Source organism: Nocardia rhizosphaerae (assembly GCF_042650365.1).
Lineage (GTDB): Bacteria > Actinomycetota > Actinomycetes > Mycobacteriales > Mycobacteriaceae > Nocardia > Nocardia rhizosphaerae.
This window is the reverse complement of sequence record NZ_JBHSBA010000011.1, coordinates 1-57,671: the sequence shown is the minus strand read 5'-3', so window position 1 is coordinate 57,671 and position 57,671 is coordinate 1. Positions and strand designations below refer to the sequence as shown.

Genomic DNA, 57,671 nt, shown 5'->3' with positions numbered 1-57,671 from the left:
CTGGTCCGCTCGTCCTATCGGGCCGGCCGTCTCTACGCCCAGGCGATGGCCCATCACGGCCGCGAGATCCCCGAGGCCATGGCCCATCTGGCCCAGGAGGGTTCGGCCGCTCAGGAAGCCAGTTCGGTCCTGGCGCGCTACGGTAGCTGACCGTGACGGGTCAGGTCTCGGTGAGCTCTGGCCCGTCACTACACTAAGGGTCCCCTCACCCCGGAAGGACCCATGTCGAAGATCGAGAACGTCTCCGTCACCAAGCAGGCCAACGTCTATTTCGACGGCAAGTGCATCAGCTACAACCTCGAACTGCCCGACGGCACCAAGAAGTCGGTCGGCGTCATCCAGCCCGCCGCGCTGACCTTCGGCACCGCGGCCCCGGAGCGGATGGAGATCGTCGCCGGTTTCGCCAACGTGCTGCTGGCAGGCGCCACCGACGCGGTCCCCTACCGCGCGGGCGAATCCTTCGAGGTTCCCGGTGACAGTTCCTTCGATATCGAGGTCATCGACACCGTGCACTACGTCTGCCACTACGGCTGATCCTTCTCGTGTGCGCCCGTCCCGCGGATCCGGCGCACACGATCACGCCGTATCCGGCGCGCCGATCGACGCGCGGCAGCGCCGCCACAGCGCCGCGACGTCGGCCTCGGAATAGCGGGTGCTCGATCGCACGTGCAGCGGACGTACCCGCCGGTCGTGCCAGAACCGGCCCGTCGGCAGTGGTCTCGCGGTGGCCGCGAGCCAGACGGCGGTGTCGGCGCCCTCGGCGGGTGTGCGTAGCAGTGGCCGGACGAGGCGACGAAAGCGGGGCAAGGCGTCCGCGATGCCAGGGGTGTCGACCCAGCCGGGGTGTACCGCGTGGACGCCGATGCGGTCGTCGGCGAGTTCGGCCGCCAGCGCGGGGGTCAGCGCCACCTGCATGCGTTTGGTCCGCGCGTAGGCGCGCGCACCCTTGTACTCCCCTTTCCGGTACTCGGGATCGTCCACAGCCAGCGGCTGGGCGTACATTCCACCGGAGGACATCAGGAGGACCTTGGCGCCGTGCGCTGCGGCCAGCAGTGGGCGGATCAGTTCGGTCAGCAGCAGCGGCCCGAGCACATGGGTGGCGTAGCTCAGTTCGTGTCCGGCCGAGTTCTCCCGGCGCCGGGGTGGGAGCACACCCGCGTTGTGGATCAGGACGTCGATCGGCGCATCGCCCAGCGTGGCGGCACAGCGGCGTATCGAATCCGGCTCGGACACATCGCATTCGACCGCGGTGATCGACGCTTCGGGATGTCGCCGCCGCAGTTCGGCGACCGCCTCGTCCCCCCGTCGCGGATTACGCACCGCCAGCACGGTCGAGGCGCCGAGTGCGGCGAGCCCGTCGGCGATCGCCAGCCCGATCCCACTGTTGGCGCCGGTGACCACCGCGCGCCCACCACGCAGCGCGGCGGGCGCGGGATCATCGGCGGGCCAGGTGCGGCGCCGTAGCGCGATCCCCACCCTGCTGTAGCCGGGCACGATCGCCCGGTCCAACAGCGCGTCCCCCAAGGACGGCTCGAATTCCGCATCGTTCATCTCACTTCTCGACGCCATACCTCAGAATAGCCGATAAAACGATGCACAAACGGTGCATGATGCTGATGGGCGACGCTAGACTCGGGTCATGGGCATCGACTGTTCGACAGTGGTCTCCGCACCCCGCGACGAGGTCTTCGCCTGGTTCGGCAGGCCCGGCGCGTTCACCCGGCTCGCACCCCCGTGGCAACCGGTCCGGCTGCTCAGCGAATCCGACGACCTCGCCGACGGCACCGCCGTGCTCGGCCTGCCCGGCGGCCTGCGCTGGGCTGCCAGGCACGACCCCGCCGCCTACGACCCACCCCACCGTTTCGCCGATGCCGTAGCCGTCGACGGTATCGCCTCCGCGCCGATCGGCCGGTTGCTGCCCTGGCGGCACACCCACGACTTCGCCGTCGCCGGGGTCGACCACACTCGGGTCGCCGACCACGTCGACACGCCGATTCCGGCCCGTGTCCTGCGCCCGATGTTCGACTACCGCTACCGCCAGCTCGCCGACGACCTGGCCGCCCACCGGCGGGCCGCCGAGCACGGCTTCGCCGCGCGCAGCATCGCCGTCAGCGGCGCGTCCGGGATGGTCGGCACCGCGCTGTGCGCGTTCCTGACCACCGGCGGCCACCGGGTGATCCGGCTGGTGCGCCACGCTCCGTCCGGTCCAGGCGAGCGCCGCTGGAACCCGGACGATCCCGCCCCCGACCTCCTCGACGGTGTCGATGCCGTGGTCCACCTGGCCGGCGCGTCGATCGCGGGCCGGTTCACCGAAGACCACCGCCGGGCGATCGCCGACAGCCGGATCGGCCCGACCCGCGCGCTGGCCGAGACCGCCGCGCGCTGCGGGGTCGGCACCTTCGTCTGCGCCTCGGCCATCGGCTACTACGGTTACGACCGGGGCGAGGAGATCCTCACCGAGACAGCCGAACCCGGTGACGGTTTCCTGGCCGAGGTGGTGACGCGCTGGGAGTCCGCGACCGGACCGGCGGCCGACGCGGGCGTCCGCGTGGTGCGGGTGCGTACCGGGATCGTCCAGTCTCCGTCGGGCGGCACGCTGCAGTTGCTGCGTCCGCTGTTCACCGCCGGGCTCGGCGGCCGGATCGGGGACGGCACCCAGTGGCAGTCCTGGATCGGGTTGGACGATCTGATCGACGTCTACCACCGCGCGCTCTGGGACGATTCGCTCGCCGGACCGGTGAACGCCGTGGCCCCGAACCCGGTCCGCAACAGCGAGTACACCGCGGTACTCGCCCGCGTCCTGCACCGGCCCGCGCTGCTTCCGGTCCCGGCGTTCGGGCCCGCGCTGCTGCTCGGCCGCCAAGGCGCGCGGGAACTGGCCGAAGCGGGCCAGCGGGTGATCCCGGCCCGGCTCGCCGCGGCCGGGCATACCTTCCGCGCGCCCGATCTCGAGCAGACGCTGCGTCATCTGCTCGGCCGCCGCGGCGACTATCGCCCGAGCACGAACTGACCGACATCGAGATAGCCGGACCGGAACCCCGCCTCCGAGTAGGCCAGGTACAGCCGCCACATCCGCGCGAAGGTCTCGTCGAAGCCGAGCGCCGCGATCTCCGGCCGCGCCTCCTCGAAGCGTTCCCGCCACAGCCGGAGCGTACGGGCGTAGTGCGGGCCCATCGAGAACTCCTCGCGCACCCGCAGGTCCGTGCTGCGCGTGACGGATTCGCCGATCGCGCGGACCGAGGGCAGGAATCCGCCGGGGAAGATGTACTTCTGGATCCAGGTGTAGGTGTGCCGGGTGGCGAGCATCCGGTCGTGCGGCATCGTGATGGCCTGGATGGCGGCCCGTCCGCCGGGAGCGAGCACCCGGGCGATCGTGCCGAAATAGCTGTCGAGGTACTCGTAGCCGACCGCCTCGATCATCTCCACCGAGACGACCGCGTCGTAACTACCCGACACCTGCCGGTAGTCGAGCAACTCCACCCGCACCCGATCGGTGAGCCCGGCCGCGGCCACCCGCTCCCGAGCCGCCACCCGCTGCTCGGCGGACAGGGTCACGGTGTGCACGTCGGCGCCACGTGCGGCCGCCCGCACCGCGAGTTCGCCCCAGCCGGTGCCGATTTCGAGCAGTCTGGTTCCGGACCGCACACCGGCCCGGTCGAGCAGCCGGTCGATCTTGGCGTGCTGGGCGGCGGCCAGATCGTCGGCCGGGCCGGTGAACAGCGCGGCCGAGTAGGTCATCGTCGCGTCGAGGAACAACCCGAAGAACTCGTTCGACAGGTCGTAGTGCCTGGCGATGTTGTCGCGCGTGTTGTCCTCGGAATTACGTTCGGCGGCGGGATGTCCCGCGACATGGAGCCGGCGCAATCCGGCCAGCGGGCGCGGCACCAGGTCGGTGATGTGGGCGGCGAGCACCGTCAGCACGCCGACGAGGTCGGGCGAGTCCCAGTCACCGGCCATGTAGGACTCGCCGAAGCCGATGAGCCCGGCCGTGCCGACCCTGGCGGCGAAGTCGTCGGGCCGATGCAAGACCAGCCGCACCGCGGTCGGCGAGCCGGTCACCGTGCCGTCGGGATAGCTCACCGCCAGCGGCAGCCGACGGGTCAGCCTGCGCACCAGCAGATCGACCGCGCGGGCCGAGACACCGGCGCGCAGACCACGCGGCACCGCGAGATCGGGCCATCGCTGCAGGACAACGGGATTCGTGGGGATTTCGACGGTCATCGGCGCGCCTCCTGTGGCACGGCCACCTGGCGCGGCACCACCGGCAGTCCCCTGGCCCAGAGCAGAACGCCCTGCCAGCGGATGCGCGCGGCCACGAGCAGCGGCGGAATCGGATCGGTCAGCACGGCGCGCACGATCGCGCCGGTGGTGGCGGGCACGCACCGGCCCGCGACGGTGGCGACGAAGATCGGCCGCTCGGTGACCAGCGTGATCGACACTCGCAGCGCGGAGTCCGGTTCCGGCACCCGCAACCGGTATTCGCCGGACACCGGATTGAACGGCGAGACATAGAAACGCTTGCCGACCACGGCCCGCCCGTCCGCGTCGGGACGAAGCAGGTATCGGTGCGCGCCACCGTAGGTATTGCGCACCTCGGCGATCACACACACCGGAGTGCCGTCGCGGTCGCGGCACCAGTACAGCGTCAGCGGGTCGAAGACGTAGCCGAAGGCCCTCGCGCCCGCCAGCATCAGGATCCGCCCGCCTCGTAGGTCGATACCCTGCGTGGCCAGATACGCGTCGACGGTGGCTCGCAGCGAACCGCCGCGTTCGCCGAGGTGATCGCCCGCGTCGAAACCGGCGAACGGCCGCAACCACCAGGGCAGCCGGGGCAGCCGATCCAGGTCGACCAGCCAGCTGTGCCCGTGGTAGCCGAACCCGTGCCGGATCGGCGCCAACCTGGTGTGCCGGATCTCGGTGCGGATCAGCCGCGCGTCGGCCGAGCCGTGACCGGCCCACGCGCCATCCTGGCGTCTCGACCTCGACTGGGCCGCAGGTGCCCACCGCCGAAACGCGGTGCTGTGGCTCATCGCCACACCTCACCTCGGCGCGGCCCCGCGGTGGCCGAGGGCCGTTGCGGTCGCGGCTCGTCGGCCCGCGCGCGGCTGGCGATGCGGCACCCGCGACGCTGCGAGCTCGGTCCGGCGCCCGGCGTGCGCTGCGCCTGACCGCCTCGGCCGAGAACGCGCCCGGCCGGGCGCGATCGCCGGGCGCTCATATCGTCACCCGCGGCGCGGGAATCCGGCCGGTCCAGCGCGCGCCGAGCCGTTCGGCGGCCCGCAACCCGGATAGCGCGCCGTCCTCGTGGAATCCCCACCCGTGGTAGGCGCCAGCGAATGCCGTACGCGCGCAGCCGAGTTCGCCGGTTCTGGCCCGCGCCGCCACCGACTCGGGGGTGTAGCGCGGATGCTCGTAGACCATGCTGTCGAGCACTGTGTCCGGGGCGACTCGGTCGCCGTCGCCCAGGGTGACCAAAAACCGCCTTCCGCCGGGCTCGGGCAGGCGCTGGAGCCGGGTGAGGTCGTAGGTGACCAGCACCCGGTCCGGTTCGGCGGCGCAGGCGGGCAACCGGTAGTTCCACGAGGCACGGGCACCGGGCGCCCTCGGCAGCAGCCGGGAATCGGTGTGCAGGACGGTGTGATTCACCGAGTACGGCATCGCCGCCAGGATGTCGCGTTCGGCGGCGGTCGGCTCGGCGAGCAGCGCCAGCGCCTGGTGCGGATGGGCGGCGATCACAGCGGCGTCGAAGTCCTCGATGCCGTCATCGGCGGTGCGCACAGTCACCCGGTCCTCATGCCGGTGCAGCGCGCGGACCGGGGTGGCGACGCGCACCCGGTGCAGCCGGGCGGCGACCGCGGCGACATAGGTCGCCGACCCACCGGTGACCGTGCGCCAGGTCGGTGAGCCGAACACCGTGAGCATGCCGTGGTGTTCAAGGAAGGTGAACAGGTACCGCGCCGGATACCGCAGGGCGGTGCCGGGGTCACACGACCAGACCGCGGAGATGAGCGGAGTGAGGAAGTGGGTGCGGAAGTAGGTGCTGAATCCGGCCTCGGCCAGGAATTCGGCGACGGTGCGCCCGCTGTCGGATTCGGCCCGGAGTTCGGCCTCGGCCAGCCGGTGGAACCGCGGCACCTCAGCCAGCAACCGAAGGTACCGTCCCCGCGTGAGCTGCCCCGCGCGCGGAAAGAGACCGGGAAGCCCACGCGCACCGGCGTATTCGAGCCCGCAGCCATCGCAGCGCACCGACATGCTCATGTCGGTCTCCCCGGTCGCGATGCCCAGTTCACCGAACAGCCGTAGCAGGGTCGGGTAGGTGCGGTCGTTGTGCACGATGAATCCGGTATCCACGCCGAGGCTCGCGCCGTCGCCCAGGTCGACGCGGTGGGTGTCGGCGTGCCCACCGAGCCTGCCCTGCGCCTCGTAGAGCGTGACCTCGGCAGTGCGCGCGAGCACCCACGCGGCGGTGAGCCCGGCGACCCCACTACCGATGACGGCGACCCGGCGAGGTCCTGCCCGGTTCGATGCGTTCATGTGATTCCTCCGGCCGTCCCGGCCATCGGATGGACGATCCACCCGAATTGAATCAATTATGCATCGTTTGCGGCGCCCCGACCAGTCGGGTCAGCGAAGCGCCGCTACCGCGCCCGCGAGCGAGCCGATACGCGCGACCGACGGCGGCAGCAGGGCCGCGTCCCAGCCGGGACCGCCGACGAGCACCCGCGCACCCGCATCGATCCCGGCCAGCACCGCCGAGGTGAGCGCGCTCGATTCCCGCTGCGACCACAGCAGCAGCGCGGTCGGACCCGGCGATCTCGCCAGGGCACCGGCCAGTGCCACGGTCGGTACGTCGGCACCGAGCATCCGGGCGCCCACCCCCTCCTCGGCCAGCGCGGCGCGCAGTACTTCCAGCGGCAGCGAATGTGTTTCGCCGCCGGTGCACGCGAGCAGGACGGCCCGCCCGGCGGGCGCGGCCGCGGTGGGCACCCGCTGCATCACCGCCGCGATCGACCACGACAGCAGATGCTCGACATCGATGCAGTTCTCGCCGCCCCCTTGCCGCGCGACGATGTCGGCGAAGGCGGGGCGGCACAGTTCGTCCCAGGTGCGGACCACCCCATAGGCACGCACATGCGCCTCGACCAGCTCGACCGCGACCGAGGAGTCCAGGGCGAAGGCGGCATCGAGCAGCTTTCCGCGGTCGCCGGCCGAGACGGCGGGGCCGCGTGCCGCCGCCGCGGCGCCCGCCGGGCTGGCACCGGCGCCGATCAGCGCCAGCATGCGCTCGAGCAGCGCGATATCGGCTTCGGTGTAGAGCCGGTGCCTACCCGGCCGATCCTGAGCCGGCCCGATGCCGTAGCGACGATTCCAGCTGCGCAGGGTGGCGGTCGGGAGGCCGAGGCGGTCCGCGACCACGCGCACCGTGTACCCGGCCGCATCGGCGAGAGGGGCGGAACCGGCGGACATCGCTCCATTCTGACCGATCCGGCGCCGCCCGCGGGTCACGGCCGTGCCGTGGTGGGTCGCGACGGCCACGCCAGCGCCGCGCTACCGGCCCCGAGCAGAGCCCAGACCAGCGGCACCGCGATCGCGGTGCGGCGCAATCGGGGTTCGACCGCCGCGCCGAGCACCACGGCGTCGGCCAGGTCGACGGCGACGCGCACCCCGGCGGCGGCGCGTCCGACGCCAGGGCCCACGGCCACCACCATCGCGGTGCCGCAGATCGCGTCCCGGCAGCCGACCATGCGCGCCACCGTCCGGCCGCCCGCCCGGTCGGTATCGAAACCGCACGGCCGCAGCAGCACCTCGGGGCGCACGGCGACGGCGAGCCCGTAGGCGGCGGTCGCCAGTCCGAGCAGTCGGAACGGCCACTGACGTCGCATCGGCGAACTCCTCTCGTCAGATGCATCGATTATGCATCGTTCATTGATAGTCTGTCAGCACCATCGATCCGAGGAGTTCTCGTGCGCATCATCGGTCCCACTGTTTCGCTCCGACTGACACTGGTCGCGTGTGCGGCATCGGCCGCTGCGGCGCTCTCGCCCGCGACGGCCAACGCCGCACCCCCGGCGCCGGTCTCCTCGCTCGATGTCGACCGGTACCTGGGCGTCTGGCATCAACTGGCCGCGGTCCCAGCCCCGTTCAGCCTCGCCTGCGCAGGCGACACCACCGCCACCTACACCCGTCAGGACGACGGCACGGTCGGCGTATACAACCGTTGCCGTACCTGGTCGGGCGGCACCGACGAGATCCGGGGCACCGCGACGGTGACCGACCCCGTCACCCGCGCCCAGCTGCGGGTCTCCTTCCCCGGCGTACCCGGCCAGGGTGGTGACGCCCCGAACTACATCGTCACCGCGCTCGGCCCCGACTACTCCTGGGCTCATGTCACCGATCCGAGCAGGCTGTCCGGCTTCGTCCTGTCGCGCACCCCCTCACTCGACGCCGCCACCTGGGCCGATATCGACGCCGCGATCGTGGCCGCGGGCCAGCAACCGTGTCTGTTCCTGACCACCCCGACCACCGGCGGCCGCTCCGACCTCACCCCGCTGTGCGCCCGATGAGCGTGTCGATCGCGCTGTTCACCCGCGACCTGCGGATCGCCGACAACCCGGTACTCACCGCCGCGCACCGCGAGTCCGACGCGGTGGTGCCGCTGTTCGTCGTCGACGACGGCATCGTCCCCGACCGCTGCCCACCCAACCGCGCGGTGTTTCTCAGCAGCGCGCTCGCCGAACTCGACGAACGACTGCGCGGCATCGGGGGCAGGCTGGTGGTGCGGCACGGTCGCGTCCCCGATCAGCTGGCCCGGATCGTGCGCGAAACCGGCGCCCGCAGTGTGCATCTCGCCGACGACGTCAGCGCCTTCGCCGCCCACCGCATGCGGACGGTGCGCGAGAGTCTGGCGGCCGCCGGTTGCGCGGTGCACACGCACAGTGCGGTCGTCACCGCCGCGGACCCGGCCGCGCTCACCCCGGCTACCGGCCGCGACCACTACGCCGTGTTCACCCCGTACTTCCGCCGCTGGCTCGACGCCCCTCAGCGCCGCCCGCTCGGTGCGCCCCGCGCGCTGACCGTGCCCGAACTGGCGAGCGATCCGCTGCCCGGCCCCGCGGAGCTCTCGCACGGCGACCCGTCACCGAATTGCCCACGCGGCGGCGAGATCACCGGCCGGGTCTTGCTGCACAAGTGGCTGGCCGGCCCGGTCGACGACTACGCCGACCGCGGCGACGACCTGGCCGCCGACGCCACCTCACAGCTGTCGCCCTACCTGCATTTCGGCTGTCTGTCCCCGGTCGAGCTCGTGCACCGAACCGACCTGGCCACCGAGGGCGGCCACGCCTTCGCCCGTCAGCTCGCGTGGCGCGATTTCCACCATCAGCTGCTGTCGGCGCGCCCCGAGACCGCATGGACCAGCTATCGTCCCGGCCCGTTCGACATCCGCGACGACCCCGGCGCTGTCGCCGCGTGGCAGGCGGCCCGGACCGGCTATCCGATCGTCGACGCCGCTATGCGCCAGCTCGTCACCGACGGCTGGTTGCCCGGCCGGGCGCGCCTGATCACGGCGTCGTTCTTCGCCAAATCCCTGCGCCTGGACTGGCGGATCGGCGCCGCCCACTTCCTGCACTGGCTCGTCGACGCCGACCTGGCCAACAACCAGCTCAACTGGCAGTGGGCGGCGGGCACCGGCACCGATACCCGCCCCTACCGCACGCTCAACCCGCTGCGCCAGGCCGAGCGCTTCGATCCCGACGGCACGTATGTGCGCCGGTGGCTGCCCGGCCTGGCCCATCTCGACGGGCCTGCCATTCATCGCCCGTGGCGCGCTGGGGTCCCGCGATCGGTCTATCCGGCACCGCTGATCGAGGTCGCCGGCATGTGACCGCGTGAACTACCCCGCGAGCCTGCGCATGAAATCCTCGGTCACGTCCACCGCGGGCACTCCGGCCTCGGACGCCCTGGTCTCCACCGAGGTCGCCTCGACGTAGGCCACCGGCTCCGGCGGCAGCTGCCGCCACTTCGCGCGCGGATCAACTTCTTCGGACATCCCGACCCCCTCTGTTTCGGCTTGTCTCCAGGATAGCGAAGATTCCGAAACCATTGGGGGCCAAGGATTCCTCGACTACCCCTTGTGCGGCACCCCGACCGTGAGCCCCCCGTCGACGACGAACTCCGCGCCCGTCGAGTACGACGACTCGTCCGAGGCCAGATACGCCACCAGCGCCGACACCTCGTCCGGCTCGGCCGCCCGCCGCACCGGAATCTGCAGGAAGTCCGCCGGAATGCCCTCGGTCATCGGCGTGCTGATCAGCCCCGGATGCACCGAGTTCACCCGGATGCCCTGCGGTGCCAGCTCCAGCGCCGCCGACTTGGTCAACCCGCGCACCGCGAACTTGGTCGCGACATATCCGTGCAGTCCCGGGCTGCCGCGCATCCCCTCGACCGAGGAGATGTTCACGATCGACCCGCCGCCCGTCATCGCGGGCACCGCGGCCTGCATCCCGAGGAAGGTCCCGGTCAGGTTGATGTCGATGATCCGCTGCCATTCGTCGAGCGCGAAGTCCACCAGCAGGTTCCCGTTCGCGATCCCCGCGTTGTTCACCAGCACGTGCAGCCCGCCGAAGGTCTCCACCGCCGCCGCGACCGCCGCGGCCCACTGTTCGGGCTCGCGCACATCGAGGTGCCGGTAGATCGCGGCGTCCCCGAGTTCCTTCGCGACCACGGCGCCCTCGTCGTCGAGCACGTCACCGAGGACCACCGACGCGCCTTCGGCGACGAAGCGCCGCGCGTGCGCGGCCCCCATCCCGCGCGCACCACCGCTGATCACCGCGACCTTGCCGGCCAACCGTCCCATGTCCACATTCCTCCTCGCGAGAACTGAGCCGGTTCTCACCGTAGGAGGACGGGTGGTTTCTCGTGGCGATATGCGAATTCGCCGCTACGACAGCCGCTCAGCAGGTCAGGTTGGCTGCCCCGTAGGAGGAGAACGACACGTGCACGTGGTCGTAGTGGTTCTGGGTCGGGCTGCCCCGGTCCTCCATGTAGGACCAGCCGCTGCCGTCGTTGTATTGCTGCTGCCAGATCACGTAGGTGACCCCGAAGCGGGCCTTGTTGGCCAGGATGAACGCGGCGATCGCATCGCCCTGCGCCGGGTTGGCGGTCATGATGTCGAGCGCGAGACCGGCGCCGTGGTCACCGTCGAAGCGCCCGTGCGCACCGCCGATGTCGGAGAGCCCGAACATCTTCTGCACCATGTGGCTGACCTGCGCGACGTGCGGCCGGGTGCCCTTCCACTCGGTCGAGCACGGATACTTCGCCTTCAGCGCCGACAGCCTGGCGCCCTCGTCGTCGGCGGCCACCGGCGGCGGTCCCGGCGGCTCGGGCGGGGCGTCGTGGATGAGCGCGGGCAGCGCGTCGAGCTCGACCGCCGAGGGCGTGTGCGGTTCCACCGCGCTCACCTGCTGCACCTCGGTCGTGGCTGGTCGCAGTGCCATCCAGATCATCGCGGGCACCGTCGCGGCGAGGCTGACCACGGTCAGGGATGCGCGGCCCGTCGGGGCCGCGGGGGTGCGATGTTGACCAGCCACGTTTTCAATCACCAGCTACTAGTCGAGAACAGGGTCTCTGTCAGATTACGAAATGGTCGCGAAAATGTCACGCTCGTGCGACGGGTCGTGCACGATCGGACAAGTATCCCTCATCCGCGGCGTTTGCGTGGTCCTATCGCGCGTGCGGAGTACGCTCGTGTCGTTCGCGCCGGTGCGACGGCCTGGAGGTCGGCAATGGACGTGCTCCTCGGAATCGGGACCCGCAAGGGATTGTTCCTGGCCCGCAGTACCGACGGCCGGGCGACCTGGACCGTGCGTCCGCCGCAGTTCCCGGTCGCCGACGTGAAGGCACTCGCCATCGATACCCGCCGCGCCACCCCGCGCCTGTTCGCCGGCGTCCTCGACAGCCACTTCGGCCCGACCCTCGTCACCAGCGACGACCTGGGCGACACCTGGACCGAACCCGACGACGCGCCGCTCGCCTTCCCCGACGACACCGACGCGGCCCTGCGTGGTGTGTGGCAGATCGCCCCGGCCACCGCCGCCGAACCCGATGTCGTCTACGCGGGCGTCGAACCGTCTGCCCTGTTCCGATCCGTCGACGGCGGTAGCACTTTCAGCCTCGTCCGCGGCCTGTGGGAGCATCCACATCGGCCGCAGTGGGAGCCGGGCGGCGGCGGCCTCGCCCTGCACACCGTGCTCCCCCACCCCACCGACACCCGGCGCCTCGCCGTCGCCATGTCCACCGGCGGCGTCTACCAGACCGACGACGGCGGCACCTCGTGGCGACCGACCAACCACGGCGTCACCGCCGACTTCCTGCCCGGCGAACTCCCCGAATGGGGCCAGTGCGTGCACAAGGTCGCCCGCGACGCCGAGTCACCGAGCACCCTGTTCCTGCAGAATCACGGCGGCGTATTCCGCAGCACCGACGACGGCACCACCTGGCAGTCCATCGACTCCACACTGCCCCCAGCCAATTTCGGCTTCCCCATCGTCGCCCACCCGCGCCGCCCCGGCGTCGTCTACACCTTCCCGCTCGTCGCCGACATGGACCGCTTCCGCTTCCCCCCGGAGGCCCGCTGCGCGGTCTACCGCAGCGAAGACGCCGGCGACACCTGGACACCGTCCACCGACGGCCTGCCCACCGTCCCCTTCTGGGCCGCCGTCATGCGTGACGCCATGACCGCCGACGACGCCGACCCCACCGGCATCTACTTCGGCACCCGCAACGGCGAGGTCTACTGCAGCCCCGACGAAGGCGACCACTGGCACCTCGTCGCCGACAAACTCCCCGACGTCCTCTGCGTCCGCGCCGCCGTCATCGGCTGACCCATGGCCCGCCTCGTCCTCCCCGCCCAACTACGCCCCTATGTCGACGGCGCCAAAGAACTCACCCTCGACGCCCCCACCCTCGGCACCGCCCTCGACCTGCTGCGCACCCACTCCCCCGCCCTCGAACGCCGCCTCCGCGACGAACGCGGCACCCTCCGCCGCTACGTCAACTTCTACATAGACGGCGACGAATGCCGCACCCTCGCCGGTGCGGATACCCCGTTGTCCGCCGACTCCGAACTCATGATCATCCCGGCGGTCGCGGGCGGGTAGTCGCATCGGCGAGCTGATTCAATGCACCGTGATCCGATCCGGGTGCGGTAGCAACTGGGCGACCTGACACCCCGGGTCGCGACGGCGCGACAGTACGGGATCTGGTTCGAGTAAGCCTCCGCGCCCGATAGCAACGTGGTCACTACGTCGACTTCGCAGCCGGTGAGCCGACGAGGCCGAAGGGGAGCACTCACGCGTACCGACTCAACGGCCGGCACCCCGCGAGATACCTCGCAATGCGGCGCCGAGATCACCCAACTATCGTGTAACCGCAACTCCCCCAACAGAATCAAAGGAGTCACCCGGTGCCGGATCGCCTGGACCAGCTGACCGCAACCCTCGGCACCCCACCTCCGCCGGAGTTCGCGGCACTGCACGTCGACGACCTGGCCCTGCTCGATTCCCAGGTCCGCTCCGCCCTGGCCGCCCGCGAGGCCGCGATGGACGAGGCGCTGGGCGCCGGCATGCATCTGATCCCCCGCGTGGCTCGCCCCGCTGTCCGGAAGGTCCTCGGTCTATGACCACTTTGCGCCACACGATGGCCGAGATCGCGAAGCTGGCCCGCGTTCTCGATGTCGATCCCGCCGAGCTGGATTTCCTGACCGCGCAGCCTGCTTCGGCGATCAAGGCGTTCCGTGACCAGGTCAGCGACGAGATGTCGGCCCGCGATGTCCTGCGCATGCAGCGCCTCGCCGCCGCGGTGAAACTGGTCCCGAAGCCGATCGCCGCGCTGGTGGCGGAGAAGGCGCTCGGCCCGGCGCTGACCGCCGCGGTGGCCGGTGCTGTCGACCCGGTCCGCGCGGTCGCCATCGCCGAGTCGCTGTCGCCGAAGTTCCTCGCCGACGCCACGGTCCTGCTCGACCCGAAACGCGCCGCGGAGGTGATCGCCCGCGTCCCCGACACGATGGCCGCCGAGGTGGCCCGCGAACTGATCGAGCGCGGCGACTACCTCACCATGGGCCGCCTGGCGGGCGCCATGCCGGAATCCGTGCTCTGGGCGGCACTTCCACAGGCCGCCGACAGCGACATCCTCCAGGTCGGCCTGCATCTGGAGGACAGTTCCCAGGCCGAACGCCTGCTCGGCATGGTCACCGACCGTGTCCCCGGCATGGTCGCCGCCATGTACGCCGAGCAGAAGTGGGCCGACGCCATCTCCCTGCTCGACATCATCGGCCCGGCCGAACGCGCCCGCATGGCCGATATCGTCGCCCAGCAGGAGGACGAGATCCTCGACGGTCTGCTCACCGCCGTTGCCGCGCTCGACGCCTGGGACGCCCTGCTCCCGGTGGCCGCCGACATGGCGATCACCGGCCTGCAACGCCTGGCCCAGCGCCCCGTCATGCACGACCCGGACACCTTGGCCCGCGTCTCCGACATCTCCCTCACCCAGGGCCTGTGGCTGGACCTGCTGCCGCTCGTGCCGCATCTCGACCAGGCCCAGCAGCACAGCATCGCCACCCGAGTCCTCGCCGAGGACGACGACGCCTTGCGCGCCCTCATCCTCCAGGGCACCTCGCATGCCCCCACGGTCCTGCCCCTCGCGGTGTCGATCCCCGGCCCGTCCCGGACCCGGGTGCTCACTCTGCTCGAGAATCTTCCCGAGCTGGACTCCCTGGTCGACCTTCTCGACGCCGAGCACACCGCAGCCTGGAACACGGTGACCGCCCTCGACGCCGAACTCCCCGACCGATGCCGCAAGCTCCTCGTCGTCCGGGCATCGACCTGCGGTCTGGCGGACATCGCGGAAACGCTGGCACCCCAGCCGGCACGCTGACCGCATCGTCACCGCGCGACAAGCCGCCCGATCAGCGCCGTCGCGTCCACTGTCGACGGCAGGTCGCTGACCTGTCCGTCGCCGACTTCGATCACCCGCCAGCTGCCATCGGCCCTGCGCGCGACGTCGGTGGTCACGAACCGGCAGCCGAGCGCGGATACCGCCCGCGCCACCGCCGAGAGGTCGGGTTCGGGGCATACCGTCGGATCGTCAGGGTGTGGTCCGACCAGCGCCGGTTCCCCGTCGAGCCACCAGACCCTGGCCTCGACCGCCCTGCCGCCGCCGTCTTCGGTGAAGTCCTCGAACCGGCGCAGCACGATCCCACCGGCCAGGTACCGCCCCTGCAACTCGACGAACCGCTCGACGATGCGCCGCAGTGCAGAGCCATCGCCCAGGTCGGGCACGTAACAGGCGGTGTCCCACTCGTGTTTGCGGGACTTCACGTAGTCCTTGACGATCCCCGGGCCCGCACCGAGCGCCCCGGCGAGTCCCGCCAGGACCGGCTCACCCGGCACCTTCCCCGGTGTCGTCGCCGCCCACCGGGACGGCGGTGTCAGCTCGGCGAAGATCTCATACCATCCCGGCAGCTCGTGGGCCTTCGCATAGTTCTCGGGCGATACCGCCAGCGCACAGCCGCGCTCCGCGAGCGCCCGAGCCAGCGCACGATAGCGATCCACCGGAATCATCCAGCCCCGGTACCACATCGGCCCACCCGACTTGGGCACCCGCCGCACGGCAGCGGCCGGATCGCCGCCCGAGAGCGCGTCGTGGTCCAGCAACGCGACCGTCCCACCCGCAGCCAGGACGGCGTCGGCCTGCGCGGCGAAATGGTCGTCGACCCGCCGGGGATTGAGGGGGTCCGAACAGAACAACAGGGTCGCGGGCATCGCCGAATTCTAGTGCCGGTCACCGCAAGACAGCGCCCGCTCAGGTGTGCTGAACACCCGCGAGCTCATGCTCGGCGATCCCGGGCCGCGCGCTGAACGGGCACTGCCAATCCTCGGCCTTGGGCCGCCCCGAGTACCGGCGCGCTTCCGAGAGCGTCTCGTACTCCATCAGATTCGGGTTGATGTCGCCCTGGAGCATGATGTCCTGCTTGCGGATCTTCTCCGCCAGCCGGTCCCACATCCCGTCGGCCTTGATCCGCGCGAACTGCTCGTGCGAGTTGAACGCCAGCATCGGGAACGGTGGCCGACGCCCGAACCGCCGATGCGTCTCGTGCAGGCCGATCACGAAGAACGGATGCCCCGCCACGCTGTAGCGGAATTCGCTGGACTGCGGATCCGACGAACACCCTGGCGCCCACGCGAACCGGTCCGCGTCCGCCTCGTGCAGCAGCTGCAGGTGTTCCCACAGCAGCTCCTCGAACCGCAGCTCGTCCACGCCGCGCGGCTGCTCGAAGGTCGCGATGAAACTGGTGAACTTGCGTGAGCTCCAGTCGGCGTCGCCGACGAACTCCGCCAGGTCCGCGGCCATCAGCCGCGCCGATTCTGCCCCACCCATGACGTCGTAGTGACAGTGGGTGATCCCGCCTTGGCGCCAAGCGGAGCGACCCGCCAGACAGGCGAACCGATCCCCGAGAAGGAAGCTCTCCAGCTCAGCCCGCGCATCCGTCGTCAATCCAGGCGTTCCTTTCCAACCACATCTCCAACCGAGCGGGTGTACTCCGAGCCACTCGGCGAATGCAGCCACCTCGCCCACACTGCGGCCTGATCCTGTCAGCCGACCAGCGGGATGCGCGAATCGGCCGAATCGACACCGACTATCATTTGCGCCGCTCGAGGCCCGAATCGAGTACACAAACGTGTCACGGATCACGTCTCGCGCTTTTAACACGCCGACCACGAATCGGTCATCTCCGCGTGTCGCTACCGGTCGGTCAGGTACCTCGAGAGCGTCGACTGCCTCGCCGCGCACCGACTGAACACCCACCTACGGCGCCCCGGCGGAACGGCCGGCCATCGACCGTTGTACTCGGATCGTCCAGGAAGCCGCGGACGGTGCCGGGGTCGAACTCGGCGACCAATTTTCTTCGCTTCACCACGGGCTGCGTGATCGCTCCGCACCGAATCCGAGCAGGATCCGCGCCTCCGTCCGCCCCAGCGCACAAGGCCGCTGGCGACGGTCGCGTCGGCCGAGTAGCCGAGATCGGCCAGGCACCCGCATCTAGCGCGAGCAGCTGTCCGCACGCAGGACCCCGGACAGCGCCTCCGCACCGGCCCGGATCGCCGCGACATATCCCGCGCGCTCACTCCCGCTGACCGCCGACCGCAGTGGCCCGATCTGCACCTCATAGGGCGCCGCCGCACCGTCGAACACCGGCGCCGACAGATAGCTCACCGGCATCGTCTCCGCGCTGTCGAGCTCGGTGTCGGTGTAGGGACGCGCGGTGAGCCGAGCCAGCTGACGCAGCACGCGGGCCCGCAACTCCGGCTGCACCACCTCACCACCGACCGCCCCGAGCAGCTCCGCGAGCACATCCACCAGACCGGCGTCGTCGGAGTCGGGACGAAACACCGCACAGCGATGCGTCGTGACGAACCGCAGCAGCGCCGGGGCACCGCGCCGCGCCGGACCGGTCGCACTCGCCGACCACACGCGCCGCTCGGCCTCGCTCCGCCACGGCATCACCGCGGCCCCCGCCGGATAGCCGAGGGGAATGGATTGCCCCACAGCGAGTCCGGGCACGATCCGTCCGCCCGGCGCGTACTCCTTGGCCACCACGGTGAGCCTGCCGTCCGCGATCCGGCTCAGTGTCACGCCGCAGTGCGCGGCCACCGCCAGTGCCCGCAACTCGGCGCTCACCGCTGCACTCGGCACCTCGGCGTCCACCGGGCGCAAGCCGGCCAGCGCGGGCCCTGGACCGAAGCGCCGGTCCCGATCGCGGCGCACCCAGCCCGCGTCGTCGAGCTCGGCGAGCACCGCCGTGACGGTGGCCCGCGCGAGACCGAGTGCCGAGGCCACTTCGGTCGCGGTCAACGGCCGGTCGGCGCGGGTCAGCAACTCCATCACCTCGATGACCCGGCGGGTCGGTGGCGACGCGGATTCCAGCATGACACCCCTTGTCCACGGCCCCGGTCGGCCCTACACTGCCTCGACTATTCGCCATACATTAGTCGAGTATTCGACGCGCAAGGTGGGATCATGATTCTCGACCAGTTCCGGCTCGACAACCGGGTCGCCGTCGTCACCGGCGCCGGGCGCGGTCTCGGCGCCGCGATCGCCGTCGCCTTCGCCCAGGCGGGCGCCGACGTGGTGATCGCCGCCCGCACCGAGGCAGACCTACGCGGGGTCGCCGACCAGGTGGGATCGGCAGGCCGCCGCGCCCACGTCGTCGTGGCCGACCTGGCCGACCCGAACGCCGTGGCCGAGCTCGCCGACATCGCCGTCCAGCAGTTCGGGCGCCTGGACATCGCCGTCAACAATGTCGGCGGCGCACTGCCGAAACCCCTCCTCGACACCACCCCCGACGATCTCGCCGAAGCCTTCACCTTCAATGTGGGCACCGCCCACGCCTTGGTGCGCGCGGCCGTCCCGCACATGCTGGCCACCACGGGCGCCGGATCGATCATCAACATCAGCTCGACCATGGGCAGGCTCCCCGGCCGCGCGTTCGCCGCCTACGCGACCGCCAAGGCCGGCCTCGCCCACTACACCCGCACCGCCGCCATGGATCTGAGCCCCCGCGTGCGAGTCAACGCCATCGCACCGGGCTCGATCCTCACCTCCGCCCTGGCGGTCGTCGCCGGAAACGACCAGCTGCGCACCCAGATGGAGCAGGCCACCCCCCTCGGCCGCCTCGGCGACCCCACCGATATCGCCGCCGCCGCCCTCTATCTCGCCTCCCCCGCCGGATCGTTCCTCACCGGAAAGGTCCTCGAGGTCGACGGCGGCCTCATCGCCCCGAATCTGACCATCCCCCTCCCCGACCTGTGAGGACACCGATCATGACCCACCGTGTAGTGCACTGGGGCACCGGCAATGTCGGACGCCACGCACTGGCAGGCGTACTGGCCGACCCCCGGCTCGAGCTGGTCGGCGTGCACGTATCCGGACCGGATAAAGCAGGCCGCGACGCCGCCGACCTCGCCGGAACCGGCACCGCCACCGGCATTCTCGCCACCACCGACGCCGACGACATCCTGGCGCTGCGCCCCGACTGCGTGGTCTACACCGCCATGACCGACAACCGGCTCATGGAAGCCCTGGCCGACCTGCGCATGCTGCTGTCGGCAGGCATCAATGTGGTGGCCAGCGCACCGGTGTTCCTCCAGTACCCCTGGCATGTCCTGCCCGCCGACCTCCTCGATCCGGTGGAACAAGCTGCCGCGCAGGGCGGTTCGTCGCTGTTCGTCAACGGCATCGATCCCGGTTTCGCCAACGACCTGCTGCCGTTGGCGCTGCTGGGCACCTGCCGCTCGGTCGAGCAGGTTCGCTGCCTCGAGATCGTCGACTATTCGACCTACGACAATCCCGCGGTGATGTTCGACATCATGGGCTTCGGCCGCCCCATCGACCAGACCCCACTGCTACTCCAACCCGGCGTCCTTTCCCTGGCCTGGGGCAGCGTGGTCCGCCAGCTCGCCGCGGGTCTCGACATCGAACTCGACAGCGTCACACAGAATTACGAACGCCTTCCCGCCCCGGAAACCTTCGACATCGCCTCCGGAACCATCCCCGCAGGCACCGCGGCCGCCCTCCGCTTCGAAGTACGCGGCATGGTCGGCGACCGCGCGGTCACCGTCCTCGAACACGTCACCCGCCTGCGCGCAGACCTGGCCCCCGACTGGCCCCACCCCGCCCGCACCGGCGGCTCCTACCGCATCGAGGTCACCGGCGAACCCCACTACACCCTCGACCTGGCCATGTTCAGCGACCACGGCGACCACAACCACGCCAGCCTCGTCGGCACCGCCATGCGCCTGGTCAACGCCGTCCCCGCCGTCATCGCCGCCGCCCCCGGCATCAGGACCACCCTCGACCTCCCGCTCATCACCGGGTCCGGGTTGGCCGCCCCGGAGCGACGGCCATCGGCCGACACCGCATAGCCCCGCACCCGGCGAACTCCTCGACACTGTCCGGGCTCGGCGAACTCCCCGGCCGACACCGCCCGTCGCGCCCACCAGCGAGATCGACCACCGGGCCTCACGGCGCGGTCAGTAGTTCCAAGAACTCGGCATTGATGAACACTCGGTCGCGACCGATCTTCACGTCCCGGATCATCCCGGCCTCAGCCAACCCGTTCAACCAGCCGGTCGCCGTCGGACGGGAAACGCCGCAGCGTTCCATCACTGTGGCGATGCGGCAGTAGGGCTGCTCGAACAGCACTGCCTGGAACTCCGAGTCCGAACCGCCCTTGCACACCACCCTGGCCCGCAGCGCGAAATCCTCCTGGAGCAGCCGAATGTTGTTGATCTTCGCCACTGTCGTCTCCGATGTCTGGGTGACACCAGCGAGGACGTACAGCAGCCAGGGCTCCCACGCACCCTCGGCCGTCACCGCACGCAGCCGACGGTAGTACTGGCGCTTGGTGTCGATGATGTAGCGCGAAAGGTAGAGCACCGGAAGCCGGAGCAGCCCCGCTTCCACCAGCATCAGCACATTCAGGATGCGCCCCGTTCGGCCGTTGCCGTCGGAGAAGGGATGGATAGCCTCGAACTGGTAGTGCGCCGCGGCCATGACGATCAGCGGATCCACCCCGTCCTCGGAGTGCACGAATCGCTCCCACTCGGCGAGCTTCGCCGCGATGACCTCCGCCCCTTCCGGCGGGCTGTAGATGATCTCGTTGGTCGCCGGGTTTCCGATCCGGGTACCCGGCAGATCGCGCAGCTTCATCTGCCTGTCCTTGATGATGCTGCACACCTCAACCGCTGTCGACGTCGTGAGCCCCCGCGCCGCGGTGTGATCGTGACCGATGCGCAGCGCATGCCGATACCGCAGCGTCTCCCGCGTCGCAGCGTCGGCATTGGCATCGTCTTCGATATGCCGGAACAACGCGTCGGTCGTGGTGACGATGTTCTCGATCGCGGAGCTGGCCTGCGCTTCCAGCAGCGGTATCGAGTTGATCAGCACTGTCGGGTTGGGCATGGCCAGCGCCGCCTGGTCGAGCTGCGCAAGCGCCCGGTTCGCCGCGATGGCCGCTTTCAGCACCGGCCGGGTTTCGAGGATCTCGGGATCGGGAACACTCGGAAGGTCGTTGTAGGGGACGTCCGGGCGCCAGGTGGTCATCCGCCAAACCTGACACACGCGCACTTATATGTAAAGTTTTTTCAGATTTCTTTACATGTTATGGCGACATGCGAAGTTTCTTTATACGCGATCCGCCGGCCCGCGAACGCTCCGCCAGGCTGTCGGCACAGATCAGGCCCACTGCGCGTCCGTCGTCAGCACCTGGCTATTCACCTACCTCGACTGCGGAGAAGACTCAGCTATCAGCCCGGAGCCAGTCCGCGCGAAACCGCCCCACCACCGCTCACGCAGCCAGCTGCGCCGCAGCTCATCACGGGACACTCCGAACCGATCACGCAGCAGCGGATCAGCAACAATTCGACCCACCGTCTCCGCGTCAGGCGGATATGGCCGCCCGCGTACCACCCACTCCCGACGCAACTCCGGGATACACACCTGAAGCTCGTCGAGTTCATCGATCAGGCACCCCGACCAATCCATCTCTTCGGGCTGGCCCTGAGCGCCGATCGAGTAGCCGAGATACTCGTTCCACACCGCATGCCGATCGACGACGCCCAGCGGACCTCTCCCTTCGGGAGACCGAACACCCGCACGGGTCAGCGGAAAGTCACCGATCGACAGGGGCGATATGTGGCTCGAGCTCAGCCACCAAACTCTCCTTGCCCCCGAACCCGATGACCCGGTGGATCTCCGCACCGTCCTGGAACAACAGCATCGCGGGAATCCCCCGGAACCCGAACCGTTCCCACACCCCGTCGAACTGGTCGACGTCGATCTTGCGCACAATGATCCGCCCCGCCCACTGCTCAGCCAATCCGGCGAGCACGGGGGTCACCTGTCGGCACGGCCCACACCACGCTGCCCAGAAGTCGACCAGCAGCGGCACTCCCGTCGAACTCTCCGCCGCGATGTCGTCCGGGCTGATGGCAGCCAGTTTCTCCCGCGCACCGAGATATTCGTGCTCCACCTGTGCCTCGTGCGCGAGCATCGCCGCGGCGACCCGCTCCCCGTTGGTCCGCACCCACGCGGTGAACTCGTCGAAACGCGGCCCCGGCGCGTCATGCTTACCCGCCGCCTCCGCGACCGCGGCAGTCAATGCCTGCACAGCCGCCCCGATGTGCTCACCACGCCCCTCGAGCCCGAATGCCCGCACGGTAACGGTGTCGCCCTCGCGGCTCAGCTCGCTGTCTCGCCACAGGCGAACCATGTACTGCTCGTCCTCGGTCACCCGCCACCGCAGCACACTCTCGCGCACCTGCGCGAGCTCCCGGCCAGCAACTTCCTCCTCCGACAGCCGCGATCCCCGTTCGCGAACATAGGCGGCGAACGGCTCGAACTCCGGCGTACCCGGACCACCACCGATCCGCTCCTGCAGCGCACCGAGCAATTCCTGATAGACCTCCCCCGCGCTACCGCCCTTCGCCCTCAGTTCGAACGCGGGCCAGTACCCACTGACGGCACCGTCGACATCCTCGACGTCGACACCTTCGAGCAACTTGACCAGATATGTACCGTCCCCCGGCAAACCGACAGTGAATTCGTGCCCGCGCTCCATGGCCCCCTCCAGGTACTCGCGTAGATGGATCCACGCTAACAGGTTCACCCCGAATCGTGGCCGCGATCACGACGGACGCCTCTTGCCCTCGCGTCCGTACTGCCGCGGCATCGTCGGCAACCCTCGTGCGCCCGGCCTCGCCTTCCACGACGCCGAACTCGGTATCGAAACAGTTGCGGAAGGCGACAGAGTGAGGGTTATGGTCAGCCGTCCAGTGTGTGGGCGCAACGAGAGTGAAGCGGAGTCGAGGTGCGGCAGGCGAGCGGTCGAGCGGTGGCAGTCTCCACAAGCAGCCTTCTCAGCGGCATCATCCTGGCCTACAGCATCCACCGCACAGTGGGCACCGGATGGACAGCCACGACCAGCGAACAGCTCTTCGGCACCACCGCCCTCACCATCGCCGTCATCGCCGCCCTCGTCGGGCTCGTCGCGACGTGGTTGCTGACCTGGGACCGAGTGCGCTGCGCGGTCGCCTTCGGCACCGGCCTCGCCGGACTGGCCGTCCTCGCCGCCTTGCACACCCTGCCCGCACCCGACGAATGGAACGAGCTACCACTCGCCCTCGGCATCGGCCTCGGCCTCCTCATCGTCCCCTCGGTGACATTCCCCGCCGCCCAACGATGGTTCTTCAGCGGTAGTCGCCGGCAGTGTCCTCGGCTTCCAACTCGACACTCTTTTCGAACCGGACCGCTACCGATTCCGCGATTTCCCCTCATCCACCGTCGTGGCGCAACAACCGTGGCAATTCCTCATCGCCGGCCTCACGGCCATCGCGCTACTGGCCGCCACGTAGTGGTCGCGTGGCGAACGGATCGACACCGAACTCTTCGGCCCCTCAGTCGCTTTCGGTTCCACGCTGGCCATCTCCGCGGGCCTCGTCGTGCGATTCTGGTCGGAGTCGGGATGGCTACCGGCCGCGTCCATCGCCCTCGCCCTCGGGGCGTTCGTTGCCGGCAGGCGATGGCTACCACCTCACCAACTGACCGCACTGGCCGCGACAATGGCCGCCGCCGGACTCCTGGTCGTGCTACCCGGACTCGATCGCGAACCATCACCGCTCACGCTGATACTGGCCTGCGCGGCCCTGATCAGCGGCGCGATATCCGGCCTGAGAATCCGCCGCCCGGCATCGGCCGTCGGCTTCTGCGCCGCCGCAGGCTTGATCGCCACTCTGTCATTCGCCTCCGAGACCGACTGGGTCCGATTGGCCGCCGCCGCGTCACTCCTGTTCGCGATCGCCATGACCGGCACGTCCTGCCTGCCGATGCATCCCGCACTGCTGGCAGCCTGGTCGGTGCTACCCACCTTGGCGCCCTCGTCGGTCGTCAACTCCCCACACCACTGCCCGACACCGCCACGATCCCGCGGTAGGGCGACTGGCGGGAGAGCGAAGACGTCGCCCGACCCGGCATCGCATTCGGACGCGCTGAACTGACGATGACCGAGATGACGGACCTACCTCTGACCGCTCGCACCGACATGATCGTCCCCGGGCTGATCGCGACTGGACTGTGTGCGGCGTGCGCGGTCTGGCTCACCCGGCGTGGCGGAACGCCGTCCGGTGAACGGAACGCGCTGTCGGAACCAGACCGCACATAGTCTCAGGCGAAACCACTGAGCGTTGGTGTACTTGTCGTGTCGACGTTACGGCACGATCCGACACAGCTTCCCGCCGCTGCTTGAAGCGAGTAATGGCTTCGCGACCGCGATCCTGCCCTTTCGATCGAACGCCGCCGACCACGACTAGAGACTACGGCGTGCGCAACCCACCCCCGTGTCGTTGGAAGCGATCGAACCAGCGCGGCGAACTGGATCTTCAACTATCTTGTCCAGCAAGGGATTAGCGCCGATTGACGCTGCGGGTAGCGACATCGACCGGGTTGGGGGAACCATGGCCAGTATCCGACGTGAACGACGTCTGCGCGCCGCCGAGCAGGCGCTCGGCGAGCAGACCCACCTGAGTGCGCAGGAGCGTCGCCTGCTCGCGGGCATTCTCGCCGACCAAGGCTGGCAGCTGCTGGTCCGCACCGCCGCCGTCCATCAGGGCAGGCCCAGCGCTTTCGCGATCGGCCCCACCGGCGTGTTCGCCATCGTGTTCGCCGCGACCACGCCGGACCCATCCCAGTTCGGTGAATTGCGCAAGGACGCCGAAGAACCCCTCGTCCGACTCGCCGTCGGCGACTTCCGGTTCGTCCCGCATATGGTCGAGATCGTCGTCGTGCTCCCCGGCCGGATCCGTGCCGAATCCGACGGTCGAATTCACATCGTCGATGAACCCGGCTTCGTCGATACCCTGACCCGACGTGACCGGCGATACAAGCCCGCTCGCGCCGCCGAACTCGCAGCGGCCGGCATCGATCGGTACATCCACCTGCGCATCGACCGTTCCGACGAATCCGATACCCCTGCTGAGCTTTTCACCGAGACCGACCTCAATGATGCCGAGCGTGCCGCCGCATTGGCCCGCCCGTTCAGCGACTGGATGACCTTCCTCGATCCAGCACAGCTCGCCCTGGTGCACGCGACGCTCAACGGCCCCGCCCGCATCAGCGGACCGGCTGGCACCGGCAAGTCCGTGGTCGCCCTGCACCGTATGGCCCACTGGGCCAAACGCAATCCGGGCCGTCTGATGTTCACCACGTTCGTGAAAACCCTTCCCACCTTTCATGAACGCGGCTTCGCCCGCCTGGCGCCGCGGGCGGCCGACCGCGCGCTCTTCACCGGCCTCCACGCCTGGACCCTCCGATTCCTCAAAGACCGGGACGTGCCGTTCAACCTCGACGAGGCGGCCGTCAATGCCTCCCTCGCGGATGCATGGCGCCGTGTTCGCGACACCCTCAACGGCGTCAACGGCACCGACTTCGGCTACTGGCATGACGAAATCGACCGCATCATCAAGGGTCGCGGGTTGCGCGACTCCGCCGGCTATCTGGCGGTACAGCGAACTGGCCGCGAGGGCATCAGCCTGCTGCCGTCGGTGCGAAATACAGTCTGGGAGAACTGGTACGTCCCGTACGAGGAAGGTCTCGCAGCGCGCGGCGCACATGACTTCAACGACCTCATCGCTCTCGCCGTCGAGGAATTGCGTGCCCGTCCCCTCGACGGCGCCGAACGATTCGGCCTGGTCGTCGTCGACGAAGTCCAGGACTTCACTCTCCGCCAGCTCCAGCTCGTCTACGAAATCGCGGGTGCCCGTGAGGATTCCCAGCTACTCCTGGTAGGTGACAGCCAGCAACGCGTCTACGTGGGCAGCTGCACCCTGGCCGAGGCAGGCATCCCGGTCCCCGGTGGCCGCGGCCGCATCCTGCGCACCAACTATCGCAATCGCGCCGCAGTCCTGTCCTATGTCCAGCGCATCGAAACCGCAGGCTCTGTCGACGACCTCAACGGCCGCGCGGGCGTCGTCATCCGCGAAAGCAACGCCACCCTCCCCGACGGCCACGTCGTCGAAGCCCGACTCACCCGCCGCGAATCGCTCACCGCACTCCCCCAGGCCATTCGCGACGCGAACCTGAAACCCGATGCCGACATCGCCGTCATCGTCTCCACCAGAAGCGACATCGATCGCTACCTCACCGTCCTGCGCAGAGCGGGCCTGCGCGCCATGCCACTGGAGCACTACGACGGCACCCAACCGACCGACGTCAAGGTCGGCACCGTCCACCGCTCCAAGGGCATGGACTTCACCGCCGTGTTCCTCCTCCTGGCGAATCCACCCTCGAGCCACTCCGGGGGTCGGGACGCCGACGCCCTCCGCTCCCGCCAGCACCTGGTGGCCGCCAGCCGAGCCCGCGACTACCTGTGGGTGTGCACGCTGACCGACTGAAGACCAGCACCCGGCCCGGGCAACAGCTCCAGTTGCAGCGATCCCCCACACGGTGGGTGCACTACCTACCTGCCCGGCGCGGCGGATGCCTTCCTGACGCGGCCGTCTTCCGGACATCACCGCCGTCATTGCACGCTACGCCTACCGAAGTGCGACCTTGGCTCCGCCGGAGAATATGGAGTCATGCAGCTCGAGCGCGACCAGTACGGTCCCCGGTGGCACGTCGAAAACTATCACCACGCCGATGCTGTTGCCCAGGTTGATCTCCGCCATCATGGCGGTGCCGTCGTTGACGTCTATTCCGGCCGACGTGTCGTTGCTGAACTCGCGGCCCTGATCGTCGATCAGCGTTTGATTGTCGGCCCAGTACGTCTGCGGCCGGTTACCGATATTGGTGACAGTGACGTGTACTTGGATGTACTCGCCCTGCGCAGTCTCCCGTAAGTACGGATTGTCACCCAGAGTGACCACCGGTGGGTCCACTGCGGTAACACTGAACTCGAACTTCCCGTCACGAACCGTCGCCCCCGCCGGTGCCACATCGGATTTCGGCTCATCCGGCGTGCCCTGACGAGTCGACTCGGCCGACCCATTCGACGCTGCCGGATCGCCGGCGGGTTGCGAAAACGTAGCGGTAGATTTGCTCGCTTCGTTGCCTCCAGCCACCAGCGCCACGCATCCGCCGAACCCACACAGCATCAGAAACTGGGCGTATCCGCTTTGATCAACTGAAGTGGCGCAGGTCATAAAGCAACAGCTCCAAGATCGCCCTTCATGCAGATCGCGACAATGCCGCTCCCACAGATCTCACACCGTGGTCGTCTCAGGCGCCTCGATGCCGAAAAGTTCCGCGTATGTCGCTGCGTCGAAGCGCCACGGCTGCGCACCACTCGCTCCGGATCCGACGTTCGTCACGACGACGTATCCCGCCCGTCCACGTCGGCGCGCACCCGAATGCCGATTCCGGTCTCGGCAACACCGGCGATGAGATCCAGCGCGGCTGGCGGCGCAAGCCACCGATGATGCGCATGCGTTCGACTGCTCGAACGAGCTCGGTCGGGCGGTACGCACCCGACTACACCATTCGCAGCCGCCGTCCGGCCGAGGTTGTCATCACCTCCAGCAGATCGGCGACCGCCACCGTCGCCGGATGCCCCGCCGCTTCGATGGTCGACACCAGCCCCTCCCGTTCCTCCCGCGGCAGCTGTCCGAGCTGCGCGCGCACCTCGTCGGGACCCGCGACCTCGAGCAGCAGGAGGAAACCCTCCGTCATCGCGCGCATCCCCTCGTCGAATCCGAGCTCCGCGTGTGTCAGCGACTCGTCTTCGATGAGTAGAGTGATCGCCAGTGGTGCCAGCAGGCGGTGGTGGCGCAGCTCGCCGAGCACACTGTCACCGTGCGGCAACGCTTCGACCAGCACGCGCAGCATGGCTGCGGACCGGGAACGGAACGGACAGTGGTGAATCGCGGTGAGCAACGGCTCGATATCGTTCTCGTGGCCGGCCAGCCAGCCCGCGATCTCGGCCTCGGCGGCCTCGGGATGATAGTGGTCGGCCAGCACTCCGAGCAGCGCCGCCGGTTCCGCCTCGGCCAGTTCACCGATCAGCCCGGCCTCCCGCCCTTCGGCGAGCATGCGCCGACGCATCGCGGCGCGCCCCAAATCGGTGAGCCGCACCAGTCGTCGCTCCCGCCCTACCGACGTAATCAGATCGGCGCACTCGAGATCATCGAACTCGGATTCGGTGGGCCCGACGCCGGGCACGAGATCGGCGCTGTACTCAGGGTGCGGCACACCCGTGCTCCGCTCGATCGCACCGAGCCGAACCAGGACGTCCAGCATTCTGCCCAACGCGTCCGCGCACAGTCCACGGTAGAACTCGGCGTCGGCGTGCTCCTCGAACCAGACACCGTCCTGCCAGCCCAGCCACACCGGAACCTCCAGGCGCACCACCGGCATCGGATGCGGCAGGCTGTACAGCGAGGCGAGCACGTCGGCAGAGACGTCTTCGCACATTCCCCGGAACGGGCTCATCCCGGGAAACAGTTCCGAATCGAGGTCGAAGTACGCCTCGAACAGCCGGTTCCACAACGCGAGCGGATCCGCCAACAATGGTCGTGCCTTGGCCACCACCCGCAGCTCCCCCTTCACCACCCGCACCACCCGAGCCTTCCGCGCCCAGCCGACCAGCAGCGACAGTCCCGGCAGATCGGCGCTGGTGCGCACCCCCGCCACCTCGTCGCCGGTCTCCAGGAGCGTGACCAGTTCACGCGCGTCGGCGAGTCGCAGCGCGCCACGCGCTGTCAGCTTCCGCCCGTCACACCCGACCCACTCGGTGAGTTGCCTGATCCGGCGCACGATCTCGCTGTCCGCGGCCCGCGCGGCGAGCTCCGCATCGGCGGGCAACTCCACGGGCAGCTGCGCGAAAGTCCGCTCGGCGAAGCCGTCGTCGCCGAGCCACCGAGCGAGGACATCCATCACGTCGGCCGCGGCATCCGCCTGTCCGACCGCGGGATCCTCAGCGACAGCGTCGGCAACTGCGGCGTCGAGCCGTGCGAGATCGTCGCCACGTGGATCGAGTAACCCGTGCTTGGCCTGGTAGCGGATCAGTGTCCGCACCGAGTCACCGATCCGCTGCCGACCGGCCGGATCGCATTCCGGCGTGCGCAGCACCTCCTCGACGATCACGCGACGCGCACCGGCGACCGACCAGAAGTTCAACCTGCCGTCGGCACTGGCGTGGCGCGCGTCGAGCACACTCCCGAGACGCTCGGCCTCGACCGCATCTCCGCGCGCCCAGGTATTGCAGCGCCGGACGAACAGCGCCCGCGCCACGGCGTACTCGTTGGTCTCCTCCAGCTCGAAACGCATCCGCATCGCACTACCGTATGCGCTGTCGGCGAACCCACGCACGCCGCCGTGGGCGCTCACGGCGCGGTCAGCAGCTCCAGGACCTCCGCATTGATGAACACCCGGTCGCGACCGATCTTCACGTCCCTGACCATCCCCGCATCGGCCAACCCGTTCAGCCATCCGATTGCAGTAGAACGGGAAACACCGCAGCGTCCAATCTGGCAGTACGGCTGCTCGAACAACACCGCATGGAACTCCGAGTCGGAACCGCCCTTGCACACCACCCGAGCTCGCTGGGCGAAGGTTTCGCGTGGTCAGGATATCCCGAACAGCGCGCCGACCTGCCGGGCGGCATCGGCGTCCTCCACCGGGATCACCTGGTACCCGTCTTCGTTCAAGCCCGCGTCCCGGTCGTCGTCATCGCCCTCCACAACAACGATCTTCGCTGTCGGCCAAGCGATCTCCACAGGCCAGTAGTGACGTCCTTCTTCGACCCCGACCTCTGGTTGTGGCACTCCGGCCGCGGCGAGCTCGGCCAACAACGACCGGACGGCCTCGGACATCCCCACCGGCGCAGAGTCCCACTTCCCCGCCCTGGGAACGGCACGGCTGAGGCCGAGGCCGTCGAAGACCACCAGCGCGCCCGCACGGGTCAGCTTGTCGTGGTGGCGCTCGTTGCGGAACGATCGCAAGCATCCGTAGCACGAGGTCTCGGGACCGCAATCACACTCTGCTACCCGGCTCACCGCCGCACGGAGAACACGGTCGAGTTCGGCCGCGATCTGTTTCGATGCACCCGCACCGGCGGGCACCGTATCGAAAAGCACGATACTGCGGCGTCCATCGGCGCTCCACGACAGCGTGCCGTCGATATCGTCACGGCTGATCTCGAGTGCTTCGGAAGCCCCCTCCAACAGCGCGTACAGGACAGACAACCATCTCGCTTCGGCTTCCGGCGTGTAGACGAACTCGGAGGAGAAGGTGATCTCGGCGACGTCGGTTTCGTATCGATGTGCCAGTGAGACGACTTCTAGCGGACCGGCACAGTCACTTCCTGTAGCGGGCCGCTGGTGCGACTTCGTCCTTCCTCGGTCGGGACCGATCGGTTCCGCCCAGCCGCACCACACGCAGAGTACGAAGCCCCCGCCGGTCCCTTCGCCGATTGCTGCCAGCCGGGCCCTGGTCCCCGAGCGCGCCCGCACCTCGACGCCGGTCTCGGAGCGCCACGGCGGAATCTCCACGGCGTCACCGATCGTCTCGACGTAGCTGGCTCCGAACCAGGAGCGTCGCGGTGGCTCGGATTTCACGTCTTCCGGTTTGCGGTCGGCCACGAACCCGAACTCGGGCAGTACACATCGTTTCGTGGGCCCGAAGACGGTGCCGCAGTTCGGGCACACCGATCCGGTGTCGAGGACGTGACCGGATTCGAAGTGATTGCACTCCTTACATACCCGGTACTGCAGCGACTCGAGCTCGCGCTTGGGCACCTTGTGCAGCCCACGGGAGGTCCACAGTTTTCCACCCGCGACGACCTGGTTCCCGGGTGCGTAATCGTAGATCGCCTGCCCGAGATCGCGCGACAGCTCGAGCTTCGCCCCCACCTTGCCTTCGCAGTGCGCGGTACGCAGCTCAACCGTGTCCACCGGGAATCCGTACTTGGGCAGCACGTTCTTGTTGGCCAAGTAGCCGAGCAGCTGGCGGTCGGTGATGGTACGCAGCGTCTTCTGCAGCCGCGCACCGAGATCGAGCCGTCCTTCCGAAACAGCCTGGTCGACCAGCCCCTGGAAGGTGGCAATATCTGACCGAATGTCGTTCTCGGCATCCGCCAGCTGGCTGCACAGGAGTTCGACCCACGCATTGTCCTCGACACCGATCTCCTGCTGGATCCTCGCCGGGAGTGCCGCGCGCAGGGATGCCCGCACAGACTCCGGCACCGGCGTCAAGAACCCCCGGACTCCTTCCGCAGGGGAATGCTGTGTGCCCTGCTCGGGCATGAAGAATTGCCCGGCCGTGCGCCATTCCGCACCGCGAAGGTCGTAGCAATGGCGGAAGTAGGCGGACATCGCAATCGAATGTGCGTGACGGCGACCGATTCTGTCGTTCTCTATGGGAATCCACGGAATGCGCATGCGTCCCGCGATCATGGACTTGGGATCCTGGAACTTCGACAGGTCATGCGAGCTGCGCTTGGCGTAGGTCACCACCAGCGCCGCGGAAGCCGCGCGGCGACCCGCCCGGCCCGCTCGCTGCACATAGTTCGCAGTTTTGGGCGGCATGTTGCGCAGCATCACCGACTGTAGATCGCCGACATCCACGCCGAGCTCGAAGGTCGTCGAGCAGGAAAGCACGTTCACCTCGCCGGAGACGAACTTGCGTTGTACCTCCGCCGCCGCGGTCGCTTCCCATTGAGCGGTGTGCTCGGATGCGGAGAGCGGCAACATCGCCAGCGTGCGATAGGCCTCTCGGTAGTGGTTGGTGTCCGAGCCAGGCAGCGGCAAGGTGAATGGCAACAGCGTGCCGTCACAGCCACCCTGCGGACACAGATCGCGAATGTTGTTGGTGGTCAGCCGACGACAGGCGCTGCAGTGGAACCAGCGACTATCGGTGCCGGAGCGCAGCCGCAGTTGCTCCTGATCGAGCTGGTAGAGCACCCCGGCGACCCGGTCGGTCTCCTCGATGAGAAACCTGTTGTCCAGCAGGAACTTCCAGCAGCCGTCCAGGACGAGTTCCGCGTCTGCCGTCGCCCCGACCGCGGCCAGTACCTTCCGCAGAAACAGAATCCGGTTGTTGGTCGTGCCCGGCTTGCCGCCCGGCAGCCAGCTGATGATGCGGCGGTCCCGGTCGGAGCTGCGGGACCGGACCCTGATCCGGCTCGCTCGCGGTTCGAAGATCGGATCCTTGATGTCGACGTCTGGCAGCAGGCTCATCGCCCCCTGCAGACGAATCGTCTTCACCAGCTCGTTGATCAGTGCCCAGAACTCCTCCTCGGACAGCCCGATTTTCGCGAATCCGCGCGGAACTGCAGCTTTCCGCGGCCGGAACAACCCGACCGACAACAGCCCGAGTCCTTCGAGGGACAACCGCTGGTCCATAGCCATCAGCTCGGCCATCACCCACGGATTCACCGCTCGTCGGAGCGTGGTGCCGGTAGCGCGCTCGTCGAAGTGCTCGGCACGAACAGCGACCGCCCGTGCGCCGTCGGCGAGATCCTCCGGAGAGAGCAGTTCACCGGAGTTCCGTGGATGCGCCAGCACCTCGGCGAGATACCGGCGCTCGAGCATCCGGCCGTAGGTCTGCTCGAGGTAGGGGGCAGCGAATGCGGCCTGTTGCCGCGAGTCCGAGAACATCAGCAGCTTACGTCCACCACCGACATTGTCGGCTGTGTCGTCGTCGGCAGGTGGCAAGTTCTGGTACAGGGCTGTCGTGATTACCGCTGGAGCAGCATTCGTATCGGTCCGCAGGCGACGGATGACCTGCCGTGAAAGCGCACCGCACTCGGTACACTTGCTCATGACTCGCTGCGCCACTGGATGTTCGCGGACCCGAAGTACCGGACCACCGGGACAGCCGGCATCGCACGATCCTGAGCCGCCGTCGAGCCGCCCGCATCCCGAACACAGAGCCCGGATACCCGTCCCACGCCGCGGACCACTGTCCTCGTCGAGCGTGGCATCATCCTCGTCGACGAGGTCGGCTGTCTCACTGTCGGTGAGCACGAGCCACTTCACTTTCGAGTCCCGCTTGGCGGGACGGAAATATTCGCGCCCGCCGTCGGATTCCGGCTGCCCTGCGAGGTGGACCGCTCCGCACCGCTGGCAGGTACCGAACTCGAAGACCGCCCGGCCGGTGCTCGGATCGATCTCATGCCGTCCGAGTAGTACGAAAGGCTCGGTATCGGCGAAGCTCACATAGGCACCCTCGGTGGCCCGGACGAACAGGTGGTAGCGCGCCGAGACAACAGGATTTCCGTCCCGCCCGGTCACCTTCGAGCCGAGGGCGACCAAAGCCTCCAGTTTGGTCACGGCCCGGTCGTCGCCCGGCCACAGCTTTGCCGCAAGGTCGACGGCACTCCTCGGCTCACTACCTGCGTGCTTCTTGAGCTCGGCAGTACGGCGTTCGGCATGGAGCGCATCCGCGATATCGCCGCTAGGCGCGTTGGCTCCGATCCAGGTCAGGTCCGCCTCCGGCTCAGCCAGCAACATCAGTTTGTCATCGTCCAGTTGCCAGGTGGGCTCAGGTCTGCGCGGCATGCGCGTCGCGGTGACCAGGTCTTGGCGCGTGGAATCGCCATCGATGAACTCGAACGGGGCGTCGAACAGCTTCTGTGCGAAGGCGGTGGCCTCAGCGCCCTGTTTGTCATCCGTACTGCCTGACAGCGAAGCCGAGGTCGCGATGCACTGCAGCGACTGGTCCCCGGCGACCCGGTCACGCAACCGCCGCAGCAGCAACCCGACCTCGCTCCCCTGCGCCCCGTCGTAGACGTGTGCCTCGTCGAGCGCAATGAACTGCCATGTGCCCGAGTACTTTCCGTCGAACAGCTCGATATCACGCGGACGCAGCAGCAAGTACTCGAGCATCGCGTAGTTGGTGAGCAGAATGTTCGGTGGAGACTCCCACATCTCCTCGCGGCTGAGCTGTTCGTTCGGCAGGGGCTCAGTTCCGGGAAACATCGAGCGATAGGCAGCCTCGGCGTCGACACGGCGCGACTTCGTCTCCCCCGTGTATCGCCCGAAGGTGATGTCCGGGGCGGCGGCCAGGAGCTGGCGCAATCGCTTCAGCTGATCGTTGGCCAGGGCGTTCATCGGGTAGAGCAGTAGCGCGCGGACACCGGGGCCGAGCGTACCTGCGGCCTTTTGCGCGACCAGCTCATTGAGTATCGGTATCAGGAAGCTCTCGGTCTTGCCCGAGCCCGTACCGGTACTCACCACGAGGTTCCGACCGGCTACCGCTTTGCGGACCGCGGTTTCCTGGTGCCGGTACAGCGGTCGATCCAACGCGATCGTCTCGGCGAATCCGGAAAAGGCCGGGTGCAGAACTCCCTCGTCGATCAGTTCCCTGAGACTTGCTCCGGCCGCGTAGGGTGGCGTGAGTTCGAGCAGCGGCCCCTTGATGAGCAAGGAAGTCTCGTCCACGGCACGATCGAAGGCCGCGGCCAACGCGGGATCACGCGGTGCCAGTAGCGTTTTCAAGTAGCGCTTGTAACCGGCCTCGATGTCTGCGGCGGCCGCGAGGGGATCGAGTCGCTCGGTCACCGTGATACTCCGATCTTCTTGACGAGGTCTTGGTGCAGGACGTACGAGGCGAGCGAATCCGCGATGAGGACGTCCGCGCATACCAGCGCCGGACAGAGTTCCGCAAGCCGCGCCCAGGATTCCCGCATCGGTGCGGGCATGGACCAGCCGTGGATCATCGATCGTGCGCTCAGCCGAGCCACCGCGGCGAAGAGGAGCGACTGCATCGACACCAGCAACCAGGGGAACTGGGTGGTGTCCGCGCCGGTCAACACTTCGTTGCGGGCCTTGACCACGTCATAGACCAACGCGGATGCCCTGCGCAACAGGGGCATCAGCTCTGCGGACTGCACGGTCATCGCGGCCCGCGCAGGATCGTCCTGCCAGCGTAGTCGTCGCGCGAAGGCCTCGAAGACGGCGCTGCGTCGGGTGTCGGCGTCGAGTAGCGCGGCAGGCACGATCTCGCACGCCTGTTTCAGCGCGGCGAATTGCTCCTCCGGCAGGAAATGCAGTGGCACTGTGTCCGCGTCGAAGATGTCGGAGTAGGCGCAGCGGGAATCGCCGGCGAGCAGGTTCAGCAGCTGCTCGCCCCCGTAGTTGGTCAGCTCGGCACGCAGTTCCGTGCCGGGGGCTGGATCACCGAGATGCAAGGCGACGTAGGGCAGGTCGGCGATGCCGACCAGGCAGCCGAGCCAGGGATCGGTGAGTGTGTCCGAACGGATCGGTGACGAAAGATCGCGTTCGATCAATCCGCTGCTGATGAGCAGCGCGGGAACGTCCGTCCGCGGGATCGTGCTCCGGTCCAGTGCCTCCACGGCGGACCGCGGATCGGCACGCAGGATCCCCAGCAACGCCGAACGCACCGACGGCAGATACCGGTGCGCGCCGCGCATACCGGTGAGCACTGTCCATGCCTCCGGCACCGCCGAACCCGACCAGGTGGAGTCACCGCCGCCGGCCAGCAACCGGGCGAGTGCGGCTCGGCCCGGGTCGTCGTCCGGCATCCAGCCGGGCTGCTCCACCGTGTCGGCGGTCTCGTCCGGTTGGTCAGGGGCCGTGATCACCGACCAGGGGTCGTCGACGAACACCTGCACAGTGAGCGGGCCCGCCCCGACGAATTCGTCCGGCAATGTGGCGCGTCCGTCGATCAGCTCGACCTGGATCGGCGCTTGCCACGGTGCGGTGCACGGCCAGACGAACGCGGCCAGATCGGAGTCGGTCGCTCCCTCGAACACGAGATCGGCGCCATCGAGGCGGACCGCGGTATACAGTTTGCGCGGCTGGATCCGGGCGAGGGGAACCTCGGTCGTCGCCCCGTCGTCGGTGTCGATCCGCAGCACGATCCGTGATCTGCGCATCGTTTTCGCGGTGTCGGCGAACTCTCTGGTCTGGGTCTGGAAGACATTGTCACGCGCCGTCGTCGGGCAGGCTGTCTGCCGGACCGTACCGTGATCATCGATCAACGCCATGTCGACGACGACGGATCCAGGTACCCGTGCCGCCACGATCATGTATTCGGCCAGGTCGTCGGCCGTGAGCACGGGCGCCACGGTGCGCCAGCAGGCCACCGACCCGATCGGGTCGACCCGTAGCTCCACCGCGGGTGGGCGTACCACCAGCTTTTCGGTGATGCCGTTCGATGCCACGAGAACGGACACCTCCCGCTCCGCGGCGCCGAACTCGATCTCGCTGCGATCGACGGACAACGGTGCCGCAGCGCTCACCCGCACGCTGGTCGGCGCCAACCCGTCCGGAACCGGAACACGGAACTCCACGGCATGCTCGACCGCGAGGCCCTCGGCCAGGAAAACACTGTGCCGGATGTCCTGACCGATCGGACCGCTGATCACGACGTCGAACAAGCCGAGCAGTCCCGCATCGACGCCTTCGAAGGGATCGAGAGACACCGGTTCGGTGTCGGATACCCAGATGTCGTCGGCCAGCCAGTCGACAGTGCCGGAGTGCCGCACCCGCACTCGCCACTCCACCGGCTCTACGGCGTGCGCCGGGAGATCCACCGCCGGTCGCTCGGCATACACAGCCAGCCCCGACCGGGTGTGCAGACCTTCGATGGCTTCCGGCAGAACCAGTCGCGCCGAGCCGGTCCGGCGCACCTGGCGCGGTGTGCCGGACCGAGCCTCGTCGCGCAACAGCACGGCGTCGGTATCGCTCAGGTCGTACATCCGGGCGACCCAATTGCGCCAGCCGATGGGCGTCGCCTCCGACAACGGCACGAGTTCGTCGCCGGAGTGGGCTTCCCACAGAGCCGCTCGGGCAGGGTGAACTGCGACGACCTCTCCCCGTGGCAGCGCCACATGACGCGAGACATGGGCGCCGTGCTCGTCGAAGATCAGCAGCGGGTCGGATGTGTCCACCACGGAGATCCGGAAGTGCTGGCCGGACTCCTCGTGCCGGAGCACTACCTCTCTGACCTGCCGGGGCACCGGCATCGAGGTCGGCGGCTGCGCTTCGTCAGCCGACAGCCCCCAGGCACGGCGAACATGGACCGTGGTGGTGTCGCCGTCGAGCGATGCCAGCCAGGGGATCTCGGCGTTCGATGCCGGGTGGGGCACTTCGACAATGATCTGGTCGTCGGTACGGGAGTAGGCGAGGACCGGTCGACGTGCTCGCGACGCACGGCCGGCGATGGCCGCGACCTCGCCGAACGGCCGCTCGTCCCATCGCTCGATCAAGGCGTCGAGCAGCAGGTTCGGAATGCCGGTGGACGCGGTGTCGAGATTGAGATCGTTGGCGAAGTCGGGATGCTCCAGGGTGTAGCCGGCGAACTCGATGATCCGGTCGACGATGTCGACAGCCACTTCACCGCCGAACTTCAAGAAGTTGCGTACGGGGACGTCGAGCTCGTTCATGCGATACTCGAGCCCCGGCTGTGTCAGCCACTCGAAGACCGCGGCCCCACTGGGATCACGCCCCTGCGCGACGTGCTGTTCGATGACGTCGACGAGGTCTCCGAGACAATGCACCGGAATTCCGGCATGAACGGCCATCATCTGCACGTACTGGGTTCCGAGGTCAGGGAATACCCGCATCCTGAACTTGCGCAAGTACACCGGAAGCCGCGCCCGCAGCAGGTTCTCGAAGTCCTGTTCACGTTCCAGATCGAGTTCGGACCAGAAGCTCTCCCAATACTTGCCCTGCTCGTAGTCGAGTCCGGCATGCCCGATCATGGTGGTGAGCGTCAACGCGGGAAATGTGTCGAGCAATCGAGACAGGCCGAGGCGGTGCCGGTGCTCCCGGATGACCTGGCCGAACAGATCTCGGGTACGCACGATCTCGTCGTAGTCGAGGTTGAGCTCAGCGAACAGCGATACCTGCTCGAGTCGCCGTGCTTGGCGGAACTCCTCGTTCCCGGCCTCGTCCCAGACGAACGTGTCCGGCATCGCCCCTCCACATCACCACCCCGTCGCCCGACACGGCAACAGAGAACCCACCGCTTTCGCCTGCCCATCATCGCACCATCGGGTCCGGTACGGAGTGGACTCGACTCCGGGATCTGTCCGCAGACGCACGGCCGACCGGTGACGATGCCGCTACCCTACGTTTCGTAGGCCGTGCGGCCGAAGGAGGAAGGCGGTGCGGGGTGGGGAGTCAGCTGACGGATCGCATTGTCGCGCTGCTGCGCAAGCAGTCCAGCCTGTCTGCCTCGCAGATCGCGGAGGCGCTGGCCGAGCCGGGCGTCAACCGCTCGGTCGTCAACCGCGTGCTCTATGCGGATTGGACCACCTTCGAGCAGGACGGGTCGAAGAATCCGCCGCAATGGTCACTGAAATCTGCCGTTTCCCCGATTCCGCCGGTTACCGAAGCCTCCGCCGGTGCGGCATTCCGCCGCACCCCGCGGACCCTGCGCGCTTGGCAACAGCGCGCACTATCGGAGTGGACGCGGCACGGCCGCAAGGGGATCGTCGAGGCGGTAGGGGGCACGGGCAAGACTGTCCTCGGCGTCCGGGTGGTCGCCGAGGCGATCGCGTCGGGCACCCCCGCGGTGGTGGTCGTCGCCGACGACGCTGTCCGCGCACGGTGGGTGGACGAGCTCGCCGACGCGGTCCCGGACTGCCGGGTAGCCGGATTGGGCAGCAATCCGGCCCGAGACGGCGAGCGTTCCTGGCACGTCGCGATCGTCACCGCGGCCACGGTTCCCCGGCTCCGCCAGATCGCCCCGCCCGCACAATGTTCGAATGCGCTCCTGGTAGTCGATGAACTCGAACGGTTCGGCTACGGTGGCTTCGCCCAGCTACTCACCGACCAGTTCACGAGCCGCCTGGCGCTCACCCGCGCACTGGATCGCGAAGACCAGGCGGTGCGGTCGCGGCTGCTCCCCTATTTCGGTCCCGCGATCCGTGGCTGCGATTATTCGACCGCCCACGCACAGGGCTTGCTGGATCCGATCGCCCTGATCCACGTCGGGGTCGAGCTCGGCACCGACGAGCGTGCGCGGCTGGCACGCCTCGACGCCCTTGTGGACCGTGAGTTCGAGACTCTGATCGACAGCTACGGTGCGCCGGGAAAGCCTGCCGATTTCGCGACATTCGTCGACACACTCGCCCACGGTCGCGGATCGGATGCCACGCGGCACGCGAAGCGCTATCTGACCGCTGTGGCCGAACGGACAACCTTGCTGGCCGAATGCCGAGCGAAGGTCGATCTCGTGAGCGGACTTCCCGGCGAGGTGATGACCGCGACCCCATCGGTCATATTCACCGACCGGCCAGTCGCGGCGGCGAAAGTCCACCACGCATTGACCACTCAGGGAATTCCAGCGGCTACCACCGCCACACCACTCACCCCTGCGCAGCGGACCGCGATGGCCGACAACTTCCGTAACCGGTCACTCACGGTGCTCGTCGAACAACGCGTACTCGATCCGATGATCGTCGTCGCTGCCGCGGAGATAGCGGTCCTACTGGCCCGCCACCGCGACGAAACCCAGTTGATCCAGCGGCTGGGGCGCATTCTCGGTCCGGGCAGCCACGCCCGCAGGCAACTCGTCGTCAACGTCTTCGTCTCGGGTTCCGTCGAGGATCCTGCCCAGGGTGATACCGACGTCGAGAACTCGCTGGGCTCGTTGATCGCCGAGACTGTGCGAACGGATCCAGCGGGCTTGGCCGCATTCCTCCACACCTGGCAGGGCTCGGCGCTCCACACACCGGCACCGACAGCCACCCGCTCGCCGCAGCAGCCAGTCCAGGTCGAACCGCAGCACGACCACCCGGAAAACCGCACCTCCTCGCGCGATCCTGGAACCGAACCGCGGCCGGCCTCCGAGCCGGCACCGGCACACCTTCGAGCGGCCGAACCGCTGTCCCCCGCGAGACCGAGCACCGAGGTCAGCACATCCGACAGTTCCAGCGCAGAGTTCGCCGACCTCGTCGCCGAACTCTCGAACCTCGGCCTCGTCGCGACGGGCGAGGAAGTAGGCGACCTGATCGGATATACCGATCCGGCCGACCTGCGCGCGCTGGCGGAAACCGCGGCCCGCGCCGAACAGCTCGTGTTCGCCGAGGTCGGTGGCGACAGCGACGATCTGCTCCTCCTCGGCACGGCGACGCACCACGATGTCCGGCGGCTGCGCGCAGCCGCGGCACGAATCACCGTGTGGGCCACTGCGTCCGAGGACCCGCTCGGCGGGATGTACGAGCTGATGTCCGACCTGGACGGTGTGCGTGTTCCGCCGCACCGGCTTGTCCAGATCGCGGCGTTCCTCCGCGGCTGCACCCCGAAGGCTTTGCTCTAGGGCGCGGCTCGGTCCTGCTCGGCGTTCGGCAACACGAGGGAGAGCATGGCGATCACGCGATCGTTCAGCTGTCCCTGCCCCAGCACGGACGCAGCATGGTGCATCAACGCCGCGCGATCACGCCAGCCGACAGCTGTGGCACTCTCGCCGAGGATTCCGGCCAGTTCGCGTCCGGGCACGTGTTCGATCGTGCGGGCGCCGAGCGTGCGTAGCCGGGTGGCCGGCTGTGCCGGCGTCCGGTAGGAGACCCACTCCGGGCGCCCGAGCTCCAGGTAGTCATCGGAGACGAGCAGCCCCTGTGTGACGGCGGCTTCCAACGCCCTATCGATGAGAGCGGGGAGCCGTTCGCGATCCTCGTCGTCCATGCGGACTCGTTCGAGCACCGTGAAGAGGCGACCCGCGGTCACCGGCCCCTCCACCTCGATCACCCGCAGCAGATCCGCCTTGACCGAGCCGACATTGTGGCCTGCGGATACGGCCAGCAGCTCCGCGAACGCGCGATACTCAACGATTCCGTCGGACTCGGCGACCGGCGCCTGCGGTGCCGGCCGGGACTCGCTCGCCACCTTTCGCGTGGGTGGCTCATCAACGGTGGCGGCCTCTGCAGGCGTCTCGGCAACGGGCTCATCGACATCCGGCCTGACCCAGTCGAAGCTGTCGAGCAGTTCGGTCAGCGGGATCGGCTCGAATGTCTGCGGTGGCACCGGTTCTGCGGACACCGGTACGGCTGTGGTCGCCGGCGCCGGCGCCGCGGCCGAAACCGGTTCCGCGGCAACCGGTGCCAGTCCGATCGAATCCAGCAACGCCCACAACGGTGCGAGCGCCTGCTCCGGGTCGGCGACGAAGGCCGACCGCCGAACCCGGAAGAACGGCCAGCCGCACCGCTGCAGATCCCGCTGCCAGCTCAACGCCTGCTGATAGGACTGCGGCCCGCTCCACGCGTCCCCTTCGCAGAGCACGGCAACCCGCCCGTGTCCGCCGACCACCACCATGTCGACGGTATGGATCCCCACGTCGTACCGGGCGATCACCCGGTAGCGCCGCGCCACGATCCGGTTGAACACCTGCTGTTCGAACACGGACTCGAACGGCGGCACCACCCGGTCCTCGCGCACCGGCGCTGGCAGCTCGAATTCCTCAGGCGCCGCGGCGCCTTCCACCGACAGGCAGTAATCGAGCAGCTGATAGCGCAGGTCGTTGGGGTTGCCGAGCTGCTCGAGCGACACCGAATGAAACAGCCACAGCTGGTCGGCTGCCCGTGACACCGCGACGTTGTACCGCTGGATCACCGACTCCGCCGATTGCGAAACCAACCGCGAATCCGGTCCGGGAGCTTTCACCATCGACAGGAAGATGACGTCGCGCTCGGCGCCTTGGAAGTCGGCCGCGTCACCACAGCGCAGCTGCCGCCGGACGAGTTCCTCGGGCGCAACGACGAGCAGCAGCTTGTTCCAGATCAGTTCCGCTTGGGCGGCTCCCAGCAGCGAAACGACGCCGAAGGTCTTCGACGCGTAGCGCGGGTCGGCCAGGCACTCCACGACCCGCGCGACGATTCGCTCGGCTTCGGCCTCGTTCACGTTGCTCTTGGTGCTGGCACCATCGGCCACGTACTCGGTCCGGATCGGCGGCAGCCGGTCGCTTCCGTAGACCCGCACGGGGATCAGCGGTTTGGCGTCCTTCGCGTAGGCGATCTTGTTGGAGAAGCCGATGATCTCCGGGACGCAGCGCCGGTGTTCGACGAGGGTGAGCCGGGAGGAGAAGCGCATGCCTGCGTCGTCGAACAGGCTTCGCTTGGTGTCGATCCAGCTCGCGATGTAGAGGTCGTCGGCGAGGTATTGCTCGGCGAGGCCACGCACCGTCTCGATCTTCACGCCGACCCCGGATGGTGAGACCTGCCGGTCGTCACCGATGACGACGATCCGTTTCGCGAGATACTGCAGAAAGACCGCTTCGGCCCCTGCCTGGGAGGCCTCGTCGATCACAACGACGTCGAACATGTCGGGTTCGACGTCGAGCTGTTCCACCACCCGGTAGATCGGCATGATCCAGACCGGCACGGCCGACCGGCACCGGCCCATGGTGCCGCGGATCTCGCGGCGTCTGCGGTCGGCGTGCACGCCGGTGCCTTTGCCGTAGCGCTGGACCAGCTTGACGTATTGCCGCAGATCAGTGCGTGTGCCCGGCCCGAGCCGCTCGGGAGCGACAGCCTTGTCCCACGCCTTGGTGACCGCGAGCTGGGTGGCTTCCTCGCGCAACCCGGCCTCGATGTCGTCGAGCTGGTCGAACAGTTCGTTGGCGGGCTCGGTGTCGACGCCGTCCAGCCAGGTGCCGAGCATGGCCCACGCCCACGCGTGCTCGAGTTCACCGAGTTGCCGGTCCCAGACCTGCGATACCGCGGTGGCGGTTACGGCTTCGCGCAGCTGTGGCAACGCCGCCATCCGCGAATCCAGCTCGGCGCGTCTGGCATACCGGGCGCGCAGCGTGTCGAGCTCGGCCAAGCGCGTATGCGCCCGCTGGTAGGCGTCGATATCGCGGCGGACCAGTGACTCGTGCAGCGCGTGCACGTTCGTGGTGGCGCCGGGCTGATAGCGCAGTCCGCCCACTCGCGCGGCGAGGGTGTCGAACAGTTCCGACGCCGCCGCCTGCTCGTCGATAGCGGTGGCCGCGTCGAAGGAGGCGAGCAGCGCGAGGCGCGCGCTCCGATCCGACCAGTCCGGCTCGGTCATCCCGTATCCGCGGAATTGCTGTCCCGCGGTGACCAATTCGGCGCCGACGGTGAGGAGGATGCGCAGTTGCTCCGCGTGTTCACGATGGTGCGCCAACCGCACGGACACACTGCCGGGCGCCGCGGCGGCCGCCCCCGATCCGGCCCACACCTCGTCGAGTTGCTCGACGAGCCGCTCGACTTTCTCGTAGTTGAGGAAGGATTGGAGCAGTTCCGTGGTGACCGGGATCCGGCCGTCCACTCGAACCTGTTCGAACAGCGGCGCCGCGTCCTTCACGAGCCGGCTGGTCGTGAGTCCCACCTTCGGCGCACCGTCCGGTCGCAGCTTGAGCGGGCCGTTCTTCTCGATGTGGCCGAGCACCGCTTCGGCGAGGGCGACGAGTGCGGCGCGATCGCCCCCGTTCACCCGAACCTGGGAAATACCGAGCTGACCGGTCAACGCTGTTGTGGGATCGAGCAGTTCGACCAGCCGAACACGTCGGCCGTGCCAGACGCCACCCCGCCCTCGTGCCACGTCGGCCACCGCGGCTCGAACCCAACCGTCGCGGCTACCCGCCAGTTCGTCGAGTTCCCTGTCCACCTTTCGCACCGTGGCGGTCAGCTCACCGCGGCTGGCCGGGGTAATGGCGCGGATCTGGTCGATCCAGGCCCGCGTCCCGGTCGCGACCAAGGCGTCGGCCCGCTCAGTCGCCTCGGCCAGTCGCGCGTACCACTGCGCGACTTGGGCGACCGGGGGCACGTCATGCACGGTGAGCAGGTGTGGCGCCGCGACCTCGGGATCTCCCAACGCTTCGTCGAGCAATAGCGTCCGCCATTCGAGAGCTTCGGTGGACGACACCGGAAGGACCGCACCGACACCCACCTTGTCCAGCCCCAGCATCCAGCCGTAGCGCGTCGCCTCGGACCGATGCCGCTGGATCAGTTCGGTCAACGTGCCCTGGTAGGGGCCGACCTGATGGCGTGTCACTTCCTGTTCGCGCCGGCGGAGCAGCTCCGCACCGACCCGCGCACGTGCCGCGCGCAATTCCGTGACCCGAGCATTGGCCGCCTCGACGCGCCGACGGGCGCCCGGCGCGTCGTGATCGTCGGCGGCGGCCGCGATGCGCTCCATCGACAGCTTCAGATCGTCGAAGTTGTCCCGGCTGGCACCGGCGACCGAGACACACAGGTCGCGCATCTGGTCCGGCAGTTTCCCGCGCACCTCGGCCAGTGCCCGATCGGTGTGCGCGGTGACGAGCACTCGCTTCCCCTGCGCCAGCAGGTGCGTGATCAGGGCCGCGGCGGTATGGGTCTTGCCGGTACCCGGCGGCCCCTGCACGATGGTGTGGGCATGGCAGTCCACGTGCTGCAGGATCGCCAGCTGGACGGCATTGAGTGGCAGCGGCAGGAAGCATTCGGACCCGTCGTGGACCATGGCGCCGTTGTCGGACGGCAGTTCCGCGGTCGGCACGTAAGCCGGATCGACCAGATTGCGCAGTCCGGCGGGAACCCGGCGCTGGTCCTGGATCCGGTCGGCGATGGTGTCGAGTACGCGAGTCAGCCCCCGCTTGCCGCGGGACCGGACGACGAGCGCGGGCGCGTAGTATCCGACCGGATTCGATGTCGGGGTGGCCGGGGACATCTCGTCGCGAAAGTCCGTATCCGGGCCGAGGCTGTGCAACAGCCTCCGCATGAGTGCGGCGATCGCGTCATGGTCGAATGGATCCACGCCACCGAGGAATTCGCGCTCCACGGCACGCAGCAGCGTGGGATCGATGATCTCGCCGGGATCGAGGAAGTCCGACAGTTCCATCGCCGCGCGGCCCGCGTCGAGGTCAAGACGCACCGTCAACGTTCCTGAGTCCGTGTCGAATTCGAACTTCACCGGCATGGTCAGCGCGTGTCGGCGAATGACCCCGGTTCCGCGCCGCCGCCACACGACACACCCCAGCGCCAACACGGCTTCCTTGGCTTCCGCCGCGGCGTTGATGTCGGAGTACATGCGGTAGATCGCCCGGTACCAGCGGTGCGCCGGCTCGTCGATCCGGGCACGTTCGGCCCAGCTCTGCCACCGCCGCAGCCAGCGCGCGAACCGCTCCGCGACCTCGGGATGGTCGGCGAGTCGCTCGGTCACTCCGTCGGCATTCACCCGTTCGGCGCGAGCGCGAGGTTCGGCAGTGTGATCGTCGAGCCGTCCGGGAACGAGCCAGCCACGAACGTCCGGATCCGGTGGATCGATGGGCGGGCTGACGGGAACCTTGTCCAACCGCAGAAACGGCTTGTCCTCCGACCCCGGGGTGTATCGGACCGCTTCGCTCGATGGCAGGTTGCCGAGCCACTCCACGGCCCCCAGGTCGTCGGTATCGAGGACGGCGTGCCCACCGACCCCCTGCACGCGAGCGAGAAACCGGAACAACCGCGACGCCCGATCCGCCAGATCGGCCTCCAGCACGGACCCCGGTTCCGCCATCCCGCATTCTCCTCACCCACACGCGAGCCAACCCGCACACGGTATCGCCAGCTCTCGAGCTCGCGCTACACATGCGCCGGGAAGACCGCCCTGATCGCGACCGATTCGTTAGCGAGGCCGACTGGGACCGCCGCCAGCACGAAAGCCGCTATCGAGATCCGGCCCGAATCTGGGCGATCATCTCCCCCAGCTGCACCACCCGCGGATCGCTCTCACCGTGCCAGGCCGACAGCTGTGCGTGCAGCTTCCGCAGTCTGGTCAGCGCGGCCCGCACCTGCCCACTGTGCACCTGGCAGGTGGCCAGCTGCCGCTGACAGAACATGACCTGATCGTCGTAGGGTCCGCGCTCGGCGGTGAGATCATCGATCAGGGCGCTGTACAGCGCGGCAGCCTGCACATAGTCCCCGGATTCGAGGCACAGGTCGGCCAGCCGAATCCTGGTGTCGACGACGTCGGCGTCGCGCGCGCCCAGGTGCGGGACCGCGACCTCGAGCACGTCCCGCAGTTCCCCGACCGCCGGGACGTACCTCGATTCGTCGGCGAGGTCACGAGCACGACGGACTGCCCGGTCGATGTCACCGCGGGTGAATTCATGTCCGGGAGCAGCATCGGCGCCCTGACGGAGTTGGGTCGGTGCTGTCCGGGTCGCCGCAGATGCCCCGACCGCCGTCGCATACAGCCGAGCCGGACTGGCCGGATCGACCCGCTCCAGCAGCCCGTCCAGCGCACCGACATAGCGCATCAGCACCGCGTGCACGGCTGCCGCGTCGGCGGGCCGATCGAGCGGGTCCTTAGCGAGCATGCCCGCGACCAGCACCGCCAGCTCCTCGGGCACATCGTGACGCTGCTGGGTGAGATCGGGCGCCGCGGCGTTCACCTGATTGAACATGGTGTCGATCTCCGAGCCACCGCGCATGGCCCTGACCCCGGTCAGCAGTTCATACATCACCAGACCGAGCGAATACAGATCCGTTTGCGGCACCACCGTTTTGCCGCGCACCTGTTCGGGCGCCATGTACTCCGGTGTGCCGATTCCCGACCCGGTGCGGGTGAGCCTGGGCTGGTTCGAGTCGAGGGCGACGGCGATCCCGAAGTCGAGTACCCGCACCGTGCCGTCGGCGCACAGCATCAGATTCGACGGCTTCAGATCGCGGTGGAAGATGCTGTGCCCGTGCGCTTCGGCGAGCACCGCCGCGGTTTGTGCGGCGATTCCCGCGACCGCGCCGACGGGCAGGCTGCCGCGCTTGGCCAGGATGCTGTCGAGGGTGACCCCGTCGATGTACTCCATGACCAGGAACGGCCGCTCGGGCGGCCCGGGGTCGATGCCCGCGTCGAAAACAGTGGCCATGCCGGGATGACTCATTCTGGCCATCAGCTCGGCTTCGCGCACGAATCGCCGTTCCCATTCCTCGGTGTCGGCGAGCCGGGGGTGGATGAATTTGACCGCGACTCTGCGTTTGAGCGTGCGGTCGAAGCCTCGATACACCTGCCCCATGCCACCGTGCCCGATGACCTTGATCAGTTCGTAGCGCTGCGCCACGATCCGCGGCGTCATCTCATTCCCCCAGATTTCCCGCCCCGGCGGGAGCGCGCAACATGCCCGTGGCCAGACCGGCCAGGCCGGCACCGACCAACCGTTCCATGGTCAACCGCTGTGCTCGCCAGGCACTTTCGATGTCCATCAGCCGCGCGATCGCCGCACCCGCAGCACGCTGCGCCCCGAGCGGCAGCCGGGGAAATTCCACCGTGAACAGGTCGACCGGCTTGCCTGCCTTCTCACCGGCGGCCCGGATGACCCCGGCCAGAAAGTCCGCGTCGATCACGTTCGGCGTAACCCGCAGCACCTGCACTCCCGGCGCTACCAGCACGTCGGCAGTGCAGACGCGGGCCACCATCGGCGCACCCACCGCGACCGCAACGTCACCCGGCTGCGCTGTGACCGCACCGGGAGTCGCCGGGTCACCGACCTTCGACGCGGCGCGCCCGAGCCGAATGTCCTTCGCGGTCATCATGTCCGATCCCACGGCAGTTGCCATGAGCGTGGGTGGAGATTCGAGCACGGCGAGCGCGCCCGCCTCGATCAGTTCCCCGAGCGTCACGGTCGGCAGCGGGCCCTCGCCTTGCTCGAGGTCCGGCGCATCCGGCGCCGAGAAGGTCGCGGCGACCTTCTTCAGCTCGCCATAGCCGAGGTTCTCCGTGGGTGGCGTTTCACGAGCCGTCCGCTCGGTCGGCGCGCCCGCCGCGTCTGCCACCACCCGCACCTCCCCGCCTGTCACAGCCCTGGTGACGACCACGGTAGCTCACCATGCCCGTGTGGCGCCCAGCACAGCCGCGAATCGATTGACATTGTTTTCACTCGTATTTATGCTCGAGGAGCGATCACCTGCAACACCTGAGGCTCGTTCGCCGATCCCCACCCTGTCACGCCCGCCGATACAAACATGCAGAATTCCGAATGAATGCCGTTCCCGGCACTACATTGGACCACTCTGCGTCGACCCATCAGGAGTGCAGCCCGATGACCCACAGTGTCGAGCCTCGCGAGCTCAACGTCGCCCCCGGCTCGATCGTGGTGGTCCGTGACGAGGAATGGCTGGTGACCTCGGCCGAGCAGGGCTCCGACGGCTGGCTCCTGCGCGTGCGCGGCCTCTCGGAACTGGTCGCCGACACCACCGCGACTTTCTACGACAGTCTCGACCACATCGAGGTCCTCGACCCCGCCCGCGCCCAGGTGGTCCCCGACGCCTCGTCCGGCTACCGCGATGCCCGGCTCTGGCTCGAAGCGCTCCTGCGCAAGACCCCGTTCCCCTACGGCGACCAGACCCTCACCGTCTCCACCCGCATGCTCGCCGACTCCCTCGGCTACCAGCGCGCCGCCGTGGCCAAAGCCCTCGACCCGCAGCACATTCGGCCGCGCATTCTGCTCGCCGACGCGGTCGGTCTCGGCAAGACCCTAGAAATCGGCATGATCCTGTCCGAACTGGTCCGCCGCGGCCGGGGCGAGCGCATCCTGATCGTCACCCCCAAGCACGTCCTCGAACAGATGCAGCACGAACTGTGGTGCCGCTTCGCCCTACCGTTCGTCCGCCTGGATTCGGCCGGCATCCAGAAGGTCCGCCAGAAGCTGCCCGCCACCCGTAACCCGTTCACCTACTACAAGCGCGCCATCATCTCGATCGACACCCTCAAGAGCCCCCGCTACAAGGCCCACCTCGAGCGCCAGCACTGGGACGCGGTGGTGATCGACGAGTCGCACAACCTGACCAATGTCGGCACCCAGAACAACGAGCTCGCCCGCGTCCTGGCCCCCAACACCGAGGCACTGATCCTGGCGTCGGCCACCCCGCACAACGGCCGCGAGGAGTCCTTCGCCGAGCTGCTGCGCCTGCTCGACCCCACCGCTGTCGCCGCGGACGGTTCCTTCACCAAGCAGGACGTGCAGTCCCTGCTGATCCGCCGCCACCGGCACCACGACGAGGTCGCCGCGGAGGTCGGCAGTGACTGGGCCGAACGTGCCGAGCCGGTCCACCGGCTGGTCAAGGCCTCCGGTCCCGAAGATGCTGTCGCCAGGGAACTCTCACAGGTCTGGTTGCACCCCGAGTCCGGCCGATCCCCGTATTCCGGCGAAACCAAGGGTTTGTTCCCGTGGACCCTCGCCAAGGCTTTCCTCTCCTCGCCTGCGGCGCTGCGCGAGTCGATCGATCAGCGCAGAGCCAAGTTGCGTGACAAGGGAGGCCCGCACACCCCCGAGCAGCACACCGAGCTGGGCGCGTTGACCAATCTCGCCGACCTGAATGACAAATCGTTCACCGAGACCGCGGGCAAACAGGGCGCGCTCATCACCCGGCTCCGCGAAATCGGGGTCGGCCCGAAGTCCTCGACACGTGCCGTCGTCTTCGCCGAGCGCGTCGCCACCCTGAAGTGGCTCGAAGAACTCCTGCCCGGCGCCCTTGGCCTGAAGCCAGCCAACATCGCCACGCTGCACGGCGGCCTTTCGGATGTGGAGCAGCAGGAGATCGTCGAGAGCTTCAAGCTCGAAACCTCCCCGATCCGTGTGCTGGTCACCGGCGATGTCGCGTCCGAGGGCGTGAACCTGCACGCCCAGTGCCACCACCTGATCCACTACGACATCCCGTGGTCGCTGATCCGCATCGAACAGCGCAACGGCCGTGTCGATCGCTACGGCCAGAAGTTCCCTCCGGTCATCTCCTCACTGATCCTGGAACCCTCGGACACTGAGTTCTCCGGTGACCTGCGCGTGCTGTCACGCCTGCTCGAACGCGAGAACCAGGCCCACACCACCCTCGGCGACGTCGCTTCCCTGATGGGCAAACACAGTGTCGGCGAAGAGGAATCGGCTATCCGCGACGTGTTGGCCCGCAAAACCACCCTCGACGACCAGGTCAAGACGGTCGAAGACGTCCTCGACGGCGACGATTTCGACGCCTTCTTCGCCCAGCTCGACCAAGACCAGCCCGTCGCCCTCCCCGAACTCCCCCGCCAGAGCCTGTACCCCACCGACATCGACTACCTCGACGAAGCCCTGCGCGCCGCCTTCAACGACATCCCCCACGCCACCCCCGACAGCGGCGGCGTCGGCTGGACCGTCCACCCCAATCACGGCATCGCCGAACTGATCCCACCCCGCGACCTCCGCCAGCGCCTGGCCCACCTGCCCCAGAACTACCGCGACAAGGGCCAGATCGACCAGCGCCTCAAACTCGCCACCTCCCGCCAGGTCGGCGACGCCCAGCTCCGCGCCGCCCGCCAGGGCAAAGGCATCAACGACACAACCTGGCCCGAAGCCCACTACCTCGGCCCCCTGCACCCCGTCCTCGACTGGGCCAGCGACCGCGCCCTCTCGGCCCTGGGCCGCAACCAGATCTTCGCCATCCGCGGCGATGTCGACGCCGTCACCGTCGTCCTGATGGGCACCCTGATGAACCGCCGCGGCCAGCTCGTCTCCCGCGTCTTCTCCACCGTCGAATTCCCCGACCCCGACCGCCCCACCTTCGCGATCCCCAGCCCGCTGGAGAACCTCGACTTCCTCCTCACCGAAACCGGCCTCGAGCCCGGCACCGCCAACCCCGGCCCGATCCCCGATCCGGAGCGCTTCCAACAGCTCATCCCCGTCGCAGTCGACCAGGCCACCAAGTCGATGAAACTCGTCCTCGACCACCAGGAACGCTCCGCCAACGAACGCCTGGCCCAGTGGCGCCGCCGCGCCGACCGCTGGCATTCCGGCGCCGAACAACTCGAACTGTTCGGCAGCCAGAAAAAGAAGGTCGACTCCTACGCCCGCCGCATCGCCGAAGAACAACGCCTCGCCGAATCCCTCGCCCCCACCCAGCAACTGGTCCGCCCCCTACTGGTGATCGTCCCCGGAAAGGACCAGTAACCGTGGCCTCTTTCGATTCCATCGTCGTCGGCGAGGACTGGATCAGCGAGCACTACTTCACCACCGATTCGGTGAAGGAGTCGTTCCACGGCAAGGTCATGGAACTCCGCAAAGCCTGGGACGCCGAAGCCAAGGAAGGCCGCAAAACCGTCCGCAGCAGTCTGCTGTCTGCCGCCGGCGACCTGCACACCATCCTGGGCTCGCTCGCCGAGAACCCCGAAGCCGCCCCCAAGGCGCACGCCATGGTCCGCGAGGCGTTCGGCTTCCAGGGCGAGCTTGCCCCCTTCACCGCCGAACGCGCAGGCTCCGAGCTGGTCATCCCCGACGCTCAGCTCACCGGCACCCCGAACGTGCTTTTCGTCCAGGCGAACCCGGTCGAATCCATCGAGGACTTCCTCGGCGAAGGCACCCTGATCACCGCCGCCACCGAGGAGAACAAGCCCCTCGAATCGGCCTCCAAGGCAGTCTCGGCCGCCTACCGTTCCGATACCCCGCCCGCGTTCGTCGTGGTCCAGGCAGGCCGCTGGCTCCTGCTGACCGAAGCCGAACGCTGGGCCGAAGGCCGCTACCTCGCCCTCGACCTCCTCGTCGTAGCCGAACGCCGCCACGACGCCCGCGGCGGCGAAATCGACCGCGCCGCAGCCATCTTCGGCCACCAGTCGCTGCGCCCCGACCCCGACGGCAACATCTGGTGGACCGGTGTCCTCGAGGACTCGGTGAAACACACCGTCGGCGTCTCCAAAGACCTCCGCGAGGGCATCCGCCTCTCCATCGAAATCATCGCCAACGAAGTTGTCCGCCGCCGCCGCGCCCGCGACCTCCCCGTGGACGGCATCGACGGCAACGAACTGGCCAAGCATTCCCTGCGCTTCCTGTACCGAATCCTGTTCCTCCTGTATGCCGAGGCGTCCCCGGAAATGCAGGTCCTCCCGACCGGCGCCGCCGAATACGAGGAGGGCTACGGCCTCGACCGCCTCCGCGAACTCACCCTCACCGAACTCGTCTCCCACCACGCCCGCACCGGCACCCACCTGTACGAGTCACTGAAACGCCTCTTCGACCTGGTCGACCAGGGCCACCAGCCCGCCGTCCGCGAGAACGTCACCGACGACCCCGCACCGGGCCTCGAATTCAACCCCCTGCGCGCGGACCTGTTCTCGCCCAAGGCAACTGCCTTGATTGACGAGGTCGGCCTCGGCAACGAGGCCACCCAACAGGTCCTCGCCCACCTCCTTCTCACCAAGGAATCCAAGTCCCGCAAGGGAGCCGACCGCGGCTTCATCAGCTACGCCGAACTCGGCATCAACCAGCTCGGCGCCGTCTACGAGGGCCTGATGTCCTACACCGGCTTCTTCGCCGAAGAGGACCTCTACGAGGTGGCCAAGGACGGAAACCCGGAGAAAGGTTCCTGGGTGGTCCCGGTCACCCGCGCCGACCATCTGTCCGCAGCCGATTTCGTGCGCGTGGAACACCCCACCACCCGCGAGCTGCGCCCCGTCGTCCATGCCAAGGGCACCTTCGTCTTCCGCCTCGCCGGCCGCGAACGCCAACAGTCCGCCTCGTACTACACCCCCGAAGTCCTCACGAAGTTCGTCGTCTCCCAAGCCCTCGAGGAACTCCTCGACCAAGACGGCGTCCGCACCACCCCCGACGACATCCTCTCCCTCACCATCTGCGAGCCCGCCCTCGGCTCGGGCGCCTTCGCCATCGAGGCCGTTCGCCAACTCGCCGCCGAGTATTTGAAGCGCAAGCAAGAGGACCTAGGCGAACTGATCGACGCCGACCAATACACCGTCGAACTCCAAAAGGTGAAAGCCCACATCGCCCTCCACCAGGTCTACGGCGTAGACCTCAACGCCACCGCCGTCGAACTCGCCGAAATCTCCCTCTGGCTCGACACCATGGTCGCCGGCCTCCAAGCCCCCTGGTTCGGCCTCCACCTGCGCCGAGGCAATTCGTTGATCGGCGCCCGCCGCGCGGTGTACATGCCCACTGAGCTCACCAAGAAAGCCTGGCTCAAATCCGTCCCCAAGGACGTCCCCCTCGGCACCGAAATCGGCACCGGCATCCACCACTTCCTCCTCCCCGCCGAAGGCTGGGGCGCCATCGTCGACACTGCCGAAGCAAAAACCTACGCCCCTGACAAGCGCGAAGAACTCCGCCTCTGGCGCAACGACATCCGCAAGTCCCCCACCAAACCGATCGTCAAACGCCTCGAAGCCCTCGCCCAACGCGTAGAAACCCTCTGGGATTTCACCCTCCGCCGCCTCACCATCGCCGAATCCGAAATCCGCCGCGACCTACACCTGTGGCGCAGCGACCCGATCGAGCACGTCCCCGCAGTCAGCCGCGAACAGATCGAAGCCGTCCTCAACGACCAGAACGGCCCCTACCAGCGCTTGCGCCGGGTGATGGACGCCTGGTGCGCTCTGTGGTCCTGGCCCGTGACCGGAGATATCGCCGCACCGGACTGGGACCAGTGGATCGGCGGCCTTGAGGCATTGCTCGGCACCACCGCCAAGGCGGGGAAGTTCGAGAAGTACGGCCAGACGAGCTTCGCCTCCGACCTGGACTGGCACGAACTCGATGTCGCCGAGGACAGCGACCGCGTCTTCGCCCAGGCAAAATCCATCGAGTCCGCCACCGCCGAGTTCCCCTGGCTGACAGTCACTTCCCGGATCGCCCGGGCACAGGGCTTCCACCACTGGGAGCTGGACTTCGCGCCGGTGTTCGCACGCGGGGGGTTCGACCTTCAGGTGGGTAACCCGCCGTGGGTGCGGCCTGACTGGGATCAGGCGGGGGTGCTGGCCGAGTTCGATCCGTGGTGGCAGTTGGCGCTGAAGCCGTCGGAGGCTGAGAAGAGGGCCAAAGCCGAGGCGGCGCTCGCTGTTCCCGCCGTCCGGGCGACACTGCTGGATGAACGAGCAGCGCAAGCGGGTCAGAACCAGCACGTCGGCTCCGGCATCGACCGGCCGGTTCTCGCCGGGCTACAGCCCGACCTGTATCGCTGCTTCATGGAGCGGACGTGGCGATCGTCGTCCGCGCGGGGTATCACCTCACTGATCCACCCCGAGAGCCATTTCACCGAGGCGAGGGCGCAGGGCCTTCGGCGAGCTTGCTACCGGCGGCTCAAGCGGCACTGGCAGTTCCGCAACGAGCTCAGCATCTTCTCTGAGATCAACCACACCCGGCAGTACGGCGTCCACGTATACGGCGGTGACTCCGATGTTTCCTTTCTTCAGGGCTCGGCGCTCTACCACCCCGACGTCCCCGCCCGCTCTCTCCAGGCCCGCCGTTCGGGCAACGACAGCTCCACCATCGTCCCCGGCGTGAAAGACCCTGACGGGAAATGGGACGTTCGCCCCCACCCCGAACGCATCATCGAGATCACCGAAGCCGACCTCGCCGGCTGGGCCACCCTCATCGACGAACCCGGCACACCCGCCGCAGAGGCCCGCATGCTCTACCCGGTGAACCGCGCCAGCGCGGCCGTCCTCGACAAGATCGCCGCCGCACCCCGACTCACCGACATCGACTTCCAGTGGACCGCAGGCTGGCACGAATCGGCAGACCGCAAACTCGGCTACTTCGAATCCCGCTCCGCCATCCCGAACACCCTGGACGACACCATCTTCCAAGGCCCCCACCTCACCGTCGCCACCCCGATCTACCAACAGGGCAACCCGACGATGCGCAGCAACGTCGACTACTCCCCCATCGACCTCACGTCGATCCCAGAAGACTTCATCCCAAGAACCAACTACCAGCCCGCCCGCCCACTCCCCGAGTACCAAGCCGCCTACCCGAAGTGGAACAACGAACCAAGCTCGTCCTACTTCCGCCTCGCCTGGCGCGAAATGTGTGACATCGCGACTGTCCGCACGCTGCAATCAGCACTGCTCCCACCGGGCCCGACACATGTGCATGCTGTTCACACGCTCACCTTGCCTGGCAACGATCGCGGCCTGGCTGTCCTTGCGGGCATGAGCCATTCGATCGTCACCGACTTCATGATCAAGGTGATCGGCAACGCTCACATCAAAGCGTCTACGTGGCAACAACTTCCGTTCCCCATCGATCACCCACTGACGCCCCACTTGATCCACCGCACCTTGCGCCTGAACTCACTTACATCCGCATACGCCCCTCTCTGGTCCGAACTGTACGACCCAACCTGGCAACAGGACTCCTGGGTCCCCACCATCCCCACGCCCGACCACTCGAGACCCCCACTGGGCAAGATCTCCCCGGAGTGGACATGGCACACCCCCCTCCGCACCGACGCCGCCCGCCGCCAGGCCCTGATCGAGATCGACGCAATCGTGGCAGTAATGCTGAACATCACCGCCGAAGAATTGCTGACAATCTACCGAACCCAATTCCCGGTCCTCCAAAAATACGAACGCGAAGCCCTCTACGACCCCACCGGCCGCCAACTCCCCACCAAACTAGCCACCGAACACCGCAAGAAAGACCCCCTCCACCTATCCGACCCCACGATTGACGACCTAACCTACACCACACCTTTCACCCCGGTCGACCGCGAACGTGACATTAAAATCGCTCACAGCCATTTTATCGCCGCAAGCCTGAAGCCCATATAGAGCTAAGGAAAACTAACCTTCGAGAATCACAGTTTTAATCTCAACCTCCCAGCGTAGCGATTTGCAATCGAGAAGGAAGGACAGGAAATTGTCAAAGATTATTTCCCTCTTCAACAACAAGGGTGGCGTTAGCAAGACAACCACAACCTTCAATCTGGGTTGGATGCTTGCAGAGAAGGGGCACAAAGTAGTCATTGTCGATGCCGACCCACAGTACAACCTGACCGGTATGATACTCGACCTGTAAAGAACAGGACGCCCTGTCAAAGTTCTATCGAGAAAACCCAAAACAGAACATCCGGGACGCGCTTGAGCCCGCGTTTGCATCTCGACAAATTGCACTTTCTCCGATCGAGTGTATCGAGATCAACGGCTGCCCAAATTTGCATCTAATCCCCGGTCACGTAGGACTCGCGGAATACGAAGTATCACTGGGGATCTCCCAGCAACTGTCAGAGTCTGTCCAAACACTGAGAAACCTGCCTGGAAGTTTCTACCATCTGATCACTATAACCGCCAAGAAGTACGACGCGGACTACATCCTCCTCGACCTCAGTCCAGGCCTTGGGTCAATTAACCAGAACCTGGTTTCAGTCTCCGATTATATGATTGTTCCCGCCAGTCCTGACGTATTCTCTGTTATGGCCATGGACTCCCTATCTCGCGTGATACCACGGTGGGCAGCATGGGCAAGAAACGCAAGCACGATGGATATCCTGCGCGAAGCCGACTACCCTTTCCCGGCCACTCGACTAAAGTTCCTTGGTACGATCATTCAAAAGTATCGGATCCGAGCAGGTGGCCCTTCTGCGGCATTCCAACGCTACTTCACAGATCTGGACAGTGCCGTTATTCAAACGTTGCGACCTGCACTCAAGAATTCAGACCTACTCCTGGAACCACAAGTTTATGACGATGCCGGACTGGGCGAAGAACTTCGCCTCGAATCGATACCCGACTTCAACAGTCTAATAGCAGAGTCGCAGCGCACACGGAAACCGGTCTTCTCGCTCACTCAAGCCGAACTGAATAAGCAAGGTGTTGTCTGGGACAACGCCGAGCAAAGCATTGATTCGTTCCATAAGATATTCACAAGCCTCGCCGACCGGATCGAGAAGTTGACAGCAAAGTGACCCGAGTGCGTCTTGCCGTATTCGAGATAAACATCCAGCGCGCTTCCGAACTGGTAGGCCTAAGGGATGTCCCGTAAGCCGTTGAGCAGCAACGGGTATCGTGTCGCGGGTGGTGATCTCGGCGTCTGACCCGGTGATGGTGGAGTTGTTTTCCGGGCTGCGGCCACGCACGTTCGCTCGCCTGATCACCCCGTTGCGGCGCGAGGGCGCTGATCGGCCGTTGCGGGGCCGGCCTTGGGGGTTGTGTTTCGAAGACCGGGTGTTGCTGGTGGCCTCCTACTGGCGGACCAACCTCACGATGCGTCAGCTCGCGGCGGTTTTCGGGGTCTCGAAATCGGCTGCGGCCCGGGTGATCGATGACCTGGGGCCGGCGTTGGCGCTACGGCCCCGGGCCCGGTTCGGCCGTGGTGCGGTGTTGATCGTGGACGGGACCCTGGTCCCGACCCGTGATCACAAGGTCGCCGCCCAGAGTAAGAACTACCGGTACTCGACCAATCATCAGGTCGTGATCGATGCCGACACCGAGCTCGTCGTCGCGCTCGGGCGGCCGTTGCCGGGCAACCGCAACGACTGCCGGGCCTGGACCGAGTCCGGTGCGGCCGAGGCTTGCCGCAACGCGGTGGTGATCGCTGATGGCGGCTACCAGGGCACCGGCTTGATCATCCCGCACCGCCGCTCACCTGGTGTCGAGCTGCCGGAATGGAAACAGGCACACAACAAGTCCCACCGCAAGGTCCGCGCCCGTGTCGAGCATGCCTTCGCCCGGATGAAGACCTGGAAGATATTGCGCGACTGCCGGATGCACGGTGGTGGGGTGAGTGTCGCGATGTCCGGGGTGGCGAGGCTGGCCAACCTTGCCCACGCCTGCTGATTCCTGGCCGGTGGACCGGCACTGTCACCGAGTCAGACTTAGAGCTCCTATCGGGTTCGGTTGCTGAGTCGTCGCCAACAGATCAGTGCCGCACCGAGATTCAGGAGGCCGTAGTGGATGTCGGTGCGACGTTCCCACCGGATGGCCAGGCGTCGG

At 67.7% G+C, this 57,671-nt stretch carries 41 protein-coding genes and 1 pseudogene (1 of these 42 running past the window's edge); 19 read left to right on the top strand and 23 right to left on the bottom strand.

Features of this window, described 5'->3' with window-relative positions; all coding sequences use genetic code 11:
- Both lipA and ppnP read left to right on the top strand, forming a co-directional pair.
- Nucleotides 1-150 carry the final stretch of a lipoyl synthase gene (gene lipA / locus ACFOW8_RS19765; protein ID WP_378552382.1) on the top strand. 873 nt of this gene lie to the left of the window's left edge, so the window shows 150 of its 1,023 coding nt (coding positions 874-1,023); its start codon lies beyond the left edge, outside the window; it ends in the stop codon at nt 148-150.
- A 72-nt stretch (nt 151-222) separates the two neighbouring features.
- Nucleotides 223-534: a pyrimidine/purine nucleoside phosphorylase gene (ppnP, locus tag ACFOW8_RS19760; RefSeq protein WP_378552380.1), complete on the top strand. Its 312-nt coding sequence runs from the start codon at nt 223-225 to the stop codon at nt 532-534.
- A gap of 42 nt (nt 535-576) precedes the next feature.
- On the opposite strand, the gene ACFOW8_RS19755 is transcribed toward ppnP, so the two are convergent.
- Nucleotides 577-1,551 carry an SDR family NAD(P)-dependent oxidoreductase gene (locus tag ACFOW8_RS19755; protein ID WP_378552379.1) on the bottom strand — a complete coding sequence of 325 codons (975 nt, stop codon included), beginning with the start codon at nt 1,549-1,551 and terminating at the stop codon, nt 577-579.
- Between the two features lie 88 nt (nt 1,552-1,639).
- On the opposite strand from ACFOW8_RS19755, the gene ACFOW8_RS19750 reads away from it, so the two are divergent.
- Nucleotides 1,640-3,010, top strand: a complete 1,371-nt coding sequence (locus ACFOW8_RS19750) for a TIGR01777 family oxidoreductase (RefSeq protein ID WP_378552378.1) — start codon at nt 1,640-1,642, stop codon at nt 3,008-3,010.
- Here the strand turns inward: ACFOW8_RS19750 and ACFOW8_RS19745 are convergent.
- From ACFOW8_RS19745 to ACFOW8_RS19725, 5 genes are all read right to left on the bottom strand, one after another.
- Nucleotides 2,989-4,221: a class I SAM-dependent methyltransferase gene (locus ACFOW8_RS19745; protein WP_378552377.1), complete on the bottom strand. Its 1,233-nt coding sequence runs from the start codon at nt 4,219-4,221 to the stop codon at nt 2,989-2,991. The two genes, ACFOW8_RS19750 and ACFOW8_RS19745, sit on opposite strands and share 22 nt — an antisense overlap.
- Entirely contained in the window at nt 4,218-5,030 is an 813-nt protein-coding gene (locus tag ACFOW8_RS19740) for a DUF1365 domain-containing protein (protein WP_378552376.1), read from the bottom strand. Before ACFOW8_RS19740 ends, ACFOW8_RS19745 begins: the two co-directional genes overlap by 4 nt.
- Before the next feature lie 184 nt (nt 5,031-5,214).
- A complete protein-coding gene (locus tag ACFOW8_RS19735) occupies nt 5,215-6,534 on the bottom strand; it encodes an NAD(P)/FAD-dependent oxidoreductase (protein WP_378552375.1) in 1,320 nt (439 codons plus the stop codon).
- A 90-nt stretch (nt 6,535-6,624) separates the two neighbouring features.
- Nucleotides 6,625-7,467 (bottom strand): MerR family transcriptional regulator, encoded by an 843-nt coding sequence (locus tag ACFOW8_RS19730; RefSeq protein WP_378552373.1) that lies wholly within the window; start codon nt 7,465-7,467, stop codon nt 6,625-6,627.
- Between the two features lie 35 nt (nt 7,468-7,502).
- Nucleotides 7,503-7,883, bottom strand: coding sequence for a hypothetical protein (locus ACFOW8_RS19725; RefSeq protein ID WP_378552372.1), 381 nt, complete (start codon nt 7,881-7,883; stop codon nt 7,503-7,505).
- 81 nt (nt 7,884-7,964) lie between these two features.
- Here ACFOW8_RS19725 and ACFOW8_RS19720 point away from each other — a divergent pair, with 81 nt between their 5' ends.
- Both ACFOW8_RS19720 and ACFOW8_RS19715 read left to right on the top strand, forming a co-directional pair.
- Entirely contained in the window at nt 7,965-8,564 is a 600-nt protein-coding gene (locus ACFOW8_RS19720) for a lipocalin family protein (RefSeq protein ID WP_378552370.1), read from the top strand.
- The gene (locus ACFOW8_RS19715; protein ID WP_378552369.1) at nt 8,561-9,883 is read left to right on the top strand and encodes a cryptochrome/photolyase family protein; all 1,323 of its coding nucleotides are present in this window, start codon (nt 8,561-8,563) and stop codon (nt 9,881-9,883) included. Before ACFOW8_RS19720 ends, ACFOW8_RS19715 begins: the two co-directional genes overlap by 4 nt.
- A 9-nt stretch (nt 9,884-9,892) precedes the next feature.
- On the opposite strand, the gene ACFOW8_RS19710 is transcribed toward ACFOW8_RS19715, so the two are convergent.
- From ACFOW8_RS19710 to ACFOW8_RS19700, 3 genes are all read right to left on the bottom strand, one after another.
- Nucleotides 9,893-10,048: a hypothetical protein gene (locus tag ACFOW8_RS19710; RefSeq protein ID WP_378552366.1), complete on the bottom strand. Its 156-nt coding sequence runs from the start codon at nt 10,046-10,048 to the stop codon at nt 9,893-9,895.
- 75 nt (nt 10,049-10,123) lie between these two features.
- A complete protein-coding gene (locus ACFOW8_RS19705; protein WP_378552365.1) occupies nt 10,124-10,855 on the bottom strand; it encodes a glucose 1-dehydrogenase in 732 nt (243 codons plus the stop codon).
- A gap of 97 nt (nt 10,856-10,952) precedes the next feature.
- Entirely contained in the window at nt 10,953-11,588 is a 636-nt protein-coding gene (locus ACFOW8_RS19700) for a hypothetical protein (RefSeq protein ID WP_378552363.1), read from the bottom strand.
- 195 nt (nt 11,589-11,783) lie between these two features.
- On the opposite strand from ACFOW8_RS19700, the gene ACFOW8_RS19695 reads away from it, so the two are divergent.
- The 4 genes from ACFOW8_RS19695 (at nt 11,784) to ACFOW8_RS19680 (ending at nt 14,931) form a co-directional block, all read left to right on the top strand.
- On the top strand, nt 11,784-12,881 hold the full coding sequence (locus ACFOW8_RS19695; protein WP_378552361.1) for a WD40/YVTN/BNR-like repeat-containing protein: 1,098 nt from the start codon (nt 11,784-11,786) through the stop codon (nt 12,879-12,881).
- 3 nt (nt 12,882-12,884) lie between these two features.
- A complete protein-coding gene (locus ACFOW8_RS19690) occupies nt 12,885-13,157 on the top strand; it encodes a MoaD/ThiS family protein (protein ID WP_378552359.1) in 273 nt (90 codons plus the stop codon).
- A gap of 305 nt (nt 13,158-13,462) precedes the next feature.
- A complete protein-coding gene (locus ACFOW8_RS19685; protein WP_378552358.1) occupies nt 13,463-13,678 on the top strand; it encodes a hypothetical protein in 216 nt (71 codons plus the stop codon).
- A complete protein-coding gene (locus tag ACFOW8_RS19680; RefSeq protein WP_378552357.1) occupies nt 13,675-14,931 on the top strand; it encodes a hypothetical protein in 1,257 nt (418 codons plus the stop codon). The genes ACFOW8_RS19685 and ACFOW8_RS19680 overlap by 4 nt, the downstream gene beginning before the upstream one ends.
- A gap of 8 nt (nt 14,932-14,939) precedes the next feature.
- Here the strand turns inward: ACFOW8_RS19680 and ACFOW8_RS19675 are convergent, their stop codons facing one another.
- The 3 genes from ACFOW8_RS19675 to ACFOW8_RS19665 form a co-directional block, all read right to left on the bottom strand.
- On the bottom strand, nt 14,940-15,818 hold the full coding sequence (locus ACFOW8_RS19675; RefSeq protein WP_378552355.1) for an ATP-grasp domain-containing protein: 879 nt from the start codon (nt 15,816-15,818) through the stop codon (nt 14,940-14,942).
- A 40-nt stretch (nt 15,819-15,858) separates the two neighbouring features.
- Complete coding sequence (gene gntA / locus ACFOW8_RS19670; RefSeq protein ID WP_378552354.1) at nt 15,859-16,551, bottom strand: guanitoxin biosynthesis heme-dependent pre-guanitoxin N-hydroxylase GntA; 693 nt, start codon at nt 16,549-16,551, stop codon at nt 15,859-15,861.
- 546 nt (nt 16,552-17,097) lie between these two features.
- Nucleotides 17,098-17,982 (bottom strand): helix-turn-helix domain-containing protein, encoded by an 885-nt coding sequence (locus ACFOW8_RS19665; protein ID WP_378552451.1) that lies wholly within the window; start codon nt 17,980-17,982, stop codon nt 17,098-17,100.
- Nucleotides 17,983-18,075: 93 nt separating this feature from the next.
- On the opposite strand from ACFOW8_RS19665, the gene ACFOW8_RS19660 reads away from it, so the two are divergent.
- Entirely contained in the window at nt 18,076-18,867 is a 792-nt protein-coding gene (locus tag ACFOW8_RS19660; RefSeq protein WP_378552352.1) for an SDR family oxidoreductase, read from the top strand.
- Nucleotides 18,868-18,878: 11 nt separating this feature from the next.
- Complete coding sequence (locus tag ACFOW8_RS19655; protein ID WP_378552351.1) at nt 18,879-19,979, top strand: NAD(P)H-dependent amine dehydrogenase family protein; 1,101 nt, start codon at nt 18,879-18,881, stop codon at nt 19,977-19,979.
- A 97-nt stretch (nt 19,980-20,076) separates the two neighbouring features.
- Here the strand turns inward: ACFOW8_RS19655 and ACFOW8_RS19650 are convergent, their stop codons facing one another.
- The 3 genes from ACFOW8_RS19650 to ACFOW8_RS19640 form a co-directional block, all read right to left on the bottom strand.
- The gene (locus ACFOW8_RS19650) at nt 20,077-21,081 is read right to left on the bottom strand and encodes a Fic family protein (protein WP_378552348.1); all 1,005 of its coding nucleotides are present in this window, start codon (nt 21,079-21,081) and stop codon (nt 20,077-20,079) included.
- Between the two features lie 646 nt (nt 21,082-21,727).
- Nucleotides 21,728-22,723 carry a thioredoxin family protein gene (locus ACFOW8_RS19645; protein WP_378552346.1) on the bottom strand — a complete coding sequence of 332 codons (996 nt, stop codon included), beginning with the start codon at nt 22,721-22,723 and terminating at the stop codon, nt 21,728-21,730.
- A gap of 924 nt (nt 22,724-23,647) precedes the next feature.
- Nucleotides 23,648-24,004, bottom strand: coding sequence for a hypothetical protein (locus ACFOW8_RS19640; RefSeq protein ID WP_378552344.1), 357 nt, complete (start codon nt 24,002-24,004; stop codon nt 23,648-23,650).
- A 562-nt stretch (nt 24,005-24,566) separates the two neighbouring features.
- On the opposite strand from ACFOW8_RS19640, the gene ACFOW8_RS19635 reads away from it, so the two are divergent.
- Nucleotides 24,567-26,501 carry a UvrD-helicase domain-containing protein gene (locus tag ACFOW8_RS19635; RefSeq protein ID WP_378552342.1) on the top strand — a complete coding sequence of 645 codons (1,935 nt, stop codon included), beginning with the start codon at nt 24,567-24,569 and terminating at the stop codon, nt 26,499-26,501.
- A gap of 141 nt (nt 26,502-26,642) precedes the next feature.
- On the opposite strand, the gene ACFOW8_RS19630 is transcribed toward ACFOW8_RS19635, so the two are convergent.
- The 5 genes from ACFOW8_RS19630 to ACFOW8_RS19610 form a co-directional block, all read right to left on the bottom strand.
- Nucleotides 26,643-27,248, bottom strand: coding sequence for a DUF4352 domain-containing protein (locus tag ACFOW8_RS19630; RefSeq protein ID WP_378552341.1), 606 nt, complete (start codon nt 27,246-27,248; stop codon nt 26,643-26,645).
- A gap of 328 nt (nt 27,249-27,576) precedes the next feature.
- A complete protein-coding gene (locus tag ACFOW8_RS19625; RefSeq protein WP_378552339.1) occupies nt 27,577-29,376 on the bottom strand; it encodes a hypothetical protein in 1,800 nt (599 codons plus the stop codon).
- Nucleotides 29,377-29,426: 50 nt separating this feature from the next.
- Nucleotides 29,427-29,597 carry a hypothetical protein gene (locus tag ACFOW8_RS19620; RefSeq protein WP_378552338.1) on the bottom strand — a complete coding sequence of 57 codons (171 nt, stop codon included), beginning with the start codon at nt 29,595-29,597 and terminating at the stop codon, nt 29,427-29,429.
- A 69-nt stretch (nt 29,598-29,666) separates the two neighbouring features.
- A complete protein-coding gene (locus tag ACFOW8_RS19615) occupies nt 29,667-34,604 on the bottom strand; it encodes a DEAD/DEAH box helicase (protein WP_378552337.1) in 4,938 nt (1,645 codons plus the stop codon).
- On the bottom strand, nt 34,601-37,984 hold the full coding sequence (locus tag ACFOW8_RS19610; RefSeq protein WP_378552335.1) for a hypothetical protein: 3,384 nt from the start codon (nt 37,982-37,984) through the stop codon (nt 34,601-34,603). Before ACFOW8_RS19610 ends, ACFOW8_RS19615 begins: the two co-directional genes overlap by 4 nt.
- Before the next feature lie 200 nt (nt 37,985-38,184).
- Here ACFOW8_RS19610 and ACFOW8_RS19605 point away from each other — a divergent pair, with 200 nt between their 5' ends.
- Nucleotides 38,185-40,335, top strand: a complete 2,151-nt coding sequence (locus ACFOW8_RS19605; protein ID WP_378552333.1) for a DEAD/DEAH box helicase — start codon at nt 38,185-38,187, stop codon at nt 40,333-40,335.
- On the opposite strand, the gene ACFOW8_RS19600 is transcribed toward ACFOW8_RS19605, so the two are convergent.
- The 3 genes from ACFOW8_RS19600 to ACFOW8_RS19590 all read right to left on the bottom strand — a co-directional run bounded on the left by ACFOW8_RS19600 (nt 40,332) and on the right by ACFOW8_RS19590 (nt 47,761).
- Entirely contained in the window at nt 40,332-45,509 is a 5,178-nt protein-coding gene (locus ACFOW8_RS19600; protein ID WP_378552331.1) for an AAA domain-containing protein, read from the bottom strand. The genes ACFOW8_RS19605 and ACFOW8_RS19600 overlap by 4 nt on opposite strands.
- Nucleotides 45,510-45,657: 148 nt before the next feature.
- Complete coding sequence (locus ACFOW8_RS19595) at nt 45,658-47,064, bottom strand: protein kinase domain-containing protein (RefSeq protein ID WP_378552329.1); 1,407 nt, start codon at nt 47,062-47,064, stop codon at nt 45,658-45,660.
- 1 nt (nt 47,065) lies between these two features.
- Nucleotides 47,066-47,761, bottom strand: a complete 696-nt coding sequence (locus ACFOW8_RS19590; RefSeq protein ID WP_378552327.1) for a hypothetical protein — start codon at nt 47,759-47,761, stop codon at nt 47,066-47,068.
- Between the two features lie 266 nt (nt 47,762-48,027).
- On the opposite strand from ACFOW8_RS19590, the gene ACFOW8_RS19585 reads away from it, so the two are divergent.
- The 6 genes and pseudogenes from ACFOW8_RS19585 to ACFOW8_RS19560 all read left to right on the top strand — a co-directional run bounded on the left by ACFOW8_RS19585 (nt 48,028) and on the right by ACFOW8_RS19560 (nt 57,515).
- Complete coding sequence (locus ACFOW8_RS19585) at nt 48,028-50,907, top strand: helicase-related protein (RefSeq protein WP_378552325.1); 2,880 nt, start codon at nt 48,028-48,030, stop codon at nt 50,905-50,907.
- A gap of 2 nt (nt 50,908-50,909) precedes the next feature.
- Nucleotides 50,910-55,511 (top strand): Eco57I restriction-modification methylase domain-containing protein, encoded by a 4,602-nt coding sequence (locus ACFOW8_RS19580; RefSeq protein WP_378552323.1) that lies wholly within the window; start codon nt 50,910-50,912, stop codon nt 55,509-55,511.
- 61 nt (nt 55,512-55,572) lie between these two features.
- A complete protein-coding gene (locus tag ACFOW8_RS19575; protein ID WP_378552321.1) occupies nt 55,573-55,758 on the top strand; it encodes a ParA family protein in 186 nt (61 codons plus the stop codon).
- 13 nt (nt 55,759-55,771) lie between these two features.
- Nucleotides 55,772-56,173, top strand: a pseudogene (locus ACFOW8_RS19570) (ParA family protein); the annotation flags it as partial.
- A 45-nt stretch (nt 56,174-56,218) separates the two neighbouring features.
- Nucleotides 56,219-56,644: a hypothetical protein gene (locus ACFOW8_RS19565; protein ID WP_378552319.1), complete on the top strand. Its 426-nt coding sequence runs from the start codon at nt 56,219-56,221 to the stop codon at nt 56,642-56,644.
- Between the two features lie 136 nt (nt 56,645-56,780).
- Complete coding sequence (locus tag ACFOW8_RS19560) at nt 56,781-57,515, top strand: transposase (protein WP_378552449.1); 735 nt, start codon at nt 56,781-56,783, stop codon at nt 57,513-57,515.
- The last annotated feature ends 156 nt before the right edge of the window (nt 57,516-57,671 follow it).

What these genes read in the sequence shown, in the direction of transcription:
- ppnP (WP_378552380.1), top strand. Translation starts at nt 223, where the DNA reads ATGTCGAAGATCGAGAACGTCTCCGTCACCAAGCAGGCCAACGTCTAT.
- ACFOW8_RS19755 (WP_378552379.1), bottom strand. Translation starts at nt 1,551, where the DNA reads ATGAACGATGCGGAATTCGAGCCGTCCTTGGGGGACGCGCTGTTGGAC.
- ACFOW8_RS19750 (WP_378552378.1), top strand. Translation starts at nt 1,640, where the DNA reads ATGGGCATCGACTGTTCGACAGTGGTCTCCGCACCCCGCGACGAGGTC.
- ACFOW8_RS19745 (WP_378552377.1), bottom strand. Translation starts at nt 4,221, where the DNA reads ATGACCGTCGAAATCCCCACGAATCCCGTTGTCCTGCAGCGATGGCCC.
- ACFOW8_RS19740 (WP_378552376.1), bottom strand. Translation starts at nt 5,030, where the DNA reads ATGAGCCACAGCACCGCGTTTCGGCGGTGGGCACCTGCGGCCCAGTCG.
- ACFOW8_RS19735 (WP_378552375.1), bottom strand. Translation starts at nt 6,534, where the DNA reads ATGAACGCATCGAACCGGGCAGGACCTCGCCGGGTCGCCGTCATCGGT.
- ACFOW8_RS19730 (WP_378552373.1), bottom strand. Translation starts at nt 7,467, where the DNA reads ATGTCCGCCGGTTCCGCCCCTCTCGCCGATGCGGCCGGGTACACGGTG.
- ACFOW8_RS19725 (WP_378552372.1), bottom strand. Translation starts at nt 7,883, where the DNA reads ATGCGACGTCAGTGGCCGTTCCGACTGCTCGGACTGGCGACCGCCGCC.
- ACFOW8_RS19715 (WP_378552369.1), top strand. Translation starts at nt 8,561, where the DNA reads ATGAGCGTGTCGATCGCGCTGTTCACCCGCGACCTGCGGATCGCCGAC.
- ACFOW8_RS19710 (WP_378552366.1), bottom strand. Translation starts at nt 10,048, where the DNA reads ATGTCCGAAGAAGTTGATCCGCGCGCGAAGTGGCGGCAGCTGCCGCCG.
- ACFOW8_RS19705 (WP_378552365.1), bottom strand. Translation starts at nt 10,855, where the DNA reads ATGGGACGGTTGGCCGGCAAGGTCGCGGTGATCAGCGGTGGTGCGCGC.
- ACFOW8_RS19695 (WP_378552361.1), top strand. Translation starts at nt 11,784, where the DNA reads ATGGACGTGCTCCTCGGAATCGGGACCCGCAAGGGATTGTTCCTGGCC.
- ACFOW8_RS19690 (WP_378552359.1), top strand. Translation starts at nt 12,885, where the DNA reads ATGGCCCGCCTCGTCCTCCCCGCCCAACTACGCCCCTATGTCGACGGC.
- ACFOW8_RS19680 (WP_378552357.1), top strand. Translation starts at nt 13,675, where the DNA reads ATGACCACTTTGCGCCACACGATGGCCGAGATCGCGAAGCTGGCCCGC.
- ACFOW8_RS19675 (WP_378552355.1), bottom strand. Translation starts at nt 15,818, where the DNA reads ATGCCCGCGACCCTGTTGTTCTGTTCGGACCCCCTCAATCCCCGGCGG.
- ACFOW8_RS19660 (WP_378552352.1), top strand. Translation starts at nt 18,076, where the DNA reads ATGATTCTCGACCAGTTCCGGCTCGACAACCGGGTCGCCGTCGTCACC.
- ACFOW8_RS19655 (WP_378552351.1), top strand. Translation starts at nt 18,879, where the DNA reads ATGACCCACCGTGTAGTGCACTGGGGCACCGGCAATGTCGGACGCCAC.
- ACFOW8_RS19635 (WP_378552342.1), top strand. Translation starts at nt 24,567, where the DNA reads ATGGCCAGTATCCGACGTGAACGACGTCTGCGCGCCGCCGAGCAGGCG.
- ACFOW8_RS19630 (WP_378552341.1), bottom strand. Translation starts at nt 27,248, where the DNA reads ATGACCTGCGCCACTTCAGTTGATCAAAGCGGATACGCCCAGTTTCTG.
- ACFOW8_RS19625 (WP_378552339.1), bottom strand. Translation starts at nt 29,376, where the DNA reads ATGCGGATGCGTTTCGAGCTGGAGGAGACCAACGAGTACGCCGTGGCG.
- ACFOW8_RS19610 (WP_378552335.1), bottom strand. Translation starts at nt 37,984, where the DNA reads ATGCCGGACACGTTCGTCTGGGACGAGGCCGGGAACGAGGAGTTCCGC.
- ACFOW8_RS19600 (WP_378552331.1), bottom strand. Translation starts at nt 45,509, where the DNA reads ATGGCGGAACCGGGGTCCGTGCTGGAGGCCGATCTGGCGGATCGGGCG.
- ACFOW8_RS19595 (WP_378552329.1), bottom strand. Translation starts at nt 47,064, where the DNA reads ATGACGCCGCGGATCGTGGCGCAGCGCTACGAACTGATCAAGGTCATC.
- ACFOW8_RS19585 (WP_378552325.1), top strand. Translation starts at nt 48,028, where the DNA reads ATGACCCACAGTGTCGAGCCTCGCGAGCTCAACGTCGCCCCCGGCTCG.
- ACFOW8_RS19565 (WP_378552319.1), top strand. Translation starts at nt 56,219, where the DNA reads ATGGATATCCTGCGCGAAGCCGACTACCCTTTCCCGGCCACTCGACTA.
- ACFOW8_RS19560 (WP_378552449.1), top strand. Translation starts at nt 56,781, where the DNA reads ATGGTGGAGTTGTTTTCCGGGCTGCGGCCACGCACGTTCGCTCGCCTG.